This window comes from Mycobacterium sp. NPDC050041, assembly GCF_049541695.1.
Classification (GTDB): Bacteria; Actinomycetota; Actinomycetes; order Mycobacteriales; family Mycobacteriaceae; genus Mycobacterium.
Window position 1 is genome coordinate 55287 of the sequence record NZ_JBMVDG010000007.1, and the last position, 54844, is coordinate 110130.

56 protein-coding genes and 2 pseudogenes (2 of these 58 only partly in view) are annotated in these 54844 nt (G+C 69.7%); 30 read left to right on the forward strand and 28 right to left on the reverse strand.

What is annotated here, in order from left to right:
- The 4 genes from ACPCHZ_RS20735 to ACPCHZ_RS20750 form a co-directional block, all read left to right on the forward strand.
- Positions 1-200, forward strand: the end of a protein-coding gene (locus ACPCHZ_RS20735) for a GlxA family transcriptional regulator (protein WP_423486463.1). Its footprint begins 763 nt before the window's first position; only the last 200 of its 963 coding nucleotides appear in the window; its start codon lies beyond the left edge, outside the window; it ends in the stop codon at positions 198-200.
- Between the two features lie 26 nt (positions 201-226).
- On the forward strand, positions 227-778 hold the full coding sequence (locus tag ACPCHZ_RS20740) for a gamma carbonic anhydrase family protein (protein WP_423486464.1): 552 nt from the start codon (positions 227-229) through the stop codon (positions 776-778).
- Positions 779-898: 120 nt separating this feature from the next.
- Complete coding sequence (locus ACPCHZ_RS20745; protein WP_423486465.1) at positions 899-2044, forward strand: NAD(P)H-binding protein; 1146 nt, start codon at positions 899-901, stop codon at positions 2042-2044.
- A gap of 8 nt (positions 2045-2052) precedes the next feature.
- Positions 2053-2790, forward strand: a complete 738-nt coding sequence (locus ACPCHZ_RS20750; protein ID WP_423486673.1) for a lysostaphin resistance A-like protein — start codon at positions 2053-2055, stop codon at positions 2788-2790.
- A 12-nt stretch (positions 2791-2802) separates the two neighbouring features.
- Here ACPCHZ_RS20750 and tet(V) read toward each other — a convergent pair whose 3' ends face one another.
- Together tet(V) and ACPCHZ_RS20760 are read right to left on the reverse strand one after the other, a co-directional pair.
- Entirely contained in the window at positions 2803-4065 is a 1263-nt protein-coding gene (gene tet(V) / locus ACPCHZ_RS20755; RefSeq protein WP_423486674.1) for a tetracycline efflux MFS transporter Tet(V), read from the reverse strand.
- Between the two features lie 112 nt (positions 4066-4177).
- On the reverse strand, positions 4178-4981 hold the full coding sequence (locus ACPCHZ_RS20760; protein WP_423486466.1) for an enoyl-CoA hydratase: 804 nt from the start codon (positions 4979-4981) through the stop codon (positions 4178-4180).
- A gap of 111 nt (positions 4982-5092) precedes the next feature.
- On the opposite strand from ACPCHZ_RS20760, the gene ACPCHZ_RS20765 reads away from it, so the two are divergent.
- The 3 genes from ACPCHZ_RS20765 to ACPCHZ_RS20775 are packed head-to-tail and all read left to right on the forward strand — an operon-like array spanning position 5093 to position 8010.
- On the forward strand, positions 5093-6184 hold the full coding sequence (locus ACPCHZ_RS20765) for a CaiB/BaiF CoA transferase family protein (protein WP_423486467.1): 1092 nt from the start codon (positions 5093-5095) through the stop codon (positions 6182-6184).
- 55 nt (positions 6185-6239) lie between these two features.
- Positions 6240-7004 carry a 3-hydroxyacyl-CoA dehydrogenase gene (locus ACPCHZ_RS20770; protein WP_423486468.1) on the forward strand — a complete coding sequence of 255 codons (765 nt, stop codon included), beginning with the start codon at positions 6240-6242 and terminating at the stop codon, positions 7002-7004.
- Between the two features lie 4 nt (positions 7005-7008).
- Positions 7009-8010, forward strand: a complete 1002-nt coding sequence (locus tag ACPCHZ_RS20775; RefSeq protein ID WP_423486469.1) for an NAD(P)H-dependent flavin oxidoreductase — start codon at positions 7009-7011, stop codon at positions 8008-8010.
- Between the two features lie 90 nt (positions 8011-8100).
- Here ACPCHZ_RS20775 and ACPCHZ_RS20780 read toward each other — a convergent pair whose 3' ends face one another.
- From ACPCHZ_RS20780 to ACPCHZ_RS20790, 3 genes are all read right to left on the reverse strand, one after another.
- Positions 8101-8223, reverse strand: coding sequence for a hypothetical protein (locus ACPCHZ_RS20780; protein WP_264011340.1), 123 nt, complete (start codon positions 8221-8223; stop codon positions 8101-8103).
- Between the two features lie 118 nt (positions 8224-8341).
- Positions 8342-8635, reverse strand: coding sequence for a hypothetical protein (locus ACPCHZ_RS20785; RefSeq protein WP_423486470.1), 294 nt, complete (start codon positions 8633-8635; stop codon positions 8342-8344).
- Between the two features lie 95 nt (positions 8636-8730).
- Entirely contained in the window at positions 8731-11481 is a 2751-nt protein-coding gene (locus ACPCHZ_RS20790) for a LuxR C-terminal-related transcriptional regulator (RefSeq protein ID WP_423486471.1), read from the reverse strand.
- Positions 11482-11674: 193 nt separating this feature from the next.
- Between ACPCHZ_RS20790 and ACPCHZ_RS20795 the strand changes: the two genes are divergently transcribed.
- From ACPCHZ_RS20795 to ACPCHZ_RS20810, 4 genes are read left to right on the forward strand one after another with little or no spacing between them, the layout of a single operon-like run.
- Entirely contained in the window at positions 11675-13951 is a 2277-nt protein-coding gene (locus ACPCHZ_RS20795; protein ID WP_423486472.1) for an MMPL family transporter, read from the forward strand.
- 1 nt (position 13952) lies between these two features.
- Positions 13953-14648 carry a TetR/AcrR family transcriptional regulator gene (locus ACPCHZ_RS20800; protein WP_423486473.1) on the forward strand — a complete coding sequence of 232 codons (696 nt, stop codon included), beginning with the start codon at positions 13953-13955 and terminating at the stop codon, positions 14646-14648.
- Positions 14632-15261, forward strand: coding sequence for a class I SAM-dependent methyltransferase (locus ACPCHZ_RS20805; RefSeq protein WP_423486474.1), 630 nt, complete (start codon positions 14632-14634; stop codon positions 15259-15261). Before ACPCHZ_RS20800 ends, ACPCHZ_RS20805 begins: the two co-directional genes overlap by 17 nt.
- A 2-nt stretch (positions 15262-15263) precedes the next feature.
- Positions 15264-15725, forward strand: a complete 462-nt coding sequence (locus tag ACPCHZ_RS20810) for an SRPBCC family protein (protein WP_423486475.1) — start codon at positions 15264-15266, stop codon at positions 15723-15725.
- Here ACPCHZ_RS20810 and ACPCHZ_RS20815 read toward each other — a convergent pair.
- Positions 15722-16435, reverse strand: coding sequence for an NAD-dependent deacylase (locus tag ACPCHZ_RS20815; RefSeq protein ID WP_423486476.1), 714 nt, complete (start codon positions 16433-16435; stop codon positions 15722-15724). The two genes, ACPCHZ_RS20810 and ACPCHZ_RS20815, sit on opposite strands and share 4 nt — an antisense overlap.
- Before the next feature lie 36 nt (positions 16436-16471).
- On the opposite strand from ACPCHZ_RS20815, the gene ACPCHZ_RS20820 reads away from it, so the two are divergent.
- Positions 16472-16837, forward strand: a complete 366-nt coding sequence (locus ACPCHZ_RS20820; RefSeq protein ID WP_423486675.1) for a GntR family transcriptional regulator — start codon at positions 16472-16474, stop codon at positions 16835-16837.
- Between the two features lie 2 nt (positions 16838-16839).
- Here ACPCHZ_RS20820 and ACPCHZ_RS20825 read toward each other — a convergent pair whose 3' ends face one another.
- Genes ACPCHZ_RS20825 through ACPCHZ_RS20835 form a run of 3 tightly spaced genes read right to left on the reverse strand, consistent with a single transcriptional unit; the run spans position 16840 to position 19036 of the window.
- Positions 16840-17679: a class I SAM-dependent methyltransferase gene (locus ACPCHZ_RS20825; RefSeq protein WP_423486477.1), complete on the reverse strand. Its 840-nt coding sequence runs from the start codon at positions 17677-17679 to the stop codon at positions 16840-16842.
- 14 nt (positions 17680-17693) lie between these two features.
- Entirely contained in the window at positions 17694-18215 is a 522-nt protein-coding gene (locus ACPCHZ_RS20830; RefSeq protein WP_423486478.1) for a DUF1697 domain-containing protein, read from the reverse strand.
- Positions 18212-19036, reverse strand: coding sequence for a class I SAM-dependent methyltransferase (locus ACPCHZ_RS20835; protein ID WP_423486479.1), 825 nt, complete (start codon positions 19034-19036; stop codon positions 18212-18214). The genes ACPCHZ_RS20830 and ACPCHZ_RS20835 overlap by 4 nt, the downstream gene beginning before the upstream one ends.
- Positions 19037-19067: 31 nt before the next feature.
- Here ACPCHZ_RS20835 and ACPCHZ_RS20840 point away from each other — a divergent pair, with 31 nt between their 5' ends.
- Positions 19068-19511, forward strand: a complete 444-nt coding sequence (locus ACPCHZ_RS20840) for a PPOX class F420-dependent oxidoreductase (RefSeq protein ID WP_423486480.1) — start codon at positions 19068-19070, stop codon at positions 19509-19511.
- Between the two features lie 40 nt (positions 19512-19551).
- Positions 19552-19758, forward strand: coding sequence for a DUF5302 domain-containing protein (locus ACPCHZ_RS20845; RefSeq protein WP_423486481.1), 207 nt, complete (start codon positions 19552-19554; stop codon positions 19756-19758).
- A gap of 54 nt (positions 19759-19812) precedes the next feature.
- Here ACPCHZ_RS20845 and ACPCHZ_RS20850 read toward each other — a convergent pair whose 3' ends face one another.
- Genes ACPCHZ_RS20850 through ACPCHZ_RS20860 form a run of 3 tightly spaced genes read right to left on the reverse strand, consistent with a single transcriptional unit; the run spans position 19813 to position 22903 of the window.
- Positions 19813-21183 (reverse strand): acyltransferase family protein, encoded by a 1371-nt coding sequence (locus ACPCHZ_RS20850; RefSeq protein WP_423486482.1) that lies wholly within the window; start codon positions 21181-21183, stop codon positions 19813-19815.
- 38 nt (positions 21184-21221) lie between these two features.
- Positions 21222-22331, reverse strand: coding sequence for a DUF1214 domain-containing protein (locus tag ACPCHZ_RS20855; protein WP_423486483.1), 1110 nt, complete (start codon positions 22329-22331; stop codon positions 21222-21224).
- Positions 22328-22903 carry a TetR/AcrR family transcriptional regulator gene (locus ACPCHZ_RS20860; RefSeq protein ID WP_423486484.1) on the reverse strand — a complete coding sequence of 192 codons (576 nt, stop codon included), beginning with the start codon at positions 22901-22903 and terminating at the stop codon, positions 22328-22330. The genes ACPCHZ_RS20855 and ACPCHZ_RS20860 overlap by 4 nt, the downstream gene beginning before the upstream one ends.
- Positions 22904-23015: 112 nt before the next feature.
- On the opposite strand from ACPCHZ_RS20860, the gene ACPCHZ_RS20865 reads away from it, so the two are divergent.
- Positions 23016-24179 (forward strand): sulfotransferase family protein, encoded by a 1164-nt coding sequence (locus ACPCHZ_RS20865; protein ID WP_423486676.1) that lies wholly within the window; start codon positions 23016-23018, stop codon positions 24177-24179.
- A 3-nt stretch (positions 24180-24182) separates the two neighbouring features.
- Here ACPCHZ_RS20865 and ACPCHZ_RS20870 read toward each other — a convergent pair whose 3' ends face one another.
- Positions 24183-24731 carry a TetR/AcrR family transcriptional regulator gene (locus tag ACPCHZ_RS20870; protein ID WP_423486677.1) on the reverse strand — a complete coding sequence of 183 codons (549 nt, stop codon included), beginning with the start codon at positions 24729-24731 and terminating at the stop codon, positions 24183-24185.
- 211 nt (positions 24732-24942) lie between these two features.
- Here ACPCHZ_RS20870 and ACPCHZ_RS20875 point away from each other — a divergent pair, with 211 nt between their 5' ends.
- Positions 24943-26487, forward strand: a complete 1545-nt coding sequence (locus ACPCHZ_RS20875; protein WP_423486485.1) for an LVIVD repeat-containing protein — start codon at positions 24943-24945, stop codon at positions 26485-26487.
- Complete coding sequence (locus ACPCHZ_RS20880) at positions 26484-27101, forward strand: DUF305 domain-containing protein (RefSeq protein WP_423486486.1); 618 nt, start codon at positions 26484-26486, stop codon at positions 27099-27101. Before ACPCHZ_RS20875 ends, ACPCHZ_RS20880 begins: the two co-directional genes overlap by 4 nt.
- A gap of 6 nt (positions 27102-27107) precedes the next feature.
- Here the strand turns inward: ACPCHZ_RS20880 and ACPCHZ_RS20885 are convergent, their stop codons facing one another.
- From ACPCHZ_RS20885 to ACPCHZ_RS20915, 7 genes are all read right to left on the reverse strand, one after another.
- The gene (locus ACPCHZ_RS20885) at positions 27108-28343 is read right to left on the reverse strand and encodes an MFS transporter (RefSeq protein WP_423486487.1); all 1236 of its coding nucleotides are present in this window, start codon (positions 28341-28343) and stop codon (positions 27108-27110) included.
- 45 nt (positions 28344-28388) lie between these two features.
- Complete coding sequence (locus tag ACPCHZ_RS20890) at positions 28389-30014, reverse strand: solute symporter family protein (protein WP_423486488.1); 1626 nt, start codon at positions 30012-30014, stop codon at positions 28389-28391.
- Entirely contained in the window at positions 30011-30349 is a 339-nt protein-coding gene (locus tag ACPCHZ_RS20895; protein ID WP_423486678.1) for a DUF485 domain-containing protein, read from the reverse strand. Before ACPCHZ_RS20895 ends, ACPCHZ_RS20890 begins: the two co-directional genes overlap by 4 nt.
- 168 nt (positions 30350-30517) lie before the next feature.
- On the reverse strand, positions 30518-32254 hold the full coding sequence (locus tag ACPCHZ_RS20900; RefSeq protein ID WP_423486489.1) for a cation acetate symporter: 1737 nt from the start codon (positions 32252-32254) through the stop codon (positions 30518-30520).
- On the reverse strand, positions 32251-32634 hold the full coding sequence (locus ACPCHZ_RS20905) for a hypothetical protein (protein WP_423486679.1): 384 nt from the start codon (positions 32632-32634) through the stop codon (positions 32251-32253). The genes ACPCHZ_RS20900 and ACPCHZ_RS20905 overlap by 4 nt, the downstream gene beginning before the upstream one ends.
- Complete coding sequence (locus ACPCHZ_RS20910) at positions 32627-33412, reverse strand: LytR/AlgR family response regulator transcription factor (protein WP_423486490.1); 786 nt, start codon at positions 33410-33412, stop codon at positions 32627-32629. The genes ACPCHZ_RS20905 and ACPCHZ_RS20910 overlap by 8 nt, the downstream gene beginning before the upstream one ends.
- 7 nt (positions 33413-33419) lie before the next feature.
- On the reverse strand, positions 33420-34622 hold the full coding sequence (locus tag ACPCHZ_RS20915; protein ID WP_423486491.1) for a sensor histidine kinase: 1203 nt from the start codon (positions 34620-34622) through the stop codon (positions 33420-33422).
- 38 nt (positions 34623-34660) lie between these two features.
- Between ACPCHZ_RS20915 and ACPCHZ_RS20920 the strand changes: the two genes are divergently transcribed.
- The 3 genes from ACPCHZ_RS20920 to ACPCHZ_RS20930 all read left to right on the forward strand — a co-directional run bounded on the left by ACPCHZ_RS20920 (position 34661) and on the right by ACPCHZ_RS20930 (position 36350).
- Entirely contained in the window at positions 34661-35239 is a 579-nt protein-coding gene (locus ACPCHZ_RS20920) for an HhH-GPD-type base excision DNA repair protein (RefSeq protein ID WP_423486492.1), read from the forward strand.
- Positions 35240-35295: 56 nt separating this feature from the next.
- On the forward strand, positions 35296-36087 hold the full coding sequence (locus tag ACPCHZ_RS20925; protein WP_423486493.1) for an alpha/beta hydrolase: 792 nt from the start codon (positions 35296-35298) through the stop codon (positions 36085-36087).
- A gap of 116 nt (positions 36088-36203) precedes the next feature.
- A complete protein-coding gene (locus ACPCHZ_RS20930; protein ID WP_264011275.1) occupies positions 36204-36350 on the forward strand; it encodes a DUF1059 domain-containing protein in 147 nt (48 codons plus the stop codon).
- A 77-nt stretch (positions 36351-36427) separates the two neighbouring features.
- On the opposite strand, the gene ACPCHZ_RS20935 is transcribed toward ACPCHZ_RS20930, so the two are convergent.
- Both ACPCHZ_RS20935 and ACPCHZ_RS20940 read right to left on the reverse strand, forming a co-directional pair.
- A complete protein-coding gene (locus tag ACPCHZ_RS20935) occupies positions 36428-37420 on the reverse strand; it encodes a hypothetical protein (protein ID WP_423486494.1) in 993 nt (330 codons plus the stop codon).
- Positions 37421-37450: 30 nt separating this feature from the next.
- A complete protein-coding gene (locus ACPCHZ_RS20940) occupies positions 37451-38095 on the reverse strand; it encodes a hypothetical protein (RefSeq protein ID WP_423486495.1) in 645 nt (214 codons plus the stop codon).
- Positions 38096-38222: 127 nt separating this feature from the next.
- Between ACPCHZ_RS20940 and ACPCHZ_RS20945 the strand changes: the two genes are divergently transcribed.
- Positions 38223-39488, forward strand: coding sequence for a mannosyltransferase (locus ACPCHZ_RS20945; RefSeq protein WP_423486496.1), 1266 nt, complete (start codon positions 38223-38225; stop codon positions 39486-39488).
- Here the strand turns inward: ACPCHZ_RS20945 and ACPCHZ_RS20950 are convergent.
- Complete coding sequence (locus ACPCHZ_RS20950) at positions 39430-39717, reverse strand: 4a-hydroxytetrahydrobiopterin dehydratase (RefSeq protein ID WP_423486497.1); 288 nt, start codon at positions 39715-39717, stop codon at positions 39430-39432. The genes ACPCHZ_RS20945 and ACPCHZ_RS20950 overlap by 59 nt on opposite strands.
- Before the next feature lie 27 nt (positions 39718-39744).
- On the opposite strand from ACPCHZ_RS20950, the gene ACPCHZ_RS20955 reads away from it, so the two are divergent.
- Positions 39745-40164 (forward strand): (deoxy)nucleoside triphosphate pyrophosphohydrolase, encoded by a 420-nt coding sequence (locus ACPCHZ_RS20955; RefSeq protein ID WP_423486498.1) that lies wholly within the window; start codon positions 39745-39747, stop codon positions 40162-40164.
- A gap of 83 nt (positions 40165-40247) precedes the next feature.
- Here ACPCHZ_RS20955 and ACPCHZ_RS20960 read toward each other — a convergent pair whose 3' ends face one another.
- Entirely contained in the window at positions 40248-40520 is a 273-nt protein-coding gene (locus ACPCHZ_RS20960; protein ID WP_423486499.1) for a hypothetical protein, read from the reverse strand.
- Between the two features lie 61 nt (positions 40521-40581).
- The gene (locus tag ACPCHZ_RS20965; protein ID WP_264014649.1) at positions 40582-40749 is read right to left on the reverse strand and encodes a hypothetical protein; all 168 of its coding nucleotides are present in this window, start codon (positions 40747-40749) and stop codon (positions 40582-40584) included.
- Between the two features lie 131 nt (positions 40750-40880).
- Between ACPCHZ_RS20965 and typA the strand changes: the two genes are divergently transcribed.
- Both typA and ACPCHZ_RS20975 read left to right on the forward strand, forming a co-directional pair.
- On the forward strand, positions 40881-42770 hold the full coding sequence (gene typA / locus ACPCHZ_RS20970; RefSeq protein WP_423486500.1) for a translational GTPase TypA: 1890 nt from the start codon (positions 40881-40883) through the stop codon (positions 42768-42770).
- Between the two features lie 45 nt (positions 42771-42815).
- Positions 42816-44693, forward strand: a complete 1878-nt coding sequence (locus ACPCHZ_RS20975; protein ID WP_423486680.1) for an ABC transporter family substrate-binding protein — start codon at positions 42816-42818, stop codon at positions 44691-44693.
- Here ACPCHZ_RS20975 and ACPCHZ_RS20980 read toward each other — a convergent pair.
- Positions 44626-45912, reverse strand: a complete 1287-nt coding sequence (locus tag ACPCHZ_RS20980; protein WP_423486501.1) for a chloride channel protein — start codon at positions 45910-45912, stop codon at positions 44626-44628. The genes ACPCHZ_RS20975 and ACPCHZ_RS20980 overlap by 68 nt on opposite strands.
- Before the next feature lie 91 nt (positions 45913-46003).
- On the opposite strand from ACPCHZ_RS20980, the pseudogene mshB reads away from it, so the two are divergent.
- Positions 46004-46846 (forward strand): annotated as a pseudogene (gene mshB / locus ACPCHZ_RS20985) (N-acetyl-1-D-myo-inositol-2-amino-2-deoxy-alpha-D-glucopyranoside deacetylase); the annotation flags it as partial.
- 120 nt (positions 46847-46966) lie between these two features.
- Positions 46967-47428 (forward strand): hypothetical protein, encoded by a 462-nt coding sequence (locus tag ACPCHZ_RS20990; protein ID WP_423486502.1) that lies wholly within the window; start codon positions 46967-46969, stop codon positions 47426-47428.
- 6 nt (positions 47429-47434) lie between these two features.
- Here the strand turns inward: ACPCHZ_RS20990 and ACPCHZ_RS20995 are convergent, their stop codons facing one another.
- Positions 47435-48622, reverse strand: a complete 1188-nt coding sequence (locus tag ACPCHZ_RS20995; RefSeq protein ID WP_423486503.1) for a hypothetical protein — start codon at positions 48620-48622, stop codon at positions 47435-47437.
- A gap of 180 nt (positions 48623-48802) precedes the next feature.
- Between ACPCHZ_RS20995 and ACPCHZ_RS21000 the strand changes: the two genes are divergently transcribed.
- Positions 48803-51382 carry a bifunctional FO biosynthesis protein CofGH gene (locus ACPCHZ_RS21000; protein WP_423486504.1) on the forward strand — a complete coding sequence of 860 codons (2580 nt, stop codon included), beginning with the start codon at positions 48803-48805 and terminating at the stop codon, positions 51380-51382.
- A 200-nt stretch (positions 51383-51582) separates the two neighbouring features.
- Positions 51583-52126: pseudogene (locus tag ACPCHZ_RS21005) on the forward strand (YceI family protein).
- A gap of 104 nt (positions 52127-52230) precedes the next feature.
- Here the strand turns inward: ACPCHZ_RS21005 and ACPCHZ_RS21010 are convergent.
- Complete coding sequence (locus ACPCHZ_RS21010; protein ID WP_423486505.1) at positions 52231-52806, reverse strand: excalibur calcium-binding domain-containing protein; 576 nt, start codon at positions 52804-52806, stop codon at positions 52231-52233.
- Between the two features lie 255 nt (positions 52807-53061).
- Between ACPCHZ_RS21010 and ACPCHZ_RS21015 the strand changes: the two genes are divergently transcribed.
- Positions 53062-53730 carry a TetR/AcrR family transcriptional regulator gene (locus tag ACPCHZ_RS21015; RefSeq protein WP_423486506.1) on the forward strand — a complete coding sequence of 223 codons (669 nt, stop codon included), beginning with the start codon at positions 53062-53064 and terminating at the stop codon, positions 53728-53730.
- Positions 53727-54844, forward strand: partial view of a cytochrome P450 gene (locus tag ACPCHZ_RS21020; protein ID WP_423486507.1) — the 5' portion only. It continues 109 nt past the right edge of the window; only the first 1118 of its 1227 coding nucleotides appear in the window; the start codon lies at positions 53727-53729; its stop codon lies beyond the right edge, outside the window. Before ACPCHZ_RS21015 ends, ACPCHZ_RS21020 begins: the two co-directional genes overlap by 4 nt.

The following is a 54844-nucleotide window of genomic DNA, read 5'->3' on the forward strand; positions in this document are numbered from 1 at the left end:
AGACCGGCCAGGCACCGGGCGCGTGGGTGCGGGGCCGCCGCGTCGACCGCGCCCGCGAACTGCTCGAGTCCGAGGACCTCCCGGTCGACGAGGTGGCCCGGCTGTCCGGCCTCGGATCGAGCGGCAACCTGCGGCATCATCTGCGCCGCGGCGTGGGGATGTCACCGACCGGCTACCGCAAGGTCTTTCGGGGTTCCTGACCACGTCACCGCGATCGGCTCCTACGATGTCGGCCATGTCGCAGCCGCTGATCCTGGCCCTACGCGGGCACACCCCGAAGCTGCACGCCGAGTCGTGGATCGCCCCGAACGCCGCGGTGATCGGGCAGGTGTCGCTGGCAGCCAGGGCCAGCGTCTGGTATGGCGCCACCCTGCGCGCCGAGGTGGAACCGATCGAGATCGGATTCGGATCGAACATCCAGGACGGCGTCACCGTGCACTGCGACCCCGAGTTCCCGGTGTGCATCGGCTCGGCGGTGAGCGTCGGCCACAACGCCGTGCTGCACGGTTGCACGATCGACGAGGGCTGCCTGATCGGCATGGGCGCCGTGATCCTGAACGGCGCGCACATCGGCGCCGGCTCGCTGGTGGCCGCCAGTGCGCTGATCCCGCAGGGTGCGGTCATCCCGCCCAGGTCGCTCGTGACGGGCGTGCCCGGCAAGGTGCGACGCGAGCTCAGCGACGCCGAGGTCGCCGCCAACCGCTACAACGCCGAGGTCTACCAGCGGCTCATCGACCATCACCGCGGGGCCACCGTGGTCAGCCCGACGCCGGAGTAACGGGGCCGATCCCCGGCCGGCGCAACGGTTCTCGCGGCCACGGTGAACGTTGTGCGGCGCGTCACAGTGACCCCCCGCACGTCAGGGTTCCCGACGCTGCGCTCCGGGTACAGGCCTACGGTGAGCAACATGCGGATCCTGGTCACCGGCGCCACCGGCTATGTCGGATCGCGGCTGGTGAGCGCCCTCGTCGAACAGGGCAACACGGTCGTGGCCGCCACCCGCAATCCCGACCGGCTGGCGACGTTCGGCTGGCACGCCGACGTCACCGGTGTCTCCCTCGACGCCGGAGACCCCGCATCGGTCAAGCAGGCGCTGGCCGACGCCGGCCCCATCGACGTCATCTACTACCTGGTGCACGGCATCGGCCAACCCGACTTCCGCGACGCCGACAACCGTGCCGCGGCCAACGTCGCCGCCGCCGCCCGGGACGCCGGCGTCAAGCGCATCGTGTACCTCGGCGGCTTCGTACCGACCGACGACACGCTGTCCGAGCACCTGGCCAGCCGCGCCGAGGTGGCGGAGGCGCTGAAGATCGAGGGCGGTGCCGACGTCGTGTGGCTGGGCGCGGCGATCATCATCGGCGCCGGATCGACGTCCTTCGAGATGCTGCGCTACGTCGGTGACCGGTTCCTGGTCATCCCGCTGCCGAAGTGGGCGGCCAACCCGATCGACCCCATCTCGATCCGCGACGCGCTGCACTACCTGGTGGCCGCCGCGGACACCGACCGGGTCCCTGCCGGCGCCTACGACATCTCCGGCCCGGAGACCACCACCTACGGCGAACTGCTGACGAAGTACGCGCACATCGCCGGCAAGTGGCGGGCGCCGCTGCCGGTCCGCGGCATCGACACCTCGATCGTCTCCAAGGTCACCGGCCTGGTGCTGCCCGTGCCGGGTGGTCTGGCCGGCGATCTCGTTGAGTCCCTTGACCACCCGATGACGGCGTCCGGCGACGGGCTGCGCGACCTGGTGCCCGACCCGCCGGGCGGACTCACCTCGGTCGACGAGGCGATCACCCTTTCGCTGGCCAGGCAACGACCGCGTCCGGTCAACGCGCTCGCCGACGTCCACCAGCTGGCCGACACCGATCCGGATTGGGCCGGCGGTGACGTCCAACGGATCACCCAACTGATCCGCCCGTTCACGCTGCTCATCGCGCGGCCGGCGCTCGGACTGCTCGGCGCCGTGCCCGGCCCGGTGGCCGCGGCGGTGCGCACCGGCCTGGACACCGTCATCGCTCTCGCCCCGAAGGTGGGCCACTGATGACCGAGGTGTCGACGAAGTCCTGCGACGAACGCAGTGGCTTCTTCTCCGAGGCCCGCCGCATCCTCACCGGCACCGCCGAACCGCACAACGAGGGACCGGGCACCATCCGCCGACGGCGGATCTTCGTGGCCGTCTTCGTGGTCGGCGGATTCGTGCTGCTGGGGTATTCGCTGCGGCTGCCCCCTGGCGACCCGGCGTTCTACTGGTTCACGATGGGGTTGGCGGCCTGGTGGATCGTGGGCGCCTTCGTCTCCGGCCCGGTTCACCTGGGCCGCATCTGTTTTCGCGGACGCAACCAACGGCCCGTGATCACCGGCACCGCGATCGGCCTGGTGCTCGGCGGCGCATTCGTGGTCGGCGGCCTGGTCGCGCGCGAGATCCCCGCGGTCCGTGACTACATCGTGCAGGTGCTCGAATTCGCGAACCAGGGTTCACTGCCGGTGATCGTCGCGATCACCGTGATCAACGGCCTCGCCGAGGAGATCTTCTTCCGCGGCTCGATGTACTCGTCTCTGGGCAAGCGGAACAACGGGTGGTTCGCGTTCATCGTGACGACGCTCGTCTACGTGGTCGTCACCGGTGTCAGCACGCAGAACCCGATGCTGGCGTTCGCGGCCATCATCCTCGGCACCATCTGCGCGTTCGAGCGCCGCGCGACCGGCGGTGTGCTCGCCCCGATGCTCACCCACTTCTTCTGGGGCCTGGTGATGGTGCTCGCGCTACCCCCGATCTTCGGCGTCTGACCCAGCCGGCGTCTAAAGCAGCGGGTTCGCCACCTCGTCGCGCGGCATCCGGGCCGCGCACACGGCGACCACCGCCAGCAGCACCGGCACCACACCGGAGACCCAGAAGATGGTCTGCATCGACACCACCTTCGACAGCGGGCCGACGATCGCGAACGACAGCGGCATGAACGCCAGGGACACGAAGAAGTCCAGGCTCGACACCCGTCCCAACATGTGCCGCGGTACCCGCCGTTGCAGCACCGTGCCCCAGATGACCAGTCCCGCACCGTCGGTCACGCCGATGACGAACGTCGCGGCCGCCATCACCGGAAACGACGAGGTGGTGCCGATGACGACGAGCGGAATCGAGCCGACGCTCCACATCGCCATCATCACGGTGAGGTAGCGCCGCGGCAGGCGCCGCGAGGACACCGCGAGCGCGCCGATCGCGCTGCCCACCCCGAAGAACGCCAGCACGAAGCCGTACATGCGGGCGCCGTCGGCGAAGCGGTCCGCGACGATGAAGGGCAGCAGCACCTCGATCGGACCGAGCACCACGAGCACGAACAGGCTGGCGAACAACAGCGTCCACAGCAGCCATGGCGTGGCGACCATGAAGACGAACCCGTCGCGCAGGTCGCGCAGCATCTGCGGCTTCTCGCCGACGGAATCCTCGACGGCCTTGGTCGCCGGACGGGTTGCGACGAGCAGCAGCAGGCCCAGCGCGAACAGTCCCGCGACCACGACGGCGCCGACCGAAGGGAACGTCGCGCCGATCACCAGGCCCGCCACCGCCGGCCCGACCGATCGCTGGAACACCGGCCGCACCACGCCTTCGACGCCGTTGGCCGCGAGCAGCTGTTCGGCGGGCAGGATCCGCGGCAGGATCGCGCTGTAGGCGGGGAAGAAGAACGCCGCCGCGATACCGAGGACGGCCGCGGCCACCGCGAGATGCCAGATCTGCAACGCGCCGAGCAGTCCCAGCGCTGCGACCGTGGCGACTGCCGCGAAGTTCACGGCCGCGACGGCAATGATGATGGCGCGCTGAGGGATTCGGTCGGCCGCGATACCGCCGACCAACACGAACGCCACCAGGCCGCCTGCCAGGCAGGTCGCGACCAGTGACAGCGACGCCGGATCGTCGTCGATCGCGATGACCTGCAGCGCCATCACCACCGTCCACATGCCCTCGGCGAAGATGGACAGCGAGACCGCGGCGATCAGCAGCCGGTACTCGCGGGAGCGGAAGGGTGCGAGCACGCGCCAGCCGCCGGCCGGTGCCGGCTGCGCGATATCGAACTGAGTGCTCACACTGTCGATGGTCGCCGACCGGTTGGCCCTTGGTCCAACGATTTTCGGCCGGTCAGCCGCGCCGAACCCCCGCACGCACGCGCGGGAGGTGTGGCTAGCTGTCGGTGAACTGCGCCGACCGGCGCTGCTGGAACGCCCTTGTGCCCTCGCGGAAGTCGTGCGAGCCCAGCAGCTGGAGCTGTCCCTCGCTCTCCCGGTCGAATGCGCCGTCGAGTTCGGTCAGCGTGGCGGCGTTGATCGCCTGCTTGGTCTTGCGCAGCGCCACGGCGGGTCCCGCGACCAGGATCGCGAGCACCCGGTCGACCTCGGTCTCGAAGTCGTCGGCGGGGTGCACCCCGCTGACGAGTCCGAACTCAAGGGCCTCGGTGGCGGAGAGCCGTTCGGCCAGCAGCGCCATCCGCATCGCCCGGATCCGGCCGATGGCGGCGGCCACCAGTGCCGACGCGCCGCCGTCGGGCATCAGCCCGATCTTGGTGAAGGCGAGCAGGAAGAAGGCCTTCTCCGAGGCGAGCACGATGTCGCACGCCAGCGCGAGCGACACCCCTACGCCCGCCGCGGGTCCGTGCACGGCGGCCACCACCGGTTTGGGCAGCGCCACGATCGCGGCCACCGCGCGGTTGGCGGCGTCGAGCACCGCCTTGGCGTCGTGGCCGTCGGCGGTCTGGTCGTTCTCGCTGATGCCCGCGCCGGAACTGAAGCCGCGGCCCGCGCCGCCGAGCCTGACGACGCGGACGGCGGGATCGGCGGCCGCCTGGGTCAGGGCGTCGGCGATGCCCTCGAGCATCTCCGCGGTCAGCGAGTTGAGGCTGTCCGGCCTGTTCAGGGTGATCGACAGGACGCCGTCCCGCGGGACGACCGTGAGGTCGTCGAGGCTCACATACGTTTCGGTGGAGGTCATATCGGCACCAGTCCCGGTAGGCGTTTCGACGGGTCGACGACCCGCGATCACTGGAGAAGGTTATACAAGTAAGCTATGTCGGCGGTCAACCACAGGTGAAGGGCGGTAAGCATGTCGGGTCCACTGCAGGGATTGCGTGTCGTCGAGTTGGCCGGTATCGGCCCGGGGCCACATGCCGCCATGATCCTCGGCGATCTGGGCGCCGACGTGGTGCGCGTCGAACGGCCGGGCAAAGGTCCGGGCATCCCGACCAAGGGCCGCGACCATCTGCTCCGGAACCGGCGCTCGGTGTCTGCGGACCTCAAGAGCGACGAGGGGCGCGACCTGGTGCTGCGGTTGATCGCCAAGGCCGACGTGCTGATCGAGGGCTTCCGGCCCGGCGTCACCGAACGCCTCGGCCTCGGGCCGGAGGACTGCGCCAAGGTCAACGACCGCCTCATCTACGGACGCATGACCGGCTGGGGGCAGAACGGTCCGCGCAGCCAGCGGTCCGGCCACGACATCAACTACATCTCCCTCAACGGCGTGCTGCACGCCGTCGGCCGTGCCGGTGAGCGGCCGGTGCCGCCGCTGAACCTGGTCGGCGACTTCGGCGGCGGTTCGATGTTCCTGCTCGTCGGCATCCTGTCTGCGCTCTGGGAGCGGGAACGCTCGGGCAAGGGCCAGATCGTGGACGCCGCGATGGTCGACGGATCCAGCGTGCTGGCGCAGATGATGTGGGCGTTCCGGTCGATGGGGATGTGGAGCGACGAGCGCGGGGTCAACATGCTCGACACCGGTGCGCCGTACTACGACACCTACACCTGCGCGGACGGCCGCCACGTCGCGGTCGGCGCGATCGAGCCGCAGTTCTACGCCGAACTGCTGGCCAAGCTCGGCCTCGACACCGCCGACCTGCCCGACCAGAACGACATGGGCCGTTGGCCCGAACTGCGCGAGGTGTTCACCAAGGCCTTCGCCGCCCACGACCGCGACCACTGGGCGAAGGTGTTCGCCGACAGCGACGCGTGCGTCACGCCGGTGCTGAGCTTCGCCGAGGTCGAGGACGAACCGCACAACACCGAGCGCGACACGTTCTACCGGGAGGACGGCTCGCTCTACCCCGCGCCCGCCCCGCGGTTCTCCCGCACCGCACCCGATCTGCCGAAGCCGCCGGGAGCCCCCGGAGCGGACACCGAGTCCGTGTTGAACGACTGGGTATAGTCCCCAACCAACCAGTAGGTCGGCGACACTGGCCGGCCGGAGAGGAAGTACATCAGTGGAGATCAAGGACGCCGTAGCCGTCGTCACCGGCGGGGCATCAGGCCTGGGCCTGGCAACCACGAAGCGACTGCTCGACGCGGGCGCACAGGTGGTCGTGCTGGACCTGCGCGGGGAAGAGGCCGTCGCCGACCTCGGTGACCGCGCCACCTTCGTCGAGACCAACGTGACCGACGAGGCCGCCGTCGCCAAGGCGCTCGACGTCGCGGAGTCGCTCGGCCCGGTGCGGATCAACGTGAACTGCGCGGGCATCGGCAGCGCGATCAAGACCCTCGGCAAGGACGGGCCCTTCCCGCTCGACGTGTTCAAGAAGACCATCGAGGTCAACCTCATCGGCACGTTCAACGTGCTGCGGCTGTCGGCCGAGCGGATCGCCAAGACCGAGCCACTGGCCGGCAAGAACGGCGACGAGCGCGGCGTCATCGTCAACACCGCCTCGGTCGCCGCGTTCGAGGGCCAGATCGGCCAGGCCGCGTACTCGGCGTCCAAGGGTGGCGTGGTCGGCATGACGCTGCCGGTCGCGCGCGACCTGTCGCGCAGCCTGATCCGGGTCTGCACCATCGCACCGGGCCTGTTCAAGACGCCGCTGCTGGGATCGCTGCCCGAGGAGGCGCAGAAGTCGCTCGGCCAGCAGGTGCCGCACCCGGCCCGCCTCGGTGACCCCGACGAGTACGGCGCGCTGGCCGTGCACATCGTGGAGAACCCGATGCTCAACGGCGAGGTCATCCGCCTCGACGGCGCGATCCGCATGGCCCCGAGGTGATCGCATGACTCTGAACACGAAGTTCACCGAGACGTTCGGCATCGAACATCCCATCGTGCAGGGCGGGATGCAGTGGGTCGGCCGCGCCGAACTGGTGGCGGCCGTCGCGAATGCCGGGGCGCTGGGGTTCCTGACCGCGCTGACCCAGCCGACGCCCGCGGACCTGGCCAAGGAGATCGACAAGACTCGCGAGCTCACCGACAAGCCGTTCGGCGTCAACCTGACGATCCTGCCGACGATCAATCCGCCGCCCTATGACGAGTACCGCCAGGTGATCGTCGATGCCGGCATCAAGATCGTCGAGACCGCGGGGTCCAACCCGGCGCCGCATCTGCCGATGTTCCACGACAACGGCATCAAGGTGCTGCACAAGTGCACCTCGGTGCGGCACGCGGTGAAGGCGCAGAGCCTCGGCGTGGACGGCATCAGCATCGACGGGTTCGAGTGCGCGGGCCATCCCGGCGAGGACGACATCCCCGGCCTGATCCTGATCCCGGCCGCGGCGGCCAAGATCGACATCCCGATGATCGCCTCGGGCGGGTTCGCCGACTCCCGCGGCCTGGTGGCGGCACTCGCGCTGGGTGCCGACGGCATCAACATGGGTTCGAGGTTCATGTGCACCGTCGAGTCGTCGATCCATCAGAACGTCAAGGAAGCCATCGTCGCCGGCACCGAGCTCGACACCGAGCTGATCTTCCGGCCGCTGCGCAACACCGCCCGCGTGGCGAGCAACGCGGTGTCACGCGAGGTCGTCGAGATCCTGAACAACGGAGGTCAGTTCCCGGACGTCAAGGATCTGGTGGCCGGCGTGCGCGGCAACAAGGTCTACGAGCTCGGCGACCTCGACGCAGGCATCTGGTCGGTGGGCACGTCGATGGGCCTGATCAACGACATCCCGACGTGCGGGGAACTGGTGTCGCGGATGGTCGCGGACGCCGAGGAGCTGATCACCGACCGGTTGGCCGGAATGGTCACCTCGGGTCGAGAACAAAAAGTGCCCGCCTGAGGCTCCACGGGTCATCGTGAGATGACCAGGGGTGCCCCGGCGGGCAGCAAAGGCTGACGGGTGACACGCGCGCCGATCAGGCGCGCGTGGTCACACGGCTTGGGCCAGGTCGTCCAGTTGCTCCGAGGTGTCGCCCTCCACGAGGAAGTCCCCGTGGTAGAGCGCCTCGAAGTCGACCTTGATGACATCGGCACTGGTGTCGTCGATCCACATGACACTGAGCGTATGGGTCACCATTAAGAGTTCTTTGAGTCACGGTTCGGAAAATGGTGGCAATCCTACTTCTCGGTAGGTTTCTGGCCAGTAGGTCCCGTGAGGTGGATCGGGTTGGTCACCAGGAGCTGAGACGGGCGTCGACATCGGTGCTCAATCGCGCGACCGGGATGCCGGCACGGGCACACACCTCACTGACGACCTCCGGCGCGTCGGCGGTGAACACGCCGTAGAGCACTTCGTCGGTCGGTACGGCCAAGGTCAGCAGCAGTTGCACCGACTTGCCCTCGGCCGCCATCGCGGCGGTCGCGGCGTCCAGCTCGCCCAGCAGGTCCTCGACTCCCGGCCGGGTCATCTCGGGCCGGTACCACTCGGCGAGAAAACAGCAGAGATGCGGTGCGGAGGCGCCCATACCACTCAAATTAGTGTCGGTTCCCCGCGTTCGAATCGGGCGTTTCCCTAATCTTGAACAGGGTGTTTTCGATGGAAAGTACCCAGGTGGGAGGCCTATGAGCCACCCATCAGCCGCCCCAGTTCGGCCCGTGACCGGATGCCGAGCTTGCGGTAGACGCGTCCCAGGTTGTGCTCGACGGTCTTCGGGCTGATGAACAGGGCGGCGGCGACGTCTCGGTTCGTCATGCCCGAGGCGGCCAGTTCGGCGACGCGCCTCTCGGACGGCGTGAGCGCGGCCTGCCCGCCGGGCCCGACGTTGGTGCGGGCCAGTTCGGCGCGGGCCCGGGCGGCCCACGGCGGCGTGCCGAGCGATTCGAAGGTCCGCAGGGCCGACCGCAGCGTGCCCGCCGCGAGGTCCTTCTGACGCAGTCGGCGCTGCAGCTGGCCGAGCAGAAGCTCGGTGCGGGCCCGCTCGAACGGCATCGGCAGCCGGTCATGCTCGGTCAGCGCCTGCCGCGCCGTCCGCTCCGCGGCCTCCACGTCGCCCATCGCGGCCTGCATCATTGCGCGGCAGCGGCCGCCGACGGCGAGGATCCACGGGCGGTCGTGGGCCCGGCCGTTGCGCTCCATCTCCGTCACCATCGGCTCGGCCTCATCGAGGCGACCCAGCGCGGCCATCGCCTCGACGGCATCGGCGACGTGCATCGAGGACATGATCTCGGTGCCCGGGATCCGGTCGAACATCGCGATCAACGGGGCCATGACGGTGAGCGCCTCGGCGTAATTGCCCTGCGACACCTCGATGAAGCCGAGCGTCATCAGCGGCCACTCCGTCATCCGCACCGCCTCGCACTCCACGGCGCACTCGTAGGCGGCCTTGGCGTCCGCGCGGGCCTCCTCGAAGCGACCCAGATAGGAGTAGGCGGCCGCCCGCACGGTCTGCGGTATCACCAGCACCGAATCGCCGCCGAGCTGTTCGGCCCGCTCCACGGCCTCCTCGGCGTATTCCGCAGCCTCCTCGAAGCGTCCGCGCCAGATGCTGATCAGCGTGCTCCAGCCGGCGATGGCCATCAGATCGCTCTCCGCGCCCCGCTCGTCGCATCGACGGCGGGCCTCGGCGATGAGCACGGCGGCCTCGTCGAGCCGGCCGATGTGGGCCATCGACAACGCGTTGACGACGTGGGCGCGGAACAGGATGGGGCCGTTGTAGTCGAGGTTCTCCAATTCGACGGCGCGACGGAGGGCGGCCTCGTCGAAGGGCTGCCCGAACTGCAGGCCGGCATGCACCTGCAGCGCCAGCGCCTGGCTCAGCAGCGCCGGGCGGCCGATCTCCTCGGCGATGCGCACGGCGTCGCTCGCGGCGCGGGTGGAGGCGTCGAAGTCGCCCGCCATGCCGCGGGCCATGCAGAGCAGCAGCAGGGTGCGCAGCCGCAGCTTCGGGATGTCGCCGGCTGCGTCGAGCGCCTGGTCGAGAAGCCGGGCGGCGAGTGCGAAGCGGTTGTCGTAGATGCGCAGACCGGCCCGCAGGATCAGCGCCATCGCGAGGATCGGCCCCGATGACAGCCGCTCGATCGTGGGGTCGAGGTGTTCGACGGCGCGGTCGGTGCTGCCCGCCTCGAAGTGGTGTTCGGCCGCGCGCAGCCGGCGGATCGGGTCGTCGCCGCCGAGCCGGAACGCCATCTCCAGCAGCTCCGCTGCTGCCGCGGGCGCACCCCGCCGCCGCGCCACCTCGGCCGCGTCGTCGAGCGCCTGCAGAGTCGCCGGATCCTCGCTGACCGCGGCCAGCGCCAGGTGTCGCGCCTTGAGCTCCGGCTCGGTGACGATCTGCGCCAGCGTGCGGTGCATCCGGCGACGGTCCGGGCGGCCGGCATCGGTGTAGACGCTGTGCGCAAGCAGCGGATGGGCGAACCGCACGCGGGAGCCCTCGATGGTGATGATGCCGTTGGTCTCGACGTCTTCGAGCACGTCGAGCACCCGTTCGGCACTGTTGCCGGTCGCCTCGGCGAGCAGCTCGATCGACGGCTGGGCGCTACAGGCCGCAGCGAGCAACACCCGGCCGGCGTCACGGTCGAGTCGGCCGATGCGATTGCGCATCAGCTCCGCGAGACCGGCGGGCAGCTCCCCGTCGGCCCGTGGGAGCCCGTCGGAGGCCCGCGCCAACTCGAGCGCGTAGAACGGGTTCCCTCGCGAGATCTCGGCGATGCGGACCAGCGTCGGCCGGGGGAAGGTCCGGCCGAGCCGCTCCGCCAGCAGTTGATGCAGACCGCCCAGGCTCAACGGGCTCACCCGGTGCCGTCGCATGGCGTCGGGCCGGCTCAGCCGCAGCCACGACAATGCGTCGGGCTCGTCGGCATCGGTGCGCGCCGTGACGAGGATCCCGACCGGTCCGGAGAGCCGGCGCGCGGCGTAGGTGAGGACCGCCCGGGTCGACGCGTCGAGCCACGGCACGTCGTCGACCGCCACCAGCACCGGCGCGTCGGCCGTCATCGTCTCCACCGCGGAGACGAACGCGGCGGCCACCGCACGCTGATCGGTGCTCGGCCCGGTGTCGTCGCCGCGCAACAACACCCGGTCGATCGCGATGCGCTGCAGCTCGGGAAGCCGGTCGATGACCGCGGCCGGTACGTCGCGCAGCAGATCGGCCAGAGCCGCGTAGGCCAGCGATGACTCGCTGTGTACGGCGCGCGCGGACAGCACCTGGAACCCGGTGGTGCGCGCGAGGTCCTCCACACCCAGCCACAGGGTGGTCTTCCCGATGCCCGCCTCACCCTCGATGCCGAGGCCCGATGGTTGCTCGGAGGCGGCGGTGAGGAAGTCGGCGACGACGCGAGAGTCACTCGCGCGGCCGACGACTGAGGTGGTCACGGGCGAATCATCGCAGGCGGAAATAAAGTAGGCACCCCGAACGGCCTTTGTTTGCCCGATCGGGCGATTCGGGTGCGGTGGCGGCGTTGCTCCCGGCGCGGACGGCAATCGTGCGGACGGGGCGTTGACGTCTCGGGTTACCGTTGTTAAGTTAGCGCCGGTAAGTCCGTATTCGGGTCTGGAGGACGCGACGATGCTGCAACGAATCGCCGAGCTGGCCATCGCCGCACCCCGCCGCATTCTCGTCATCGCCGCACTCGTGATGGTCGCAGCCGGAGTCTTCGGCATCCCGGTGGCCAAGAACCTGTCCGCCGGTGGCTTCCAGGACCCGGACTCCGAATCGGCCAGAGCCACCGCGGTGCTGGTCGACAAGTTCGACCGCGGCGACATGGACCTCGTCATCAGCGTCACCTCCGAGGCGGGCGCGCGAGACGCCGCAGCCCGCGCCGCCGGAGACGACATCGTCCGCGCACTGGAGGCCTCGCCCGATGTCGGCCAGGTCAGCTCGGCGTGGACCGCGCCACCCGCCGCGGCGTCGGCCCTGGTGAGCGAGGACGGTCGCACCGGCCTGATCATCGCCGGAATCACCGGCGGCGAGAGTGACGCACAGAAACATGCCAAGGCGCTGGTCGAACAGGTGGTGCATGACCGCGACGGTGTCGTGGTGCGGGCCGGTGGCGAGGCCATGACCTACGTCCAGGTGAACGGGCAGAGCGAGAAAGACCTGCTCCTGATGGAGTCGATCGCGATTCCGCTCAGCTTCCTGGTGCTGCTGTGGGTGTTCGGCGGCGTGTTCGCCGCGACGCTGCCGCTGATCGTCGGCGCCTTCGCGATCCTGGGCACGATGGCGGCGCTGCGGACCGTCACCCTGTTCACCGACGTGTCGATCTTCGCGCTGAATCTCTCGATCGCCATGGGTCTGGCGATCGCCATCGACTCCACGCTTCTCATCATCAGCCGCTACCGCGACGAACTCGCCGACGGCGCCGACCGGGACCGCGCGCTGGTGCGCACCATGGTGACGGCGGGCCGCACCGTGCTCTTCTCGGCGATGACGGTCGCGCTGTCGATGCTCGCGATGGTGCTGTTCCCGATGTACTTCCTGAAGTCGTTCGCCTATGCCGGTATCGCGGTGGTGGTGTTCGCCGCGACCGCAGCACTGGTGGTGGCGCCCGCGGCGATCGCGCTGCTGGGCGATCGCATCGACTCCCTCGACGTGCGGCGCGGCCTGCGGCGGCTCCTGGGCCGGCCCGAGCCGGTCCCGCGGCCGGTCGAGGAGACCTTCTGGTACCGCTCCACGAAGTTCGTGATGCGCCGCTCGGTCATCATCGGCCTGGCCGTCGTCACGCTTCTGCTCCTGCTGGGAGCGCCGTTCCTCGGCATCAAGTGGGGGTTCCCCGACGACCGCGTGTTGCCCGAATCGGCCTCGGCGCGCCAGGTGGGTGACGGGCTGCGCAACGACTTCGCGGTCGACTCGGCCGCCAACGTCACGGTGGTGCTGCCCGACGCCACCGGCGTCACACCCGAGGAGTTCGACCGCTATGCCGCCGCGCTGTCGGAGGTGCCGCAGGTCGCCTCGGCGTCCGCACCGGGTGGCACGTTCGTCGACGGCGCACCGGTCGGGCCGCCTGCGGCATCGACCGGAATGCGGGACGGCGCAGCCTATCTCACCGTCACGAGCGAGGCGCCGCTGTTCACCGCGGCGTCCGACGCGCAGCTCGACGCACTGCGAGCAGTGGCGCCGCCCGAAGGTAAGCCGGTGCAGTTGACCGGTGTCGCGGCGATCAACCGCGACAGCTCGGAGTCGATCACGTCCCGGCTGCCGCTGGTGCTCGGTGTGATCGCCGCGGTGACGTTCGTGCTGCTGTTCCTGCTCAGCGGCAGCGTGGTGATACCGCTGAAAGCGTTGCTGCTCAACGTCATCTCGTTGTCCGCCGCGTTCGGCGCGCTGGTGTGGATCTTCCAGGAGGGCCACCTCGGCGCGTTCGGCACCACGCCGACCGGAACCCTGGTCGCCAACATGCCGGTGCTGATGTTCTGCATCGCGTTCGGCCTGTCGATGGACTACGAGGTCTTCCTGGTCTCCAGGATCAGGGAGCACTGGCTGGCATCACCCGGAAGGACAGCCGAGGACAACGACGAGGCCGTGGCGCTCGGGCTGGCCCGCACCGGCCGTGTCGTCACGGCTGCGGCGCTGGTCATGTCGATCAGCTTCGCCGCACTGATCGCCGCCCAGGTGTCCTTCATGCGCATGTTCGGGGTGGGCCTCACCCTGGCGGTGCTCGCCGACGCCACGCTGGTGCGGATGCTGCTGGTGCCGGCGTTCATGCATGTGCTCGGCCGGTGGAACTGGTGGGCGCCCGCGCCGCTGGCCCGGTTGCACGAGCGCATCGGCATCAGCGAGTCGGCGCCCGAGCGCGCTGCGGGGGCCGACGACCGGCCGCGGGTCGCCGTGTCGGACACTGGGTGACGTGAGCGGGCCGACCGGGGTGAAGCGTCGCCGGGCCCCACGCGGGTCCGGCGAACACCTGCGTGAGGAGATACTCGACGCCACCACCGATCTGCTGCTGGAGACGGGGCACGCCAAGGCGGTGTCGATCCGCTCCGTGGCGCAGCGCGTCGGCGTCACCGCGCCGTCGATCTATCTGCACTTCGCCGACAAGGATGCGCTCCTGGATGCGGTGTGCGCCCGCTACTTCGAGAAACTCGACGAGGAGATGCAGCGGGTGTCGGCCGATCAGCCGTCGGCCATCGACGTGCTGCGCGCCCAGGGCCTGGCCTATGTCCGGTTCGCCACCGAGACCCCTGAGCTGTACCGCATCGCGACGATGGGGGAGGGCCGCCCGGGCAGCGACGTCGACGTGACACTCAACAGTTCGGCGTTCGTCCACATGCGCGGTTCGATCGAAGCGCTGATCGCCGAGGGCATCTACCCGCCGGGTGACCCGACCATGCTGGCGCTGGAACTGTGGACGGCCGCCCACGGGGTGGCGGCGATGCTGATCTCACGGCCCTATCTGCCGTGGGGCGACGTCGAGGCGTTCGCCGACCGCGTGCTGCGGGCGGTGTGTTGCGGCCACATCATGTCGACGATCATCGATGTCGAGACGCCCCCGCAGAAGGCGATAGCGCTGATGAAGGAGATGGCCGATGAGCGAACTCGTTGACAATCCGTTCTTCGCGCGGGTGTGGACCGCCATGTCCGGACACGAACCGGAGACCGTTCGCCGGCTGCGCACGGAGAACCTGGCCGGGTTGACCGGCCGGGTGCTCGAGGTGGGCGCCGGCACGGGCACCAATTTCGCGCACTACCCGCCGGGGGTGGCGGAGGTCATCGCACTCGAACCCGAACACCGGCTCGCCGAAACCGCCCGCGAGGCGGCCGCGCACGCACCGGTCCCCGTCACCGTCACCGCCGACGCCATCGAGGACTTCGCCGCCCGCGAGCCGTTCGACGCGGTGGTGTGCTCGCTGGTGCTGTGCTCGGTCGACGACCCGGACGGTGTTCTGCGACAGCTGTATTCGTTGCTCCGCCCGGGCGGTGAGCTGCGCTACCTCGAACACATCGCAGGTACCGGCATACGGGCGCGGCTGCAGCGGCTCGCCGACGCCACGGTGTGGCCGCGGCTGCTCGGGAACTGTCACACCCACCGCGACACCGAATCGTCGATCGTCGGCGCGGGATTCCGCGTCGACGGCGCGCGACGCGAATGGGCGCTACCGGCCTGGGCGCCGTCGCCGGTCGCCGAAGTGGCGCTGGGCCGGGCAGTCCGGGACTGACCATGAGCTGGTGGCGTGCGCGCTCGGAGTGGACGCTGACCGAGTGGGTGCCCAGCGATCCCGCCACGACGCGAGCCTTCTACACGGACCTGACGAACCTGCCGACGGTTCACCCGCTGATCCTGGCGGTGCGCGAGGTCGCACCCGGGCACTGGCGGATAAAGGAGCGGAACACGTTCGGTCCGTTGTCGTTTCGCACGTCGTACACGGCGAATCTGCGCGTCGGTGCTGATGGGCACGTGGTCGGTGATTCACAGGCGCACCTCGGTGTGCGACTCCGTGACGTCGTGAGTTTCGATGCCGTCGACGGCGGCACCCGGATCGTCGAGCGGGTGCGGATCGTCGCCCCGCGCCCGTTGATCGGCTATGCGCACCGCGAAGCGGTGAGAGCGCACCAGGAGATGCTCGCGGCCATGCGCCGCCACTTCGAGCAGCGCTCGACCGGGCCTGCCGCGGCGCCCTAGCGCAGTAGTTGCGGCAGCCGCTGCAACAGGTTGGGCAGCGCGCCTGCCGCCGATTCGCGCAGGCTGACGGTCGCGGCGTCGGACAGCGGGGTGCGCTCCGGATTGACCTCCACCACCGCCGTGCCGTTGGCCAGCGCCATTTCGGGGAGCCCGGCGGCCGGGTAGACGATCGACGACGTGCCCACCACGACCACCACGTCCGCGGCGTTGACCGCGGCCACCGACCGCTGCCACGCGTCCTCGGGCAGCGCCTCGCCGAACCACACCACATTCGGGCGGATCAGCCCGCCGCACGGACACTGCGGCGGATCCACCGACTCCACCGGTTCGGGCATCGCGGGCACCACACCCTCGAACTGCGCGCCACACGCGGCGCAACGGAATTCGAACAGGCTGCCGTGCAGGTGGTAGACGTTGCGGCTACCTGCCCGCTCGTGCAGGTTGTCCACGTTCTGGGTGACGACGTGCACGTCGGCGTAGTCCTGCCACGCTGCGACCGCGCGGTGGCCGTTGTTCGGTTCAACGGCGTCCATCATGTGGTGGCGCCACAGGTACCACGCCCACACCTTCTCGGGCTGGTTCGCCCAGCCGTGGGCGCTGGAGATCTCGTAGGGGTCGACCTTGGCCCACAGACCCGTCTCGACGTCGCGGAACGTCGGCACGCCACTCTCGGCCGAGATGCCGGCCCCGCTGAGCACCGTCACTTGCACATGACCAAAGTAGCGGCTGTGAGCAATACTGGGCACGTGGCCGAATTGGGGGATTGGGTGCGGATCGACGCGCAAGCGGCACGGCCACTCTTCGACCAGCTCAGGCAGCAGATCATCGACGGTGTCCGCGAAGGCGGGCTGCCTCCGGGCACCCGGCTGCCCACCGTGCGCGAACTCGCCGGTCAACTCAACCTGGCCGTCAACACCGTGGCCCGCGCCTACCGCGAACTGGAAGCCGCAGGCATTCTCGAAACCCGGGGTAGGTTCGGCACATTCGTCGCCAGGGTGGACCCCGCCGACACCGCGATGGCGACCGCGGCACACACCTTCGCGGCGACGGCGCGGGCACTCGGCGTCGACAAGACCGAAGCGCTGCGCTACGTCGAGTCGGCCTTCGACTAGCGCTAGCCGAACTCGAGCAGCGTGGTCACCGGACGCACCGAGTCGAAGAGGGGCAATCGCTGCGCCGTCCAGGCCAGGGCGTTCAACAGCCGCCCACGGCCCTCCGGAATCGGCACGTCGTGCACCGCGCGCACGCCCGGCACCGTGTCGGCCAGTTCAGCGGCCTGCGACACCGTGAGGCTGAATGGCATCGGCGGCACCTTATAGCGCGTCGACGTCCGCATGCCCCGGCGGGTGATCGCCGCGAACCACGGCGGCGGCAGGTCGAACATCATCTGGCCGCCGGGGAACCGGGTGGCGCAGGCGTTGATCAGACCCATCGCGTCCGACGGCGGCAGGTACATCAGCAGGCCCTCGGCCGTGACGAAAACCCCGTCGGAGTCGTCCACCGCATCCATCCACGAGTAGTCAAGCGCTGACTGGGCCAGCGTCCGCACCCGCTCCGACGGCGGAAGCAGCTTCTCGCGCAGCGCGATCATCGGCGGCAGATCGATGGTGAGCCAACGGAAGTCGTGGCCCACTCCGGCGGCGTCCAGCCGGTGGAAGCTGGTCTGGAACCCCTCTGCGAGGGCCACCACCGTCGCCTTCGGGTGGTCGAGGAGGTAGCGACGGGTGTAGGTGTCGAAGGTCTTCGCGCGCAGCGCCATGTCCTGGCGGCGGGCGAAGCCGAACTTGGCGAAGTCGAAGTCGATCGAGTCGACGAGCCGCACGGCCATCGGATCGTCGATCAGGGAGTCGGGGCGCCTGGCCTCGTGGGCCCGGACCTGCAGGGTCAGCAGCGCCGTCTCCGAGACGTCTTTCAGGGCGCTGGCGTCGACCTTCGGGGTAGGTGTGCCTGTCACCTACGCGAATGTACTCACCGCAACACTTTGTCCAGCGTGCGGAGATTGCGGGTGGTCGTCGACGACTTGTACCGCTTCCTGCCCATCGTCTTGCCCATCGCGCTGTGCAGCGTCGCCGACCGGGGCACCTGCCAGTAGACGACGCCGTCACCGCGGGCGATCTTCTCGTCGGGTCCCGGCTCGTCGGCCAGTAGGGCCAACTCGTCGAGCACGTCGGCATCGCTGACGAACGTGACGTAGGAGTGGTGCCCGTCGACCTCGCGCTCGAACGGATACGCCTCGGAGATGGCCGCCACCGTGCCGAGGTCGTAGGCCAGCACCCAGGCGTCGTAGCCGAACGCGTCGCGTAGCGCCTTCTCGGCCTTCGCGCGGACCGCGCCGACAGCGGCCGGACTGTCGAAGACGACGTTGCCGCTCGCCAGAATAATTCGCACAGAACCGAATCCGGCATCGGTGAAGACGCGTTTCACGTCGGCCATCTTCAGAGTCACCCCGCCGACGTTCACTCCGCGAAGGAACGCGGCGAAGCGGGTCACCCGCCGAACTCCAGCAGGGTGATGCTCGGCCGGTTGCGGCGGTGGAAACCGAGCCGGTCCAGGGAGGGCCAGAACAGCACGTTGAACAGCCCGCGACCGCGCGGCATGGCGACGTCGCGGGCCGCGCGCACGCCGGGGATGCGTCCGGCCAGGGCGACACCGTCGTCGGCGGTGAGCGCGAACGGCATCGGCGGTGTGACGTAGCGGTCCGACAGCCGCAGCCCCTTCAGCGTGCGCCGGCTGAGCCAGTGCGGAATCGAGTCGAACATCATCTGCCCGCCCGGGAAGCGCGCCGCGCAGTCGCGGAGGAGGTCGAGCACGTCGCCGGGATCGAGGTACATCAGCAGGCCCTCGGCGGTGATGAACACTCCCCGCGACGCGTCGACCCGGTCCATCCAGCTGCGGTCCAGCGCCGACTGGGCCAGCTCGACGATCCGGTCGTCGCGCGGGAGCAGCTGCTCGCGCAGCGCCATCACCGGGGGCAGATCGACCGAGTACCAGCTCACCTCGCCGGCGACGCCGCGGCGGTCCAGGCGCCAGAAGCTGGTCTGCAGGCCTTCGGCGAGCGCCACCACCGACGCGCCGGGGTGGGCGCGCAGATAGGCGGCGGTCGCGTCGTCGAACGCCCGGGCCCGCAGCCCGTGCGACTGGTTGGGCTTGCCGAATTTGCGGTAGTCGTAGTCGATGGCGTCCAGCAGCGCCACCGCCCACGGGTCGCGGATCACGCCGTCGGACCGCTTGGCCTCGGAGCCGCGGTTGTGCAGCGTCCACAGGGTGGTGGCCGAAACGCCGTCCAAAGTGTTGCCGTCGATCGCCGTCATCAGATCGATGGTAAAGACGTAGGCTCGGTCCATGGGCCGTCAGGTGTTCGACGACAAGCTGTTGGCGCTGATCGCGAACAACTCGCTGGGCGTGCTGGCCACCATCAAGCGCGACGGCCGGCCGCAGCTGTCGAACGTCAGCTACCACTTCGACCCCCGTGCGGTCGTCGTCCAGGTCTCGGTCACCGAACCGCGGGCCAAGACCCGCAATCTGCGCCGCGACGCCCGGGCGTCGCTGCACGTCAGCTCCGACGACGGGTGGTCATATGCGGTGGCCGAGGGCACGGCAAACCTGACCGCACCGGCCGCCGATCCTGGGGACGACACCGTCGAGGCGCTGATTGCGTTGTACCGCAACATCGCCGGAGAGCATCCCGACTGGGATGACTACCGGCGCGCGATGGTCGACGACCGGCGGGTGCTGCTGACGCTGCCGATCTCGCATGTCTACGGCATGCCGCCGGGGCGCCGGTAAACCTCGCGACGGCGGCGGGCGGGCAGGCTACGCTGCGCTCATGGCTGACGAACCGGTGACCGAGAGCAACGGCGACACGACCGGGGCGGCCGCACCGGACGACACCAGGCAGAAGTTCCGCGAAGCGCTGGAACGCAAGAAGGCGAATGCCGGCGGCGGCGCCGCGCACAAGGACGGCGGCCGCAAGCAGCCCCGGGCGCACGGCCCCCAGGAGAGCCGTCGGGAGTTCCGCCGCAAGAGCGGGTAGCGCGGCGAGGACCGCACACTCGTCGAGTGTGCGGTCACTGCGACGATCCGGCGGTCAGATCGCCGTGGCCGCACGTTCGGTGACCCGCGGCGCGATCACCGTCGCGTCACCGGCCAGCGCGCGGGCGCCCACCAGCGCCACCAGCATCACCGCGACGCACCACAGGCCCTGATCCTTGAGCCCCCACCCGACGGAGGCCAGGGTGGCGGCGCCGGCCACGCAGAGCAGGGTGCCGACCGCGGCGCTGCGCGGCCCCGGCCGCGACACCAGGCCGCCGTCCCACAGCGGTAACGGGTTGTTCTCCAGCGGGCGAAGCGTCACGAACACCAGGCCGATCAGCGCCGCCATGATCACCAGCTGAACCACTGACAGCAGCACGAAACCGTCTGCGGCCGGGTCGAATCGGGACATGCCGAGGTGGTCGAACACCAGGTGCATGGCCAGCAGGGCCGGCATGTGCCACAGGTAGAGCGTCATCGCCCCGGAGTTGCCGATCGCGGCCAGCCACCACACCCGGGGCCGCTGTGCCCACCGGTTGATGGCGGGTGCGGCGGCGATCGCGAAGGCGCACATCATGATCGCGTGTCCGGCGAGCAGCAGTGACGGCGGTGTCATGTTCTTGAGCTGCTGGGTCTCGATGCCGACCAGGCTCAGCTCGTAGGGGCCCCACCACAGCAGCGCCAGGTTCACCCCGAGCATCGCCACGCCGACGCGCAGCGCGGTGCGGCCGTCGAGCAGCCGTCGCCGGTACGCCACTCCCAGCATGCCGGGGATGAGCCAGGCCGCCATGTTCAGATAGGACACCAGTTTCGGCATCTCCATGTTGATGCGCAGGACGTCGACCGCCGCGACGAACGCGTAGGCGCCGAGCACCGCCGCCGCCAGCCGGGCCGTGGTGGTGATGTGGGTGAGCAGCGGGACGGCGGCGAGCACGAGTACGTAGGCGCCGAGGAACCAGAGCAGTTGGATGCTGATCCCCGCGATCGGTTCGTAGACGTGTTCGGGCAGCACCACGCGCAGCGTCACCAGGGCCACACCCCAGAACGCCAGGTAGTAGAACACCGGCCGATACAGCCGGGTGCAGCGACGCAGCAGCCAATTGCCCCAGGATCCGCCGGCCTGCCACGAGTCCACGCACGCCGCGACGCCCGCGAAGAAGAACAGCGGCATGATCTGGAACACCCAGGTCAGCGCCTGGAACACCGGCGAGGCGGTGAGCAGATTGCTCCAGATGAACACGTCGTCGCGGATGGTGCTGGTGGCCATCACGGTGTGGCCGAGAACCACGCCGACGAGGGCGGTGATGCGGATGACGTCGATGGCCCGGTCGCGGGTGGCCGGGGTGCCTGCGGCGACCTCGGCGGGGGAGGGGAAGACGGCGGGCAGGAGCTGTGCGACCCGGGGTTCGGAAAGGCGTTCTGGCATGGGAAAACGGTAAGCCGCGACCGGCTAGGTAGTGCTACTCAAATTTCGGTCGGGGCGTCCGCCGCCTTGACCAACCGCACCTCCGGCCGGGCGGGCACCCCGTCGGCCAGGAACCACCGGAACGCGAGATTGCCGCGGGGGTAGCCGAGCGTGGTGACCGAGTTCGGGTGGGCCGTGCTGCCGGGTGACACGACGATCGTCACCGAGCCGTCGGCACTGGGCACCGCGCTGTGGCCGTTGACCGAGCTGCGGGCGTCTGCCACGCCGGGGGTGGCCATGAACTGGTTCCACACCACCAGGTTCCAGAACCGGCAGGGCGGCGGGCGGTGGGTGATCACGAGGGCCTCGTCGTCCTCGAGCACGAAGCTGCCGTAGGCATAGCACGCGTCGCGCGCCGACCAGCCGAAGTTGGCGTCCGGGACCTGGTACGGGTCGGCGAATTCGTTGGCCGCCGAGGCGATCTCGTGACCGTGCGAGTGTGCGTCATCGACGCGCACGCCGACGGCCAGCGGCAGGATGGCGAACATCGTCCGCAGCCAGGCCGCCGAGGCGCGCAATGCCGAGGCGGTCTCGGCGTCGCCGTGCCGGAACGGTGGTGGCTCGTCGAGCGCCTCGATCTCCCAACGCACCGGTCGCCCGGTGCGCGGATCGGCCTGGTAGTCGCGGGTCATCAGTACCGCGGCGTCCGGGACCGGGCCGAAGTCGAACGTGAAGTCGCCGTCGGCGGTGAACTCGAGGTCGTCGTCGCGCACGATCGCCACGATGCGGTCCGACCACGCACCCGGGGCGGGTTCGTTGTAGGCGGTGACCGAGAAGTAGACGCTGTCGCCGCGGTTGCCGCTGATGCGGTAGCGGCGCTGCGGGTCGACGGGGCACATGAAGTAGTAGGCGTCGGTGTTGTCGCCACCCCACCGGCGGTCGGGACGCGACGGCGAGTTCACCTCGAGCCACCGCGGGCGGGCGGGGTCGGCGAACAGGTAGGTGTCGAAGGCCACCCCGAGGGTGGTCGCGAGCATCCGGTAGCCGTCCGCGACGTGGCGGTCGTCGGTGACGGCGCGGTCGCCCTCGAGGAAGGTGCGGTCGAGACTGCCGAGCGTGTCGAGCAGTTCGCGCCAGGCGGCGCTCGACTCGTGGGTGGCTCCGGTCATGCGCTGATACCTTTCGTGATGAGGGTGGCGGTGCGTTCGACCCAGGCGTCGTCCAGGGTGGCGCCCCGGCTGAGCAATGCGAGCAGGGTGATGCCGGCGATCGCTTCGGTGAGGTCGACGGCGGTCACGTCGGTCCGGATCTCGCCGCGGGCGCCGGCATCGGCCAGTCGTTCGGACAGCCCGCGACCCAGGATGTCGCCGAAGCGCTCGAGCAGCGCGGTGTGCAGCGAGGGGTCGGCGGCCATCTCGCCGATCAGCCCGGGAAGGGCCGCCTGGGCGGCCGGAGTGGTGAGCACCGCGGTGGTGCGGCGCACCATTTCCCGGACGTCGTCCGGCAGGGATCCGGTGGCGGGCAGCTCCACCGCCGCGTCCAGCGGGAAGGCCGCTTCGTGCACGAGGTGCGCCTTGCTGGGCCACCTCCGGTAGATGGCCGGTTTGCTGGTGCCTGCCCGCCGGGCGATCGCGTCGACCGAGAGCGCGGCGTAGCCGGTCCGGCCCAGCAGGTCGACGGTCGCGTCGAGCACGGCGGAGTCGATGCGGGGATTCCGGGGGCGGCCCAGGTCTGTCGTCATTACGAAACTCAGAGTAACATAAGTCGCTGTGACCGACACCACAGCCGCAGTCGTCGAGCTCGGCGATCTCGCGCACCCGCAGTTCAGTGCCGACGCGCAGCAGATCCGCGACATGATGGCGATGATGGCCGCGGACTGCCCGCTGGACGCGGCCGCGCTGCACGCCAAGGCCAGTGCGGAAACCGGGCTCCACGACTTCGGCGCCGACGACTACCGCGACCGTCTCGACGTGTTTCTCACTGCGCTGCAGGAGATCTCCGGACTGCACGGTCCCGGCGTGGTCAACTTCCACGTCATGCTGGTGCAGCTGCTGAAGAACCGGCTACTGCTCACCGACCTGCTGGCCCGCCATCCCGAGATCCACGAGATCGAACTCCTGCCGCCGGTCGTGATCGCCGGTCTGCCGCGTACCGGCACCACCCATCTGCACAATCTGCTGGCAGCGCCGACCACCTTCCGGACGATGCCGTACTGGGAGAGCGTCGAGCCGTTCCCGATGCCGGGTGAGCAGGGCGTCGTGCCCGATCCCCGCAGGCTGCGGATGGACGCCGCCGTGACCGTGATGGACGTCGTCATGCCGCACTTCCGGCTGATGCACGAGATGACCACCGATCATGTGCACGAGGAGATCCAGTTGCTGGCCAACGACTTCTCCACGATGCTGTTCGAGACGCTGGCCGACGTGCCGCGCTGGCGCGACCACTACCGGGGCCACGATCAGGCACCGCACTACCGCTACCTCGCCACGCAGCTGAAGGCGATGCAGTTCCTGCGCGGCGGTCGCCGCTGGCTGCTCAAGTCGCCGCAGCACCTCGAGCAGCTGCCGGTGCTCGACCGGGTCTTTCCGGGCGCAGTGGTGGTGTGCACGCACCGCGACCCGCTGCCGGTGGCGCTGTCCATGATCGCGATGATCACGTATTCGGCACGCATGCACCGCGATCCGGTGCCGGTGCGGGACATGGCGGCGATGTGGATCGACCGGCTCGAGCGCATGCTCGCCGCGCTGATCCGGGACCGCGACCTGCTCGGACCGGACCGCTCGATCGACGTCCGGTTCGACGACTTCATGGCCGACGAGATGAGCGTCGCCGAGGGGGTGTACCGGCTGGCCGGCGAACCGCTGACCGACGACGCGCGGGCGGCGATGGCCGGCTACCTCGACGAACACCAGCGGGGCCGGCTGGGCCGGATCTCGACGTCGTGGCGCGACTTCGGTATCGACGAGGAGGAGCTGCGGGAGCGGTTCGCGCCGTACGTCAGTCGTTTCCTCGCCTGATCGTCACGCGAGGTCGCTGCTGCGCAACATCTGGCGGATCAGCCGGTCGAGGTGGGCTGCGTCGGAGACGACGGAATAGCCGTTGACGAAGCTCGTCATCACACCGCTGATGAACGTCAGCACGGTGACGGCCCGCTCCTCGATCACACTGTCGGGCACGTCGGGGTCGTCGTACCACTGGGCGATGACGTCGCGCGCCAAAGCGTAGAAGCGCATGCCGTAATTCCGGAACGTCTCGTCGAGCTCAGGGTCCTGGCGGGCGCTCAGCACGATCTCGAATCGTGCCCGTGTCCGCGTCAGGTACGGCTCGGTGCTCGACAGCATCACCAGTTGAGCGAGTCCGAGGGTGCCCGAGTAGCCGCCGGCTTCGTCATGCCCCAACTCCGCCATCATCGACAGGTCGGCGACATCGAGCTCGGTGATGCGATTCCCGATCGCCTGCAACAGTGCTTTGCGGGTGCGGAAATAGAACGACGTGGTGCCCGCGGGAACGCCGGCATGCCGGTCCACCCGCGGATGACTCAGACCGCGCGAACCGTCAGTGCCCAGCAGGGTGATACCCGCGTCGGCGAGATCCCTCCGGCGCTGCGGTGCGTCGTACTTCCTGCGTGTGGCGATGTTTTCGAGTCTATTGGAGGACGGTTCCATCCGGCCCGCACGTCACCGCCGGGCGTGCCAATTATCGCTCGCGACAGATATCCATTATCCACATTTCATTCTCTAATAGATTAGAGAATGTTAGGTTCCGGTCATGGGGAGATGTGTGCCGACGGGGGATGGGCACCGGATCGGCGGGCGGGTGCTCGACCGTGTCTTCGTCGTGGTGACGGTGCTGCTGATGCTGGTCGCAGTCGGCGGGACGAACGCCTGGGCGACGCTGCCGCCGGACTTCGACGAGGCGAAGGACATCTGGCCGACGGCGGTGCCCACGGCCACCTGCCGGCCAGGAGACCGCACCGAGACCGGCTTGCAGGGCGAGGTGCCGCTCGCCGATCGCGACTCGCGCCGCAGCACCGAGGGCTACCACTGCAACATCGATCTGCTGGGCCAGTTCCAGGGCCCGGGGGCCGGGTGGACCAGCGCGTCGTACAAGAACTGCGTCTACATCGGATCGACGTTCCCCCACACCCAGGGCGTGCAGGTGCTCGACGTCTCCGATGCGGCCAATCCGCGACTGACCGCGATGCTCAGCGAACCGGCCATGGTGAACGGCACCTGGGAATCGCTGAAGGTCAACGAAGCCCGTGGCCTACTGGCCGGCACCGGGGTGCCCTTCGTGATGGGGCTGGGCTACATCTCGATCTACGACATCGCCACCGACTGCGCGCATCCACGACTGCTGAACCTCGGGCGCGGTTCGCTGCCCGGCGTGCGGATCCCGATGCTGACCCACGAAGGGGGCTTTTCGCCCGACGGGAACACCTACTGGGCCTCGGGACAGATGTGGGCCAGCGCGGTCGATATCGCCGATCCCGCGAACCCGGCCGTGGTGTGGAGTGCGCCTGCCGGATTTGCCAGCCATGGCATGGAATTCACCCCCGATGGCGACACCATGTACATGTCCACCGCCCAGGGCCTCAACATCCTGGACACGTCGGCGGTGCAGGACCGGGCAGCGCCCGGCACGACCATGCACCAGCTGTTGCCGTTGCGTGGGTACAAGCACTGGCGTGACGGGCTGATCAGCCAGCACAGCATCTACGTGACCTATGGCGGCACACCGCACCTGTTCAACGTCGACGAGTTCGGCTCCGGCGGTGTCAAGGTCTTCGACGCCGCCAACCCCGCGGACCTCCGGCTGAAGAACACCGTCAAGCTCGAGATCAACCTGCCGCAGAACCTCGACACGTGGGCCGCGACCGCCTCCAGCAGCGGCGCCTTCGGCTACGAGTCGCACTACTGCGCGGTGGACCGGCGGGAGAATCCGCAGGCGCTCGCGTGTGGGTGGACCCAGTCCGGCATCCGGGTCTTCGACGTCCGTGACCCCGAGAACATCAGGGAGATCGCCTATTTCAATCCGCCGGCGCAGACCGGCAAGAACGACCGGCTGCCCAACTCGCAGCACGTCCGGTTCGGCGGCATCATCGTGCCGCCTGCCAGCAGTGCGGTAGCCATCGCCCAGGCGATCCTCAACGGGCAGATCAACGGCAACGACATCATCCGGGACGGCCGCATCATCGGGCTCGACCTGTCGGCCGACTGGTGCATGTCGCCGCCGGAGTTCCGCGGCAACACGCTCTTCGTGTCCTGCTCGGACAACGGCTTCATGGCGTTGCGGCTCGACCCCGCCGTGTACCCGCCGCGATGACGCGGACGGTCGTGGTGCGTATTGTGGCGCTGCTCGCCGCTGCGGTGCTCGGCGGTGCGATCGTGCTCGCATACCGCCAGCCACCGCCGCGCCCGGTGCTGATGACGGCCGTCGACATCGGTTTCGCCCAGGACATGGCGGCCCATCACCAACAGGCGGTCACCATGTCCGACATGCTCGTCGGCGATGCCGGGCCCGACGTGCGCGCACTCGCCGAGCAGATCCGCTTCACCCAGCTCACCGAGATCGGCCAGATGACCGGTTGGCTTCAGCTCGTCGACGCACCGCCTGCCGCGACCACCCCGATGGAATGGATGGGCCACGACGAGCACCGCCCCGGTGACGCGCCGACGGGGATGCCGGGGATGGCCTCACCCGCCGAGCTCACCCGGCTGCAGCGCAGCACTGGCCGCGACAACGAGGTGCTGTTCCTGCAACTGTTGGTGCGGCATCATCAGGGCGGAATCGACATGGCGTCATCCGTGGTACGGCAGAGCGCCACTGACGCGGTACGGCGGGCCGCCGGGGTGATGATCAACGAGCAGGCGCAGGACATCCAGGTGATGACGACCCTGCTCGCACAGCGGGACGGCGCCCCGCTGCCCTACCCGTGACGTCACTCAGCCTGCGGCGGTGCTCGGCCTCATCCGTCGTTCCTGGGCGAGGATCGCGAGCAGGCAGACCGCGGCCAGTACCGCCACCGCGATCGCGAAACTCACGCCCGCGGTGCGAAGTCCGAGGTGCTGAGCCGCCAGGCCCTCGCCCACCACGGGAACCGAGATGGCGATGTAGGCGACCACGAAGTATGTGGAGCTGACTTCCGCGCGGCGATCCGGCGGCGTGCGCTCGGCGACGGCGGCCAGCCCGCGGCTGAAGCTGATGCCCTGACCGACACCGGACACCACCGCAGCGGCGAGCAGTCCCGGCAGTGACGAACTGGCCAGCGCGACAGCGAGTATGACCATGCCGGCGAACAGGATCACGCAGCCGAGGGCGACGGCCCGCTGCGGTGCGGTCCGGCGGGCCACCACCTGGGCCACCGCGGAAGCCGCGAAGATCGAGCACGCGATGGCTCCGGCCACCGCGTGGTTGTCGATGCCCACCACGCCGGTCAGGAACGACGGCGCGACGGCGGTGAACAATCCGGTGACGGCGAATCCTGCGAACGCCGCCAGCGCGGCGACGACGAAGACCGCGCGGGTCTCCGGGGGCACCGACAGCCGCTGCACACCGATCCGTCCGGCGCGGCTCGACGTCTCAGGCACCACGAACACCGCGATCCCGGCGAGTGCGGCCATCGCGATGTGCACCGCGAATGCCAGATGCAGCGGTTGCGGGGCGTACTGCACGAGCAACCCGGCCAGCAGCGGACCGAGGCCGAGGCCGCCGATGTTGGCGACGGTGGCCACCGCGGCCGCCCGGTCGCGCCAATTGGGCGGCGCGGCCTCGATCACCGCCGCGGTCGCGGTGCCGGTGAAGATGCCCGCCGACAGTCCGGACAGCACCCGGCCTACCAGCAGTATCGGCACCGAGTCGGCGACCAGGAACACCGCCGCGCTCACCACCGCGAACGCCACACCCGCGAGCAGCATCGGGCGTCGGCCGATCGCGTCGGACCAGCGGCCGAACGCCAGCAGCGCGAAGAGCACGCCGCCGGCGTAGGTGGCGTAGATGACCGTGGTGGTGAGCACCGCGAAATGCATGCGCTCGGCGTAGAGCGCGTACATCGGCGTCGGCAGCGTGGTGCCGACCATGATCGCGGCGAAGGCGTAGGCCAGCAACGGGAGGGCGAAGCGGCCGACCGCCTGCCGGCAGTCGGTGGCGGGAGGCGAGGCCGCCGGCGCGTTGTCAGACATATCTGATGACAGCGACGCCGGCGGCCCCGGTTATTCCGTTCGTGGTCAGTGCGACACGGCCTTCTCCGCGCCGATGCCGGTGAGCGACCGCACCTCCATCTCGGCGGCGACCTCGCGGTTCTCGTCGTCGGGCGAGGTGAAGGTGCCGACGATGCCGAGGATGAACGCCAGCGGGATCGACACGATGCCGGGGTTGGCCAGCGGGAAGAAGGCGAAGTCGACGCCCGGGATCATGGCCGTCTTCGACCCCGACACGGCGGGGGAGAACACGATCAACACGATCGTCGAGAGGAGGCCGCCGTACATGCTCCACAGCGCGCCGCGGGTGTTGAACCGGCGCCAGTAGAGCGAATACACGATGGTCGGCAGATTGGCCGCCGCGGCGACGGCGAAGGCGAGCGCGACCAGGAACGCCACGTTCTGACCGTTGGCGAGGATGCCGAGGCCGATCGCGACCACGCCGAGCACCACGGCCGTGATACGCGAGACCTTCACCTGTTCGGCTTCGGTCACCTTGTGCGCCTTGAGTACCGACGCGTATATGTCGTGGGCGAAGGACGCCGACGCGGTGATCGTCAATCCGGCCACCACGGCGAGGATGGTCGCGAAGGCGACCGCCGAGATGACACCGAGCAGGATCACCCCGCCCAGTTCGAACGCCAGCAGCGGAGCGGCGGAGTTGACCCCGCCGGGGGCGCCGAGGATACGGTCGGGTCCGACGATGGCCGCCGCCCCGTAGCCCAGCGCCAGGGTGAACAGGTAGAACGCGCCGATGAGGGCGATCGCCCAGACCACCGACCGGCGGGCCTCTTTGGCCGTCGGCACGGTGTAGAACCGCATCAGCACGTGCGGCAGGCCCGCGGTGCCGAGCACCAGGGCGAGCGCGAGTGAGATGAAGTTGATCTGACTCGTCAGCGATCCGCCGTACTGCGCGCCCGGGGCGAGCACGTCGCGACTGGCGACACCCTCGGTGGTGGCGCCGGAGATGGCGGTCTGTGCCGAGCCGAGGATCTCGGAGAAGTTCATTCCGAACTCGACGAACACCATGACCGTCATCAGGCCCGCGCCGGTGATCAGCAGCACCGCCTTGATGATCTGCACCCAGGTGGTGCCCTTCATGCCACCGACGAGCACGTAGACGATCATCAGCAGACCGACCACGGCGATCACCACGGCCTGCCCGCTCTTGCTCGTGACGTTCAGCAGCAGGGCGACGAGCCCACCGGCACCGGCCATCTGGGCCAGCAGGTAGAACAGCGACACGGTCAGCGTCGTCGTCGCGGCCGCCACCCGGACCGGCCGCTGCTTGAGCCGGAAGCTCAGCACGTCGGCCATGGTGAATTTGCCGGTGTTGCGCAGCAATTCGGCCACCAGCAGCAGGGCCACCAGCCAGGCCACCAGGAAGCCGATCGAGTAGAGGAAGCCGTCGTAGCCGTAGACGGCGATGGCGCCTGCGATGCCGAGGAAGCTCGCGGCCGACAGGTAGTCGCCGGCGATCGCGATGCCGTTCTGCGGCCCGGAGAATCCGCGGCCACCGGTGAAGAACTGGTCGGCGGTCCGGTTGTTGCGGCTGGCCCGGATCACCACGATCAGCGTGATCACCACGAACAGCGCGAAGATGCCGATGTTGGCGGCGGTGTTGCCCACCGTCTCGGCGGCCAGGACGCTCACTTGAGCTCACCTTCCAGTTCGGTGCGGATCTTCGTGGCGCGCGGGTCGAGTTCCCGGTTGGCGAAGCGGACGTAGAGCCCGGTGATCAGGAAGGTGGTGAGGAACTGCCCGAGGCCGACGATCAACCCGACGTTGATGTTGCCCCACACCTGGATGGCCATGAAGTCGTGCGCGAAGGCGCCGAGCACGACGTAGAAGCCGTACCAGACGAGGAAGAATGCGGTCATCGGGAACACGAAGCGGCGCAGCCTGCTTCGCAGCTCCTGGAATTCCGGACTGGCTTGGACCTCGAGATACCGCTGGCCGCTGATGGCGGCCGCAGGATCCGAGGGCATGGTCTCGGGCACGGTGACTCCTGACCTCGTGTATGTGAACCGGCTCATCGGCGAAGCTAGCTGAGATGTGGGTCACATACCCGCCTTTCCCGCAGGTCACACGGCAAGGACGTGGTCGGCTGCGGTGAGCGGTCGATCGGCCACGACGAACGGTGCGCTGCCGGGGCCTCAGCCTCGAGGCACCCGTTCGATGCCCATCCCGAGTCGTTCGGGGACGTGCATACGGGCGAAGATCTGCGCGACGTCGCGCGGTGCGCCGCGGCGGTCGCAGAGGCTGACGACGATCATCGTCGCGAAGGCCAACGGCACGCTCACGGCAGCGGGATAACCGGTCACCACCGCGGGCCAGCCTGCCAGCGCCCGTTCGTCGACGGCGCCGGTGATCGCGAGGGTGACCGCCGTCCCGGACACCAGCCCCCCGATTACCAGTCCGCAGGCCGCCCCCAGCGCGGTCAGTCCACGCCACCAGATGCCCAGCACCAGCAGGGGGCACAACGTGGAAGCGGCCACCGCGAACGCCAGGCCGACGCTGCGCGACAGTTCCAGGCCGGAGGTGATGAGCGACAACGGGATCGGGATGACACCGCCGACCAGGGCGGCCACCCGGAAGTCACGCACCCGGCCGCGCAACACGTCGGTGGCCAGGGCGCCGGCGATGCTGACCAGCAGGCCCGACGACGTCGCCAGGAAGGCGGCGATCGCCCCGGCCGCCACCAGCGCTGCGAGTAGTTCTCCGCCCGCCCCGCCGACAGCCGCGCCCGGGGCGAGCAGCACGGCGGCGTCGGCGGTGCCGGTGATGAGCAGCTGCGGCACGTACAACCGGGAGAACACCCCGAGCAGGGTCGGGAAGAGATAGAACAGCGACAGCAGCGCGATCACCGCCAGCGCGGTCCGGCGCGCCGCCCGGCCGTCGGGATTGGTGTAGAAGCGCACCAGCACATGCGGGAGGCCCATGGTCCCCAGGAATGTCGCGATGATGATCGACACCACCTGGTACAGCGGATGATCGCCGCCGAGGCCGCCGCCGGAGGCGAGCCATTCCGAGCCTGCGCCCGGGGTGCCTGCGACAACGGGGGTGGCCGTTCCGGCGGCAAGACTCAGCGTGCTGCCCGCGCCGAGGGTGTGCTCGCCCGTCGCGCCGATGCCGGCGTCGGTCACCGGGGTCCCGTCGAGGGTTCCGGTGACGGTGATCCCGGCCGGCGCGGCGACCTGCACCACCACGTCGGTCTCGATCGCGACGGTGGTGTCCTGTTGCACGGTCGGTGGCAGTGGCCCGCCGAGTTCGCCGCCGTCGGTGAAGAACAACCCGGTCAGTGCCAGGGCGGGGACCGCGACGGCGGTCAGCTTCAGCCAGTACTGGAACGCCTGGACGAAGGTGATCGACCGCATGCCGCCGGCGACCACGTTGGTGACCACGATCGCGCCGACGGCCAGCGGACCGATCCAGACGGGAACGCCGAGAAGGATTTTCAACGCCAGCCCGGCGCCCTGGTACTGCGGCACCAGGTAGAACACGCAGATGACGACGACGGTGAGCATCGCGACCTTGCGCAGCCGGGCCGACCCCAGGCGGAACTCGGCGAAGTCGGGCACCGTGTAGGCGCCCGAGCGGCGCAGCGGCGCCGCCACGAACAGCAGCAGCCCGAGGTAACCGGCGGTGAAGCCGACGGGATACCACAGCGCGTCGGCGCCGTACTTGGCGATCAGGCCGGCGACGCCGAGAAACGATGCGGCCGAGAGGTATTCGCCGGAGATGGCAGCGGCGTTCCACTGGGAGCCGACGCTGCGCGACGCGACGAGGAAGTCGGAGGTGGTGCGCGAGAACCGGACTCCGTACGCACCGATCGCGATGGTGGCCAGCGCCGAGGCGAGCAGCGCGGCCGCGGTCAGTGGGGAGCCGGTCATGGTTCGCTGTCGACGACGCGCACGAAATCCCGCTCGGCCTGTTCGGCGAGCCGCACGTAGAGGCGGCCGACCCCGTAGAGCAGCGGATAGACCAGCGCCGCCAGGATCAGCCAGTTGGCCCGGACACCGGCCACGTCGATGTCGGCGAAGCTGGGGAACGCGCTGTTCACCACGACGATCGCGGTGACAGCGCACAGCACCACGGCGGCCAGCCGCAGGGCGAGGCCCAGTTGCGCGCGCACCAGGCCGCGCACCAGGGCGTCGCCGACCTGGGTCTGCTCCTGCACCTCGACACGGGTGCGCACCATGCGTGCGCCGCGGCGGTGGGCCAGCACGACGCGCTCGCGCTGCGGGCGGTCGGGGTGGCCGCCGCTAGTCATCGCCACCGGCCGGTTTGAGGTGCCGCATGGGGTCGCGCACCACGCGGTCGCGGAGTTCCCGGGCCTGGCGCCGGCTCACCGGCAGTTCGACGGCGGGCGACGAGCCGTTGGCGCGCAGTCGCACCAGCACCGCGCCGTCGGCGGTGCGCAGCCCGGTCACCAGCCGCAGTGCCACCAGGTAGGAGCGGTGGATGCGCTGGAATCCGTAATCGCGCCACTGTGTTTCGAGAGTGCTCAGGGGAATCCGGACCAGGTGCGAGCCGGACGCCGAGTGCAGCCGGGCGTAGTCGCCGTCCGCTTCCACCCAGCCGATGCTCTCGCGCGGCACCAGATGGGTGACGCCGCCGACCTCGGCGGGGATGACGTCGGAGTCGGGCGCCGGAGCGGTCTCGGCGGGTGCAGGTTCGGCCGACCGCGCGGCGGCGACGCGGCGCACCGCCTCGTCGAGCCGTTGCTCGCGGATCGGCTTGAGCAGGTAGTCGACGGCGCCGACGTCGAAGGCGGCGACCGCCTTGTCCTCGTGGGCGGTGACGAACACGACTGCCGGGCGATGGGCGAAGTTGGCGAGCACACCGGCGAGTTCGATGCCGGACAGGCCCGGCATGTTGATGTCGAGGAAGATCGCGTCGATGGCTCGCTGGTTGAGTTCCCGCAACGCCGAGGTGGCGTCGGCGGCGCTGTGCACACGGGCGATGCCGTGGTGGCGGCTCAGCAGATAGACCAGTTCGTCGCGGGCGGGCGCCTCGTCGTCGACGGCGAGCACCGTCAGGCCGGTCATCTGACCCTCACCCGAACGCACCTCCGCTGGCCCGGACCCCGGAGCGGAACTTGGGCACCCGCATCATCACCTTGGTGCCCGCACCGATCGCGGTTTCGACCACCAGACCGTAATCGTTGCCGAATGCGGCCCGCAGCCGATGGTCCACATTCGTCAGCCCGACGTGTGCGGACTCGCTGGCGGCGGCGTTCAGGGCGTCGCCCGATCCGGCCCGCAGCGCCGCGGGATCCATTCCGGCGCCGTCGTCTTCGATGGTGATGACGCAGTCCGACCCTTCGTCGCGGGCGATGATCTCCACCGAACCGCCGGCCTGCCCCACCAGGCCGTGCCGCACCGCGTTCTCCACCAGCGGCTGCAGCGCCAGGAACGGCACGACGACGTTGAGCACCTCCGGGGCCACCTGCAGGCGGACGTCCAGCGCGGTGCCGAACCGGGCCCGCTCGAGCGTCAGGTACCGGTCGATGTTGCGGAGCTCCTCTGCCAGCGTGGTGTACGGGCCCGCCGCGCGGAACGAGTAGCGGGTGAAGTCGGCGAACTCGAGGATCAGCTCACGGGCCCGGTCGGGATCGGTGCGCACGAACGAGGCGATGGTGTTGAGCGCGTTGTAGATGAAGTGCGGGCTGATCTGGGCGCGCAGCGCGAGCACCTCGGCGCGGTCGAGCCGGGCCCGCGACGCGTCGAGTTCGGCGAGTTCGAGCTGACTGGCCGCATACCGGGCGACCTCTCCGACGGCGCCCAGCAGGCCCGGCCCCGGTGTGCGGGTGGTGACCACGACCAGGACGCCCAGCACGTCGCCGTCCTCGGCCAGCAGCGGCTGGGCCACCACTGCCGACGTCCGGCCGGCCTCGAGCACCCGGCGCTCGCCGGAGATGGATTGCGCCGCCGTGCGTTCGCACTCGTCGACCACGTCGGCCGTCCAGACAGGCTCGTCAGCGGGATCGCGCGCCAGGAGATCGCCGTCGCGGCCGAACAGCGCCACGCCGTCGGCACCGGTCAGGCCGCGCAGGAACGGCGCCGACGTCTGTGCGGATTCGGTGTCGAGGCCCTGTCGCAGGGCGCGGGCCGCCAGCGACGCGGTGTGCAGGGCTGCATGCACCGCGCGTTCGGTCGGAGTGGCCACGACGCGGCGGGTGCGCACCACCGCGACCGCGGCGGCGACCGCCGCCAGCAGCAGGACCGCCGCCAGCACCAAAGCGAGCTCGCCAGACATGTCACCTCACCAGCCTCTGGTCACCTTAGACTGGCGCCGTGCCGAAACTGCAGCTGGTTCAGGATCCGGCGGCCGATGCTCTGCTGGAGGACAACCCGTTCGCCCTGCTGGTCGGGATGCTGCTGGATCAGCAGATTCCGATGGAGGTCGCCTTCGCCGGGCCGAAGAAGCTCGCCGACCGCCTCGGCGGTCTCGACGCCCGTCGGGTCGCCGAATACGACCAGGAGGCGTTCGCCGCGCTGTGCGCCGAACGCCCTGCGGTGCACCGGTTCCCGGGCTCGATGGCCAAGCGCATCCAGGCGCTGGCCCAGGTGATCGTCGACCAGTACGACGGCAACACCGCGGCGTTGTGGACCGACGGCGATCCCGACGGCACCGAGGTGGCGCGCCGGCTGAAGGCACTGCCCGGGTTCGGCGACCAAAAGGCTCGCATCTTCCTTGCGCTGCTCGGCAAGCAGTACGGCGTGACGCCGAAGGGCTGGCGCGCGGCGGCGGGTGACTACGGCAAGGCGGGCTCGCACATGTCGGTAGCCGACGTCACCGACGCCGGATCATTGGAGCGGGTGCGTTCGTACAAGAAGCAGGCCAAGGCGGCGGCCAAGGCCGAAAAGGCCTGAACTTCGAGTAGTCGAATACTCGCGAGCGCGACGGGTTTCCGTGATCTGCTCGGGGCATGGTCGAGGGGCTCGAGGTGATCGACAAGGGCGGCTGCACGTCGGCGCACCCGGCGCCGCTGCTGTTCGTCCACGGATCATGGCACGCCGCGTGGTGCTGGGACGAGCACTTCCTCGGCTTCTTCGCCGAGCGCGGTTACCGCGCACTGGCAGTCAGTCTGCGTGGCCACGGAGGTAGCCGCGCTCATCCGCGGCCGCGCTCCTGCGCACTGGCCCACTTCGTCGAGGACGTCGCCGCGGTGGCCGATGAGTTGGGGTCCGAGCCGGTCCTGATCGGACACTCTCTCGGCGGCGCCGTCGTGCAGAAGTACCTCGAAACCCACCGTGCGCAGGCCGGTGTGTTGGTCGCGTCGATGCCGGTGTCGGGCATCGTCGGGTACATGGGACGGCTCTGGCGTCACCACCCGGTGCAGGCGGCCGGGGTGACGCTGCGGGGTAGACAGTCGGTCGGCACGGCGACGCGGGCCCGCGAGATGTTCTTCTCGGCGTCGCTGCCCGAAGCGGACGTGGCGCGCTACGCCGCGCGGCTCGGTGAGGAACTGGTGGGGCGACTCACCCTCGACACACTCGGATGGGACAAGTGTCGACCGGAGCGCGTGACGGCCCCGATGCTGGTGCTCGGCGGGGAGAACGACCGGTGTTTCACGGTGGCCGAGGTGGAGTCGACTGCGCGCGCCTACGGCACCGAGGCGGAGATCTTCCCGGGCATGGCGCACAACATGATGCTCGAGCCGGGCTGGGTGGACGTTGCGGAGCGGATCGACGGGTGGCTGGGCGAGCGTGGGCTGTGACCCTGCCGCGAGACTGCGCACAGGGTCGTCAGCCGCGGCGCCCGGCAGCCCTGGGCGCAGTTTCGGCGTCGGCGTATCCCGACATGCCCGGTGACGCATGTGTGCAGAATGGACCCATGAAGACACATCTGAGTTGCCCGTGCGGGGAAGCCATCACCGGTAAGGACGAGGACGACCTGGTCGAGAAGGCTCAGGCCCACCTCAGCGAGGCGCATCCCGGTCGCGACTACGACCGCGACGCCATCCTCTTCATGGCCTACTGACCCACCCGAGAAACGGAATTCCCGGCCGCCGGGCGGTACACGCCTGACGACCGGGAATTCCGTTTTCGCGTAAGAGGTCAGGGCACGACCGTCGACCCGATGGTCGGCATGAACTGGCACTGCTTCTCGGTGGTGGTGATCTGACCGAAGATCGTCGACATGATGCTGCCCGACCCGGTGTCGGCGATCGCCGTCATCGTCGTCGGCCCCTGCGGATTGATGTCGGCGTGCGGCTTGAGCGTCGCACTCCCGGACTTGCCGGTGGTCAGGTTGACCCATGTGACATTGAGCGGCAACGCCTGCTCGGCCGCGGGACCGGGCGTGCCGACCGCGGTGAACACGTAGGCGGTCTGCCCCGGGCCCGGCCCCGGCGTCGGGATCTTCGCCGGCCCGGCCACCGAGATCGCAGTCGCCAGAACGTTTCCGCCGTCCTTCGTGCACCCGTTGCTGATCGATGGATACATGAAGTCCTGTGTCGGCGGGCTGTCCGGGCTGAAGGTCGGTGGGCCGCCCGGTGCGGGCGCCGGAGCAGGCGCGGCGCCCTCGGGAGCGGGGGCAGGTGCAGCCGCCTCAGGAGCCGGAGCCGGAGCCGGTGCAGCCGCCTCGGGTGCCGGAGCCGGTGCCGCCTCGGGAGCAGGCACCGGCGCCGCCAGCGGAGCGGCGTCCGGCGCGGCCTCGGGTGCCGGGCCGACCGCATGCGCGGGATCGACGCCCGCAGGCAGATGCGCCTCGGTGCCCGGAAGCGCCCCCGCCGCCGGGACATGGGCAACCGGTTCGGCCACGAACTGATTGACCGCGGTGGCCACATTGCGCGAATCAGGCGGTGCCGACGAGTTTCCGGCGAACGCCGCAGCGGCGGCCATCAGCATCGACACGGCGTTGTTCGGGTCGGCCGCCGCCTGCTGGATGGCCGGCCCGAGGCTCTCCATCGCCGGCAGGCCGGGCGCCTGCAACGCGTCGATCGGCAGCGGGGGAGCGGGCTGGGCATTGGCTGTTGCGCTGCTCAGCAGCAGGGCGGCCGACGAGCCGACCGCGGCCGCTGCGGCGAGCAGTGTCCTGATCCGTGACATGGCACTCCTAGACGGTGTGGTGGGGCGTGATCAGGGCAGGGCGGAGACGGGGAACATCGCCGCCGCAGCCGCGGGACCTGCGGGCAGCACCGGCGCCGCAGGTGCGGCAGCTGCCACCGGCGCGGCCGCGATTGCGGGCGCGGCCGCGATTGCGGGCACAGCCGGGGCGGCCTTCGGCGCGAGATTGGCCAGCGGCGAGCCGCCGGGCATCAGCGACGCCAGCCCGCCGAGGTCACCGGGCAGCGAGATCTTCTGCGGCAGCGGCACCGGCATGCCCGGCACCTGCGGGATGTTGATGTCCGCCGACGGCAGTGCCCCGGCAGGTCCGCTTGCGGGCTGCGCCGCCGTTGCGGGCCTGGTGGCGGGCATCCCCGGAAGCACCGACGTCGCGGCGGGTGCCGTCGCGGCGGGCGCGGTGGGCGTCTGCGGCAGCGTCAGCTGAGCGCTGGCGGTGGGCGGCGGGGTGACCGGCGCGGCCGGGGTGCCCGTCAGGGCCGACGCGACGCCCTGCAGCATCTGCGGCGCGTTGGCGAGTTGCTCGAGGCCCGGCACCGTCGGAACGGGCGCCGGGGCGGCCGGCTGCGCCGTGGCGACTGCACTGAACGCCAGCGCGAGCGGAAGGGCGCCCGCGGCGGCAATAACGCTGGTGGCGAACGCTTTTCTGGTGAACTTCATGATTCTCCCAATCGGTTGTCAGCAGGCCTGCACCCGAAGCTACGGAGTTACTGGTGGTACTCAAGTGACACGTGTGGCATTTATGCAACCGTGACTGAGGTGTAGGTAATCGGTTACTCGGCGCCCGATGTCTAAAGTCGTCGGCATAGACGCCTCACCCGCTGCCCGCCCGGGGCCGACGCACCGCCCGCTCGCCACGCGACTCGCGGCTGCGGCACCCGTGTTGCTGGTCCTGAGCGTCGCCGCCCGCTTCGCCTGGACCTACCTGGCGGACAACGGCGCGAACTTCGTCGACCTGCACGTCTATGTCGGCGGCGCCGGCGCGCTCGACCGACCCGGCACGCTCTACGACTACGTCTACGCCGATCAGACGCCGGACTTCCCGCTGCCGTTCACCTATCCGCCGTTCGCCGCGATCGTCTTCTATCCGCTGCACCTGCTGCCGTTCGGGCTGGTGGCATTCGCGTGGCAGGTCGGCATCATCGCGGCGCTCTACGGCGTGGTGCGGGTCAGTCAGCGCCTGCTGGCGGGCGGCGCGCCAGGCGACCGGCGGATCGCGATGTTGTGGACGGCGGTGGGCATCTGGCTCGAACCGCTGCGCAGCACCTTCGACTACGGACAGGTCAACGTCCTGCTGGTGCTCGCGGTGCTCTACGCGGTGCTCTCCACCCGGTGGTGGCTCTCGGGTCTGCTCGTCGGACTGGCCGCCGGGGTGAAGCTGACGCCCGCGGTCGCAGGCCTGTACCTCGTCGGCGCCCGCCGGTGGGGCGCCGTGGTGTTCTCCGCGGTCGTCTTCGCCGGCACCATCGGGGTCGCCGCGCTCGTCGTCGGCGATCAGACCCGGCGCTACTTCACCGAACTGCTCGGCGACGCCGATCGGGTGGGGCCGATCGGGACGTCGTTCAATCAGTCCTGGCGCGGCGGGATCTCACGAATCCTCGGACACGACGCCGGCTACGGACCGGCTGTGGTGGCGGGCATCGCGGTGACCGCGGTACTGGCGGTGCTGGCGTGGCGGGCGATCGGCGGCAGTGCCGACCGCCTCGGCGCGATCGTGGTGGTCGAACTGTTCGGCCTACTGCTGTCACCGATCTCGTGGACGCATCACTGGGTGTGGGTGCTGCCGCTGATGATCTGGCTGCTGCACGGCCCGCGCAGCGATCTGCCGGGGGCGCGGATCCTGGGCTGGGGCTGGCTCGCGCTCACCCTGATCGGCGTGCCGTGGTTGCTCAGCTTCGCCCAGCCGACCATCTGGGAGATCGGCAGGCCCTGGTACCTGGCCTGGGCGGGCCTGATCTACATCGTCGCGACGCTGGCGACCCTGGCCTGGATCGCTACGACTGGCCGACGATCCCGTCGATGTCGCGAGCCATCTCCACGTCCTTCTCCGTGATGCCACCCTCGGAGTGGGTGACCAGGGCGAAAGTGACTGTCCGCCAACGAATGTCGATGTCGGGGTGATGGTCTTTCGCCTCGGCGTGCTCGCCCACCCGTCGCACGGCGTCGATGCCGTCGAGGAATGCGGGGAACTCGACCGACCGCCGAAGCGCTCCGTCGGCGCGCTGCCAGCCGTTGAGGTCGGGCAGTGCGGCGTCGACTTGTTCGTCCGTTAACACAGCCATGCGATCGACGGTATACCGTCGGCGGCGATGAGCGGGCAGATCGTCGTTGCGGGTGCACTGATCTCGGGGACGTCCCTGCTGGTCGCGCAGCGCGCCCGGCCGCCCGAACTGGCCGGGCTGTGGGAGCTGCCGGGTGGCAAGGCCGCGCCGGGGGAGAGCGACGCCGCGGCGCTGATCCGTGAGCTTCGTGAGGAACTCGGCATCGAGGTGACCGTGGGCGCCAGGCTCGGCGCCGACGTCGCGCTGACCGACTCGATGCTGTTGCGGGCGTACCTCGTCACCCAGGCGGGCGGCGTGCTGGCGCCCAACGACCACCGCGCATTGCGGTGGGTCGGCGCCGATCAACTCGGCGATCTGTCGTGGGTGCCCGCCGATCGGGCATGGCTGCCCGATCTGGCCGTCGCACTGGGGTCACCCGGGCCGCTGGAGTCGATGCCCGATCGGTGACGTGCGTGCGTCGCCGGGCGCGGGCACGTTCAGCGGTGCGGTCTGCGTCCTGCCGGCCGCACTGCTTCTGCTGCCCGCACTCGTCAGTAGCGCAGGCGGTCGCCGACCACCCGCAACTGGCGCACGCTGCGCGGGTGGTGCACCGCGTGCACCGGGTGCAGCAGCACCGGGTGGCGGCAGTGCGGGCAGGACTCTTGCGGCTCGTTCGCAGACGAGACCGTCAGGTGGTGACAAGCGGCGCACCGCACGACGTAGGCCGCACGGAACCAATTCATCATCCCGACGTAGAGCGCGATGACGGTGGCGCTTGCCAGCACGACGATCAGGGTGACGGTGAGCACTTCATAGACCGACATGGTGTACCTCCGGCCGCCGGAATGACGCCTTTCGACGGCTGTCATCGACGATACTCGCAGGTCAGTGCTTACGGGCGCGCTTGAACACCTTCTCCAGTTCCTTGCCCCGGATGCCGTTGAGTTCGGCCTTGTGAACGCGATGCAGGACCAGCGGGCAGCGCTTGCACCGCGGCTTGCTGCGGCAGCATTTCTTCTTCGGCCTGAGGTCGGCGTACTTGGACGTCGTCACGTATTGGGGATCCCTGCCGGTCGCGATCGTGGTGGTAATGCGGTTACCCACTGTGCCACGGCCCGCGCGGGCGGTGTGACCTGCCTTGCTGCATTTCGCGATCGCTGTCCGGCGCTGCCACACTGAGCGACGTGGATTTTCGGAACGTCGCCATCGTCGCCCACGTCGACCACGGCAAGACGACCCTCGTGGACGCGATGCTGCGGCAGTCCGGTGCGTTGACGCACCGCGGTGACGACGCGATCGAACGGCTGATGGACTCCGGTGACCTGGAGAAGGAAAAGGGCATCACCATCCTGGCCAAGAACACCGCGGTGCACCGCCACCATGCCGACGGCGGCATGACGGTCATCAACGTGATCGACACGCCCGGCCACGCCGACTTCGGCGGTGAGGTCGAACGCGGGCTGTCCATGGTCGACGGTGTGCTGCTGCTCGTCGACGCCTCGGAGGGGCCGCTGCCGCAGACCCGCTTCGTGCTGCGTAAGGCGCTCGGCGCGCACCTGCCGGTGATCGTGGTGGTGAACAAGACCGACCGTCCGGACGCGCGCATCGCGGAGGTCGTCTCCGAGAGTCACGACCTGCTGCTCGACGTCGCGTCGGACCTCGACGAGGAGGCGCAGAAGGCGGCGGAGTTCGCACTCGGCCTGCCGACGCTGTACGCCTCGGGCCGGGCGGGCATCGCGAGCACCGTCGAGCCGGCCAACGGCGAGAACCCCGAGGGTGAGAATCTCGACCCGCTGTTCGACGTTCTGCTGCAACACATCCCGCCGCCGCAGGGCGATCCCGAGGCGCCGCTGCAGGCGCTGGTGACCAACCTCGACGCGTCGGCCTTCCTCGGCAGGCTCGCACTGATCCGCATCTACAAGGGCAAGCTGCGCAAGGGTCAGCAGGTGGCGTGGATGCGTGAGGTCGACGGCGTGCCGGTGGTCACCAATGCCAAGATCACCGAGCTGCTGGCCACTGTCGGCGTCGAGCGCAATCCGACGGACGAGGCCATCGCCGGTGACATCGTGGCGGTCGCCGGCCTGCCCGAGATCATGATCGGCGACACGCTGGCCGATCCCGAGCACGCCCACGCGCTGCCGCGGATCACCGTCGACGAGCCGGCGATCTCGGTGACGATCGGCACCAACACCTCGCCGCTGGCTGGAAAGGTGAAGGGGCACAAGCTCACCGCCCGGATGGTGCGCGACCGGTTGGACCGCGAACTCATCGGCAACGTGTCGATCAAGGTCGTCGACATCGGCCGCCCCGACGCCTGGGAGGTGCAGGGCCGAGGTGAGCTCGCGCTGGCCGTGCTCGTCGAGCAGATGCGCCGCGAGGGCTTCGAGCTGACGGTCGGCAAGCCGCAGGTGGTCACGCGCACGATCGACGGCAAGCTGCACGAGCCGTTCGAGGCGATGACGATCGACTGCCCCGAGGAGTTCGTCGGGGCCATCACGCAGTTGATGGCTGCCCGCAAGGGCCGCATGGAGGAGATGGCCAACCACGCGGCGGGCTGGGTCCGGATGGACTTCATCGTGCCCAGCCGCGGGCTGATCGGCTTCCGGACCGACTTCTTGACGCTCACCCGCGGCACCGGTATCGCCAACGCGGTGTTCGACGGCTACCGGCCGTGGGCGGGGGAGATCCGCGCCCGGCACACCGGGTCGCTGGTGTCGGACCGCACGGGATCGGTGACGCCGTTCGCAATGATCCAGCTCTCCGACCGGGGGCAGTTCTTCGTCGAACCGGGCGATGACACCTACGAGGGACAGGTCGTCGGCATCAATCCGCGCGCCGAGGACCTCGACATCAACGTCACCCGGGAGAAGAAGCTGACCAACATGCGGTCCTCGACGGCCGACGTCATGGAGACGCTGGCCCGCCCGCTGGAACTCGGCCTCGAACAGGCCATGGAGTTCTGCGCCGAGGACGAGTGCGTGGAGGTCACGCCGGAGATCGTCCGGGTGCGCAAGGTGGAGCTGACCGCCAGCCTGCGGGCGCGCGCCAAGGCTCGGGCCAAGGCGCACAACTAGCCGACGAAATGAGTGTGTGCGGTGGCCCGGCGGGCGGCCGATACCCTGAGTGGCGTGCCGAACCGAACTCGCCGATCCTGCGCGAGGCTCGGCGCACTGGTTTCGGTGCCGGCGTTGCTGCTCGGCGGCTGCACGGTGAGCCCACCGCCCGCGCCGCAGAGCACCGAGACCACCGAGTCCGTGACACCGCCGCCGCCCAAGGCGACTCAGATCATCATGGCCATCGACTCGATCGGCCCGGGATTCAACCCGCATCTGCTGTCCGACCAGTCCCCGGTCAACGCGGCGATCGCCGCGCTCGTCCTGCCGAGCTCGTTCCGGCCCGTGCCGGATCCGGCGTCACCGACCGGTTCGCGATGGGAACTCGACACCGCCCTGCTCGAATCGGCCGAGGTGACCAACCGGAATCCGTTCACCGTCACCTACACGATCAAGCCCGAGGCGCAGTGGACCGACAACGCGCCGGTCGCGGCCGACGACTACTGGTACCTGTGGCAGCAGATGGTCAGCCAGCCGGGTGTCGTGGACCCCGCCGGCTATGACCTGATCACCGGAGTCCAGTCGGTCGAGGGCGGCAAACAGGCCGTCGTCACGTTCTCTCAGCCTTACCCGGCGTGGCGGGAACTGTTCAACAACATCCTCCCGGCGCACATCGTCAAGGACGTGCCGGGCGGGTTCGGCGCCGGGCTGGCGCGGGCCATGCCCGTCACGGCCGGCAAGTTCCGGGTCGACGACATCGACCCGCAGCGTGACGAGATCCTGCTCGCCCGCAACGACAGGTTCTGGAGCGGCCCGGCCAAGCCCGACCAGGTGCTGTTCCGCCGCGGCGGGACGCCGGCCGCGCTCGCCGACTCGATCCGCAACGGTGACACGCAGGTCGCCCAGATCCACGGCGGCGCAGCGACGTTCGCGCAACTCAGCGCGATACCCGACGTCAGGACCGCCCGGATCGTGACTCCCCGGGTGATGCAGGTGACGCTGCGCGCGGGCCAACCGAAGCTGGCCGAAGCGCAGGTGCGCAAAGCCATCCTGGGTCTCTTCGACGTCGATCTGCTGGCGTCGGTCGGCGCCGGTGACGACAACACCGTCACGCTGGCGCAGGCTCAGGTCCGGTCGCCGTCGGACCCGGGATACGTGCCGACCGCGCCACCCGCACTGGGCACCGAGGCGGCACTCGGTCTGCTCGCCGACGCCGGCTACGAGGTGGCGCCGGTGGAGAACCCGCAGCCTCCGACGCCCGGAACGCCTGCGCCCGACAATGATCGCGGGCGGATCACCAAGGACGGCGTGCCGCTGTCCCTGGTTCTGGGAGTGGCGGCGAACGATCCGACGTCCGTGGCGGTGGCCAACACGGCCGCCGACCAGTTGCGCAATGTCGGCATCGAGGCCTCGGTGCTGGCGCTCGACCCGGTCACCCTCTACGGGGAGGCGCTGGCCAACAACCGGGTGGACGCGGTGGTCGGATGGCATGCGGCCGGGGGAGACCTCGCGACATCACTGGCCTCGCGCTACGGCTGCCGGGCGCTCGAGGCCACACCGGTTCCGACTGCGTCGCCCGCGGGAACGCCGCCGCCCAGAACCGATGACCCGCCCCCGCCGCCCCCGCCGAGCGCCACCGGGACACCGTCGGCGCCCCCGCCCGATCCCGAGTCGGGCGAACTCGTGCAGGCGCCGAGCAACATCACCGGCATCTGTGACCGCAGCCTGCAACCGAAGATCGATGCGGCGCTGGACGGCACCGAGCCGATCGCCGAGGTGATCGACGCCGTCGAACCACGGCTGTGGAACATGTCGACAGTGCTGCCCATCCTGCAGGACACCACGATCGTGGCCGCCGGACCGAGTGTGGAGAACGTCAGCCTGAGCGGTGCGGTGCCGGTGGGAATCGTCGGCGACGCGGGGGCCTGGGCGAAGACCCCGTAGTCCGCGCCCGTTCGGTCAGGACGCGCAGCCCGTGTGCGGCGAGCGCGGCCACCAGGAAGACGACGAGCAGCCACCACGGCGGCCTGGCCAGTTCCCAGATGAACAGCGCCGCCCACATCGGAGCCCGCTGTGTGATCGCCAGAACGCCTGCGGCGCAGGCGAGTGACACGGCCGGCACGCTGAGGGCGAACTCTGTCCATGCCGAAATAGCGAGCGCGACAACGGATCCCATTGCGGCACCGGTGGCTAGCGCCGGTGTGAGCAGGCCGCCGACCGCTCCCGCGCGTAGGTACGAGGCAGTCAGCAGCGGCTTGAGGAGCAGGATCGCCGCGGCGGCGCCCAGCGTCATGCCGCTGTCGAGGCTGACGGTCAGGATGCTTTTGCCGTTGCCCGGCAGCTCGGGCCACCACAGCGAGCAGATCCCGACGAGCAGGCCCACCGCCGCGATCGCGGGCACCAGCAGCCAGGACGTCACCGCAGCCGCGGGCCGTGCCGCGCTCATCAGCCGGTTGAACAGCAGGCCGACGCCGAGCGCGAGTGGCGCGATGAGAAGCGCGACGGCGATGAGGAGATAGGACAGTGAGGGATCCGGCCAGTCCAGCGGTGGCGATTCGTGCGTCACCGGTGAGGCCACCGCGACGGCCAGGCTCGACGTGATGAGCGCCGTGCCGAGTGCGCGCGGATGCCAGGTTCGCATCAAGATCTGGGTGGCGAACAACGCCCCGCCGAGCGGAACGCTGTAGACCGCGGCGAGTCCCGCCCCCGCCGCACAGAACAGCAGGATCTCCCGGTCGTGCGGTGTGAGCGCCCAGCGCGAGGTGCCCGCGTCGCCCAGCGCGGCCGCGAACTGGCGGGGCGCCCCCTCGCGGCCGAGCGACGCGCCCGACCCCACGACCAGAACCTGCAGTGCGGCATCGATCGACATCGCGACGCGGGGGATCGGCCGGTGCTCGGAGATGGTGCCCGCCAGGCTCGGCACCTCGGTGCGCCTGCGCAGCAGACACCAGCCGAACCCGGCGAGCGCGCCACCGACCATCGGGCCGAGCGCCCGGCGCACCGGGCTGCTGCTGTCCACACCTTCGAGCAGCGTTCCGAACGAGTAGTGGTAGGTGAGGTGCTCGACAGCGTGCAGCAGCAGCGTGGTCGCCATCCCCGCGACGCCGGCGAGGAGGCCGACGAGTATTACTGCGCAACCGAACTCGAGGCTCCGCCGACTCACCTGGTGAACCTACGTCACCGCCCGGCCGAAAGACGTCGAAGCGGCCGGTTGCCGCCTCAAGTGAACCGGCCGGCGACTAGGGTCACCGACGATGCCTGAGACGCCGCGACTGCTGTTCGTACACGCCCACCCCGACGACGAGACGATCACCACCGGCGGGACGATCGCCCACTACGTCGCCCGCGGCGCGCAGGTGCACGTCGTCACCTGCACCCTCGGCGAAGAGGGCGAGGTCATCGGCGAGCAATACAGCCAGCTCGCCGTGGACCGGGCCGACCAACTCGGCGGCTACCGGATCGCCGAACTGACCGCCGCGCTACGCGCGCTCGGCCTGGATTCACCGCACTACCTGGGCGGGCCCGGACACTGGCGCGACTCCGGCATGGCAGGCACACCGCCGCGGCGCCACCAACGCTTCGTCGACGCCGATCCGGCCGAGGCCGTCGGCGCACTCGCCGCGATCATCGACGACCTTCGACCACACGTCGTCGTCACCTACGACCCCGACGGCGGCTACGGCCACCCCGACCACGTCCAGACACACCGCATCACGACCGCCGCGATCGAGGCGGCGGCCTGGCGGGTGCCCAAGTTCTACTGGACGGTCATCGCCACCAGCGCCGCCGAGCAGGGTCTCGCATCGATGAGCGACGTCCCTGCCGATTGGACCCGCATCGAGCAGGTGCCGTTCGGCTATCCGGACGACAGGATCGGCGCCGCCGTCGATGCCACCGACGTCCTCCCGGCGAAGATCGCGGCCCTTCGCGCACACGCCACCCAGGTCATCGTCGCACCGAACGGACAGTCCTTCGCGCTGTCCAACACACTGGCCATGCCAGTTCTGGCGCACGAGCACTACATACTCGTCTCGGGCGAACCCGGCGACCGCGACGCCCGCGGTTGGGAAACCGACCTACTCGCCGGTCTCACCCTGGCTCAGCCGAACTCCGACGGAGTAGGCTCCACGTCAACCAGCGACAGCCGAAGGGACAGCCATGGATCCCGACCTTGACCCGAACCTGCAGCACTGGCAGGACCGCCTGGACAACTTCCAATGGGTGATCGGTTCGCTGTCCGGATTGCTCGACAGCATCCCGACCTGACCGCTCAACAGACCCGCGCGCTTCCAGCCGCGGACAGCACCCTGACCGACCCCGTGGTGCGGGCGTTCGTGCTGGCGGTCCTCGCAGTGGACGGCGTCGTCTGCGCCGCGCTCGGCGCGCTGTTCCTACCCCTGCGCTTCGGCGCGGTGCCGTTCCCGATCAGCGCGATCGCGGCGGGCGCCGTCAACGCGGGGTTGGTGTGGGCAGCCACCTATTGGACCGACTCGACCCGGATGGCGGCGACGCCGCTGTGGACGTGGCTCCTGACCGTTGCCGCGCTGACGCTCGGAGGACCCGGCGGCGACATCGTGTTCGGCGGTCCCGGCGTGATGGCCTACGCCGTTCTGCTGTACCTCGCCGTCGGCACCGCCGCGCCGGTGTGGGTGCTCTGGCGCCACAACCAGCGCTCCTGAGTCGCGCTATCCGACGTCGCCGCTGTCACTGTTGCCGGGATCCGCGCTGTCGGACCGCTCGCTCGTCGTCTCGGACGTCCGCCGCTTCGGTGTGAGTGAGCTGCGGATGCGGTCGGCGGCCTTCGTCGCCTCACGCACGGCTCCCCGCACTCCGGTGCGGACGTCGTCGGCGGCTTTGCGCAGGCGCTCGTTCACGCGCTTGGTCGTCCGCGGCGGCTCGGCGCCGGCAGGTTCCTCGGTGTCCTCGACGATCTCCGGTGTGCTCGCGGGGTCGACGGGTTCGTCTTCCACGGGAACGACGAGTTCCGGCGCGGGCTCGACCACGAGCCCTGCTTCCGGCAGGACGCCGGCGTCGCCGGTCACGGGCTGTGGTTCGACCTCGACCTGCAACGGCTTCTCGTCGAGCGGCGGGGCCTCGTCCACGACGGCTGCGGTCGGCTGGTCGACGACCGGCGGCAGGGCTTCCGTGGTGACCTCCGCCAGGCCGTCCTCCAGCGCGACCGTCCTGAGCAGACCCTCTTCCGCGGTGAACGGCCCGATCGGTGGCACCGGCGGGATGGCCCAGCCGAAGAAGTAATTGAATTCCTGGATGCCGAAGTTGATCGCATCGATGACACTGTCGCCGATGGCGTTCGCGGCGCCGTCGACCCACACACCGAGGTTGAGCGGATCGTTGAGCACCGGAGCCAGGAAGTCGTAGACGACGTTGTCGGCGATGGGCCTGATCAGCTCGTAGTAGAACAGGTTGATCTGGGCGCCGGCCAGCGGAACGAACGGGACCCAACCGAAGAACTGCGTCGCGTAGATGGCGACGTCCACGCCCCAGTCGATCCACTCCTGGATGAACTGGTAGGAGGAGATCAGCAGATCACTGGCCGCGTTGAGCGGGGCGGGGCCGGCACCCGGCAACGCCGGTGGCGCGGGCGGCGGGGGAACCGCGCTCAGCGCGCCGGGAATGACCACGCCGTCGGGCCGCAACGCGGGCATGCCCGATCGCCGCGGCTCCGGAAGGAACGGCTCCATCTGCCGCTGCGCGGACTCCAGCAGTTCGGTCAGCGCCGTCGGGGCCTGGGGAGCGTGGGTGGAGTCGACGGCGATGTCGGGGGGCGCCACGTGCAGGGACGGGATCGCAATAGTCACAGCGCCGACAGCTGCCACGCCCGCCATGAGATATGAGCGGACGGAGACGGACATGGCTGCTCCTCGCGGTCGAAGCTCTTAAAATACGCGACTGCCGGGCCGGGTGCGGCACTTTGCTCCGGCGGGCCGTCACATCGCAGGTCGCTCGGACTACTGTGGCCGGTATGCCAGGACCAGTGGTTTCACGATGTGAGACGCGCGGATGATTTCCGACACCGGCGGGGTTACACCGGAGTGGCTCTGAACCCCCAGCGTGGCGCCGATCTGCCCAGCCCGGTAGTTCCCCCTACGGCCGCAGCGCCCACTCCCGCAGCCTTGAGACGCGTGCTGAAGCGCGCCCGCGACGGCGTCGCCCTCAACGTCGACGAAGCCGCGATCGCGATGACGGCCCGTGGCGAGGACCTCGACGATCTGTGTGCCAGCGCGGCACGTGTCCGCGACGCCGGCCTCGAGGCCGCCGGGCGGCACGGTTCGCACGGCCGGCTGCCCGTCACCTACTCACGCAAGGTGTTCATCCCCGTCACCCACCTGTGCCGGGACACCTGCCACTACTGCACCTTCGTCACCGTGCCCGGCAAGCTGCGCCAACAGGGCCACGGCATGTACATGGAGCCCGACGAGATCCTCGAGGTGGCCCGTCGTGGCGCCGAACTCGGTTGCAAGGAAGCGCTTTTCACTCTCGGCGATCGGCCGGAGGCGCGATGGGACGAGGCCCGCCAGTGGCTCGACGAGCGCGGCTACGACTCGACCCTCGACTACGTGCGCGCGATGGCGATCCGGGTCCTCGAGGACACCGGCCTGCTTCCGCACCTCAATCCCGGAGTGATGAGCTGGTCGGAACTGTCGCGGCTCAAGCCGGTCGCGCCGTCAATGGGCATGATGCTCGAGACCACGTCGCGTCGGCTCTTCGAGACCAAGGGCCTCGCTCACTACGGCAGTCCGGACAAGGACCCCACCGTCCGGCTGCGCACCCTGGACGACGCTGGCCGGTTGTCCATCCCGTTCACCACCGGACTGCTGGTCGGCATCGGCGAGACGCTGACGGAACGCGCCGAGACGATGCACGCGATCCGCCGTTCGCACAAGGAGTTCGGGCATGTCCAGGAAGTGATCGTGCAGAACTTCCGGGCCAAGGACCACACCGCGATGGCCGCGACACCCGACGCCGGGATCGACGACTTCCTCGCGACGATCGCGGTCACGAGACTGGTACTGGGCCCGAAGATGCGCATCCAGGCGCCGCCGAATCTGGTTTCGCGTGAGGAGTGCCTCGCGCTCATCGGCGCCGGCGTCGACGACTGGGGCGGCGTGTCACCGCTGACACCCGACCACGTCAACCCGGAGCGGCCGTGGCCGGCGCTGGACGACCTCGCCGAGGTCACCGCGGAGGCCGGTTACGACCTGACGCAGCGCCTGACCGCGCAACCGCAGTACGTGCAGGGCGGCGCCGCATGGATCGACCCGCGGGTCCGCGGACACGTCGACGCACTCGCCGACCCGGACACCGGTCTCGCGCTCGACGTCAACCCGGTCGGACGGCCGTGGCAGGAACCCGACGAAGCGCTGCAGTCCCTCGGCCGGATCGACCTGAACGAGACGATCGACAGCGAGGGCCGCCGCACCGAGACGCGCAGCGACCTCGGCAGCGCCTTCGGCGACTGGGAGTCGATCCGCGAGAAGGTGCAGGATCTGGCGGCGCGAGCACCCGAGCGCATCGACACCGACGTGCTGGTGGCCCTGCGCGCCGCCGAGCGCGACCCGGGCGGCCTGTCCGACGACGCCTATCTGGCGCTGGCGACGGCCGACGGCCCGGCATTGGACGCCGTTGCCGCGCTTGCGGATTCGTTGCGCCGCGACGTGGTGGGCGACGACGTGACCTTCGTCGTCAACCGCAACATCAACTTCACCAACATCTGCTACACCGGCTGCCGGTTCTGCGCGTTCGCCCAGCGCAAGGGTGACGCCGATGCGTTCTCGCTGTCCACTGACGAGGTCGCCGACCGGGCGTGGGAAGCCCACGTCGCCGGCGCCACCGAGGTGTGCATGCAGGGTGGCATCGACCCCGAGCTGCCGGTGACGGGCTACGCCGACCTGGTTCGCGCGGTCAAGGCGCGGGTGCCGTCGATGCACGTGCACGCGTTCAGCCCGATGGAGATCGCGAACGGCGTCACCAAGAGCGGGTTGTCCATCCGCGAGTGGCTGATCGCCCTGCGCGAAGCGGGTCTCGGATCGATCCCCGGCACCGCCGCGGAGATCCTCGACGACGAGGTGCGCTGGATCCTCACCAAGGGCAAGCTGCCGACGTCGATGTGGATCGAGGTCGTCTCCACCGCCCACGAGGTGGGCCTGCAGTCGAGCTCGACGATGATGTACGGCCACGTCGACCAGCCGCGGCACTGGGTGGGGCATCTGCGGGTGCTGCGCGAGATCCAGGACCGCACCGGTGGTTTCACCGAGTTCGTGCCGCTGCCGTTCGTCCACCAGAGTTCGCCGCTGTATCTGGCCGGCGGTTCCCGGCCGGGGCCGACGCACCGCGACAACCGCGCCGTGCATGCGCTGGCCCGGATCATGCTGCACGGGCGGATCTCTCACATCCAGACCAGCTGGGTGAAGCTTGGGGTGGAACGCACCCAGGTGATGCTGCAGGGCGGCGCCAACGACCTGGGCGGGACGCTGATGGAGGAGACCATCTCGCGGATGGCCGGGTCGGAGAACGGGTCGGCGAAGTCGGTCGAGGAACTCGTCGCGATCGCCGAGGGCATCGGCCGTCCGGCCCGTCAGCGCACCACCACCTACACCCCGCTGGCCGCCTGAGCGCGTTCCGCAGCGGTACCTCCGCGAGCGTGCGTGTCTGCACGCCGACACGCCGCGTCGGGCGTACAGACGCGCACGCTCGTGTCGAAGCGAAGTGGTCGAATAGATGCGGCGCCGCCCCTCGGGAATGAATCGGACCGCAGTCCGCTTGATACGGGAGAAGACGTCGGAAGTACCGGCGCTCGGATCAGGAGACTGACATGACCACCGCAACCACCGCACTCGCCACCGGCACCTGGGCCATCGACCCGGTGCACTCCACCATCGCTTTCTCGGTACGCCACCTCATGGTCAGCAAGGTGCGCGGCACGTTCGACACGTTCAGCGGCGCAATCACCGTGGCCGAGGACGGCACCCCGTCGGTCACCGCCGAGATCGCCGTCGACTCGATCAACACCCGCAACGAGCAGCGCGACGCACACCTGAAGTCGGCCGATTACTTCGACGCCGCCACCTATCCGACCGCGACCTTCACCTCGACCGGTGTGCGCGCCGACGGCGACCGCTACGTCCTCGACGGTGACTTCAGCCTCAAGGGCGTCACCAAGCCGGTGAGCCTCGACCTGGAGTTCAACGGCGTCAGCCCCGGCATGGGCCACGGCGAGGTCGCCGGCTTCGAGGCGTCGGGTGTTGAACCGCAGGGACTTCGGCATCGACCTCGACATGCCGCTCGAGACCGGCGGCGCCGTCGTCGGCGACAAGATCACCATCACCCTGGAGATCGAGGCCCTCAAGCAGGCCTAGGCCCCTCCGTCCTTCTCCGCGAGCGTGCGTGTCTGCTGGTCGACACGCCGGTGACGTGCCGCAGACTGCGCACGCTCGCGGCGGGGTGACCGTGCGCTTCGCCGCTACGGCAGCTGACCCACCGTCGTCAGGCAGTTGACGTCTTGGCCGTCGCCGGCGTCGCCGCTGTCGAGCAGGCGGTCGTCGAGGATCTCGCACGAAAGCGTCTGCGCCCCGCCGATCGCGGGATCGGCGCCGATGGCGGCGGTCGGGTCGCCCTCGGGCTGCGAGAAGTCGGCGTGACCGCCGCAGCGGTTGACGGTCTGCGTCGAGGCGCCGTCCGGCGTCGGGATGGTGATGTCGATGCAGTCGGTGCCCGTCCAGTCGACGACGACATTCGCGCCGAGGGCAGCGGGCGCAGCCGAAGGCGGGGCATCGGGCGTCGGCGACGGCGCAACCGGTACGAACGGCGCCGGCGCGTAGACCGGTGCGCCACCGCCGCCGCCCGACTCGCACGCCACCCCGTCGCCATCTCGGTCGAGTTTGCGGCTGTAGCCGGGCTGGCCCGCGAACAGCGGCGCGGCGCCGGCCGCCCTGGCTTCGGCGCAGCTGCCATATGCCCCCGCCGACGGCGCGGTGACCAGCGCGAAGGCCGGAACCGCCAGCGCCGCGCAGCCCATACCGATTGCAATCTTCAACATTCTTCCCCCAGGAATCGAGCAGGCGGCTCGTTGCCGCCGAGGGGATCATCGGCGTGCCAGTCATGATCGTTACCCGCCGCTCGTCGTCCGCGAGCGTGCGCAGAATGCCGCCGATTCGCGGCGTGTCGAGGGGCAGACACGCACGCTCGCGGGGGCCCCGCAAGCGGGTGGTGCCCCCGGCTCGCGGGGGGCCCCGCGAATGAAAACTAAATAAACTGCTTGATTTAAGTCGGGTGACGTAGTTCACTCAGAACCGTGACTGCCGCGCGAGTGCTCAGCAGCGATCGTTCGTCGGGCACACGCCAGCTGATCCTCACCGCCGCCGAGCGCCTGTTCGCCGAGCGCGGGATGCACGCCGTGTCCAACCGGCAGATCAGTGAGGCCGCAGGCCAGGGCAACAACGCCGCGGTCTGCTATCACTTCGGCACCCGCACCGACCTGTTGCGCGCCATCGAGGCCAAACACCGCGGCCCGATCGAGTCGCTGCGCGCCCGCAGGCTCGCCGAGATCGCCGGATCGACCGAACTCAGCGACTGGGTCAGCGCCCTGGTCACACCGCTGACCGACCACCTCGACACGCTCGGCAGCCCGAGTTGGTACGCCCGCTTCGCCGCCCAGGCGATGGCCGACCCGCAGTGCCGCCAACTGGTCACGAGGGATGCGCTCGGCTCGCCGCTGCTCGTGCAAGCCATCGACGGCATCACCCGCTGCCTGCCGGACCTGCCCCGACGGGTCCGCTTCGAACGCATCGTCATGGCCCGCAACCTGTTGATGCACACCTGCGCCGAACACGAGAGTGCGCTGGCCGAATACGGTTCCCGGGCGCGATCGCCGTGGCCGGTCGCGGCGGAGGGCCTCGTCGACGCCATCGCCGGGCTGTGGCAGGCGCCCGTCCGAACCGCCCGATCAAAGGAGCGCCCATGACCGACGTGCTGCACGACGCCGACACCGTCCCCGACTTCCCGATGACCCGCGCGCCGGGCTGCCCGTTCGCGCCGCCGCCGGAAGCGCTGCAGGCCAACGCCGTCCGTCAGCTCAGCCGCGTGCGCATCTGGGACGGCAGCACGCCGTGGCTGATCACCGGCTACGAGGCGATCCGCTCGCTGTTCGCCGACGCACGCGCCAGTGTCGACGACCGTCTACCCGGCTACCCGCACTGGAACGAGGGCATGCTGGCCACGGTCGACCGCCGGCCCCGCTCGGTGTTCACCTCCGATGCCGAGGAGCACACCCGGTATCGCCGGATGCTGTCGCGGCCGTTCACCTTCAAGCGCGTCGAGGCGCTGCGGCCCGCGGTGCAGAAGATCACCGACGACCACATGGACGCGATCCTGGCCGGCCCGCAACCGGCCGACCTCGTCGACAAGTTGACGCTGCCGATCCCGTCGTTGGTGATCAGCGAGATGCTCGGCGTGCCGTACGAGGACGCCGAATTCTTCCAGGAGCAGGCCAACCGGGGCATGAGCCGCTACGCCAGCGCCGAGGACTCCGCGAAAGGCGCAGGCGCGCTGTTCAAGTACCTGATGAACCTCATCACCACGAAGATGACCGATCCCGCCGAGGATCTGGTGTCCGACCTCGCCGAGCGGGTCAAGGCCGAGGAGATCAGCGTGAAGGAGGCGGCGCAACTCGCCACCGGCGTGCTCATCGCCGGCCACGAGACCACTGCCGGTCAACTCAGCGTCAGCGTCGCCGCACTGCTCGAGCACCCCGAACAGCAGGCACTGTTGCGCGACACCGACGACCCGAAGGTGATCGCCGCCGCCGTCGAGGAACTCATGCGGTACTGCAGCATCATCCAGACCGGCCAGCGCCGCATCGCGGTCGAGGACATCGAGGTGGACGGCGAAACCATCCGGGCCGGCGAGGGCATCATCCTCGACGTCGCCCCGGCCAATTGGGACCCCCGCCAGTTCCCCGACCCGGACCGGTTGGACCTGTTGCGCCAGAATGGCCCCCACGTCGGCTTCGGGTACGGCCGCCACCAGTGTGTCGGTCAGCAGCTGGCCCGCATGGAACTGCAGATCGTGCTGCCGTC

What these genes read in the sequence shown, in the direction of transcription:
- ACPCHZ_RS20740 (WP_423486464.1), top strand. Translation starts at nt 227, where the DNA reads ATGTCGGCCATGTCGCAGCCGCTGATCCTGGCCCTACGCGGGCACACC.
- ACPCHZ_RS20760 (WP_423486466.1), bottom strand. Translation starts at nt 4,981, where the DNA reads ATGACCTCCACCGAAACGTATGTGAGCCTCGACGACCTCACGGTCGTC.
- ACPCHZ_RS20765 (WP_423486467.1), top strand. Translation starts at nt 5,093, where the DNA reads ATGTCGGGTCCACTGCAGGGATTGCGTGTCGTCGAGTTGGCCGGTATC.
- ACPCHZ_RS20775 (WP_423486469.1), top strand. Translation starts at nt 7,009, where the DNA reads ATGACTCTGAACACGAAGTTCACCGAGACGTTCGGCATCGAACATCCC.
- ACPCHZ_RS20780 (WP_264011340.1), bottom strand. Translation starts at nt 8,223, where the DNA reads ATGTGGATCGACGACACCAGTGCCGATGTCATCAAGGTCGACTTCGAG.
- ACPCHZ_RS20785 (WP_423486470.1), bottom strand. Translation starts at nt 8,635, where the DNA reads ATGGGCGCCTCCGCACCGCATCTCTGCTGTTTTCTCGCCGAGTGGTAC.
- ACPCHZ_RS20795 (WP_423486472.1), top strand. Translation starts at nt 11,675, where the DNA reads ATGCTGCAACGAATCGCCGAGCTGGCCATCGCCGCACCCCGCCGCATT.
- ACPCHZ_RS20805 (WP_423486474.1), top strand. Translation starts at nt 14,632, where the DNA reads ATGAGCGAACTCGTTGACAATCCGTTCTTCGCGCGGGTGTGGACCGCC.
- ACPCHZ_RS20810 (WP_423486475.1), top strand. Translation starts at nt 15,264, where the DNA reads ATGAGCTGGTGGCGTGCGCGCTCGGAGTGGACGCTGACCGAGTGGGTG.
- ACPCHZ_RS20835 (WP_423486479.1), bottom strand. Translation starts at nt 19,036, where the DNA reads ATGACGGCGATCGACGGCAACACTTTGGACGGCGTTTCGGCCACCACC.
- ACPCHZ_RS20840 (WP_423486480.1), top strand. Translation starts at nt 19,068, where the DNA reads ATGGGCCGTCAGGTGTTCGACGACAAGCTGTTGGCGCTGATCGCGAAC.
- ACPCHZ_RS20845 (WP_423486481.1), top strand. Translation starts at nt 19,552, where the DNA reads ATGGCTGACGAACCGGTGACCGAGAGCAACGGCGACACGACCGGGGCG.
- ACPCHZ_RS20850 (WP_423486482.1), bottom strand. Translation starts at nt 21,183, where the DNA reads ATGCCAGAACGCCTTTCCGAACCCCGGGTCGCACAGCTCCTGCCCGCC.
- ACPCHZ_RS20855 (WP_423486483.1), bottom strand. Translation starts at nt 22,331, where the DNA reads ATGACCGGAGCCACCCACGAGTCGAGCGCCGCCTGGCGCGAACTGCTC.
- ACPCHZ_RS20860 (WP_423486484.1), bottom strand. Translation starts at nt 22,903, where the DNA reads ATGACGACAGACCTGGGCCGCCCCCGGAATCCCCGCATCGACTCCGCC.
- ACPCHZ_RS20865 (WP_423486676.1), top strand. Translation starts at nt 23,016, where the DNA reads ATGATGGCGATGATGGCCGCGGACTGCCCGCTGGACGCGGCCGCGCTG.
- ACPCHZ_RS20880 (WP_423486486.1), top strand. Translation starts at nt 26,484, where the DNA reads ATGACGCGGACGGTCGTGGTGCGTATTGTGGCGCTGCTCGCCGCTGCG.
- ACPCHZ_RS20885 (WP_423486487.1), bottom strand. Translation starts at nt 28,343, where the DNA reads ATGTCTGACAACGCGCCGGCGGCCTCGCCTCCCGCCACCGACTGCCGG.
- ACPCHZ_RS20895 (WP_423486678.1), bottom strand. Translation starts at nt 30,349, where the DNA reads ATGCCCTCGGATCCTGCGGCCGCCATCAGCGGCCAGCGGTATCTCGAG.
- ACPCHZ_RS20900 (WP_423486489.1), bottom strand. Translation starts at nt 32,254, where the DNA reads ATGACCGGCTCCCCACTGACCGCGGCCGCGCTGCTCGCCTCGGCGCTG.
- ACPCHZ_RS20905 (WP_423486679.1), bottom strand. Translation starts at nt 32,634, where the DNA reads ATGACTAGCGGCGGCCACCCCGACCGCCCGCAGCGCGAGCGCGTCGTG.
- ACPCHZ_RS20910 (WP_423486490.1), bottom strand. Translation starts at nt 33,412, where the DNA reads ATGACCGGCCTGACGGTGCTCGCCGTCGACGACGAGGCGCCCGCCCGC.
- ACPCHZ_RS20915 (WP_423486491.1), bottom strand. Translation starts at nt 34,622, where the DNA reads ATGTCTGGCGAGCTCGCTTTGGTGCTGGCGGCGGTCCTGCTGCTGGCG.
- ACPCHZ_RS20925 (WP_423486493.1), top strand. Translation starts at nt 35,296, where the DNA reads ATGGTCGAGGGGCTCGAGGTGATCGACAAGGGCGGCTGCACGTCGGCG.
- ACPCHZ_RS20930 (WP_264011275.1), top strand. Translation starts at nt 36,204, where the DNA reads ATGAAGACACATCTGAGTTGCCCGTGCGGGGAAGCCATCACCGGTAAG.
- ACPCHZ_RS20935 (WP_423486494.1), bottom strand. Translation starts at nt 37,420, where the DNA reads ATGTCACGGATCAGGACACTGCTCGCCGCAGCGGCCGCGGTCGGCTCG.
- ACPCHZ_RS20940 (WP_423486495.1), bottom strand. Translation starts at nt 38,095, where the DNA reads ATGAAGTTCACCAGAAAAGCGTTCGCCACCAGCGTTATTGCCGCCGCG.
- ACPCHZ_RS20945 (WP_423486496.1), top strand. Translation starts at nt 38,223, where the DNA reads ATGTCTAAAGTCGTCGGCATAGACGCCTCACCCGCTGCCCGCCCGGGG.
- ACPCHZ_RS20950 (WP_423486497.1), bottom strand. Translation starts at nt 39,717, where the DNA reads ATGGCTGTGTTAACGGACGAACAAGTCGACGCCGCACTGCCCGACCTC.
- ACPCHZ_RS20955 (WP_423486498.1), top strand. Translation starts at nt 39,745, where the DNA reads ATGAGCGGGCAGATCGTCGTTGCGGGTGCACTGATCTCGGGGACGTCC.
- ACPCHZ_RS20960 (WP_423486499.1), bottom strand. Translation starts at nt 40,520, where the DNA reads ATGTCGGTCTATGAAGTGCTCACCGTCACCCTGATCGTCGTGCTGGCA.
- ACPCHZ_RS20990 (WP_423486502.1), top strand. Translation starts at nt 46,967, where the DNA reads ATGGGTGATCGGTTCGCTGTCCGGATTGCTCGACAGCATCCCGACCTG.
- ACPCHZ_RS20995 (WP_423486503.1), bottom strand. Translation starts at nt 48,622, where the DNA reads ATGTCCGTCTCCGTCCGCTCATATCTCATGGCGGGCGTGGCAGCTGTC.
- ACPCHZ_RS21010 (WP_423486505.1), bottom strand. Translation starts at nt 52,806, where the DNA reads ATGTTGAAGATTGCAATCGGTATGGGCTGCGCGGCGCTGGCGGTTCCG.